54 protein-coding genes (1 of these 54 running past the window's edge) are annotated in these 57671 nt (G+C 49.1%); 37 read left to right on the top strand and 17 right to left on the bottom strand.

Annotated elements, in window-relative coordinates:
• The 6 genes from MGMO_RS20915 to MGMO_RS02530 form a co-directional block, all read left to right on the top strand.
• On the top strand, positions 1-999 hold the end of the coding sequence (locus tag MGMO_RS20915; protein WP_023493457.1) for a methyl-accepting chemotaxis protein. Its footprint begins 1989 nt before the window's first position; 999 of the gene's 2988 nt are visible here — the last part of the coding sequence; its start codon lies off the left edge, out of view; the stop codon is at positions 997-999.
• A gap of 165 nt (positions 1000-1164) precedes the next feature.
• A complete protein-coding gene (locus tag MGMO_RS19405) occupies positions 1165-1470 on the top strand; it encodes a hypothetical protein (protein WP_036306569.1) in 306 nt (101 codons plus the stop codon).
• Entirely contained in the window at positions 1436-1873 is a 438-nt protein-coding gene (locus MGMO_RS02545) for a hypothetical protein (RefSeq protein ID WP_023493455.1), read from the top strand. The genes MGMO_RS19405 and MGMO_RS02545 overlap by 35 nt, the downstream gene beginning before the upstream one ends.
• 809 nt (positions 1874-2682) lie before the next feature.
• The gene (locus tag MGMO_RS02540; RefSeq protein ID WP_051383951.1) at positions 2683-4866 is read left to right on the top strand and encodes a DUF6531 domain-containing protein; all 2184 of its coding nucleotides are present in this window, start codon (positions 2683-2685) and stop codon (positions 4864-4866) included.
• Positions 4863-7646 (top strand): golvesin C-terminal-like domain-containing protein, encoded by a 2784-nt coding sequence (locus tag MGMO_RS02535; RefSeq protein WP_023493453.1) that lies wholly within the window; start codon positions 4863-4865, stop codon positions 7644-7646. The genes MGMO_RS02540 and MGMO_RS02535 overlap by 4 nt, the downstream gene beginning before the upstream one ends.
• 4 nt (positions 7647-7650) lie before the next feature.
• Positions 7651-7941 carry a hypothetical protein gene (locus MGMO_RS02530; protein WP_055725641.1) on the top strand — a complete coding sequence of 97 codons (291 nt, stop codon included), beginning with the start codon at positions 7651-7653 and terminating at the stop codon, positions 7939-7941.
• A gap of 290 nt (positions 7942-8231) precedes the next feature.
• Here the strand turns inward: MGMO_RS02530 and MGMO_RS02525 are convergent, their stop codons facing one another.
• The 7 genes from MGMO_RS02525 to MGMO_RS02490 all read right to left on the bottom strand — a co-directional run bounded on the left by MGMO_RS02525 (position 8232) and on the right by MGMO_RS02490 (position 17735).
• Positions 8232-8789, bottom strand: a complete 558-nt coding sequence (locus MGMO_RS02525; protein ID WP_023493451.1) for a recombinase family protein — start codon at positions 8787-8789, stop codon at positions 8232-8234.
• Positions 8790-8792: 3 nt separating this feature from the next.
• Entirely contained in the window at positions 8793-9152 is a 360-nt protein-coding gene (locus MGMO_RS02520) for a DUF5615 family PIN-like protein (protein ID WP_235557210.1), read from the bottom strand.
• Positions 9153-9166: 14 nt separating this feature from the next.
• On the bottom strand, positions 9167-9397 hold the full coding sequence (locus MGMO_RS02515; RefSeq protein ID WP_023493449.1) for a DUF433 domain-containing protein: 231 nt from the start codon (positions 9395-9397) through the stop codon (positions 9167-9169).
• Between the two features lie 184 nt (positions 9398-9581).
• Positions 9582-12611, bottom strand: a complete 3030-nt coding sequence (locus MGMO_RS02510; protein ID WP_023493448.1) for a Tn3 family transposase — start codon at positions 12609-12611, stop codon at positions 9582-9584.
• Positions 12612-13142: 531 nt separating this feature from the next.
• Positions 13143-13586, bottom strand: coding sequence for an REP-associated tyrosine transposase (locus MGMO_RS20470; protein ID WP_023493447.1), 444 nt, complete (start codon positions 13584-13586; stop codon positions 13143-13145).
• 140 nt (positions 13587-13726) lie between these two features.
• Positions 13727-14314, bottom strand: a complete 588-nt coding sequence (locus tag MGMO_RS02495; protein ID WP_023493446.1) for a hypothetical protein — start codon at positions 14312-14314, stop codon at positions 13727-13729.
• A 103-nt stretch (positions 14315-14417) separates the two neighbouring features.
• Positions 14418-17735 carry a tetratricopeptide repeat protein gene (locus MGMO_RS02490; protein WP_023493445.1) on the bottom strand — a complete coding sequence of 1106 codons (3318 nt, stop codon included), beginning with the start codon at positions 17733-17735 and terminating at the stop codon, positions 14418-14420.
• 236 nt (positions 17736-17971) lie between these two features.
• Here MGMO_RS02490 and MGMO_RS02485 point away from each other — a divergent pair, with 236 nt between their 5' ends.
• Positions 17972-18211, top strand: a complete 240-nt coding sequence (locus MGMO_RS02485; RefSeq protein ID WP_023493444.1) for a TIGR02647 family protein — start codon at positions 17972-17974, stop codon at positions 18209-18211.
• 167 nt (positions 18212-18378) lie between these two features.
• Here MGMO_RS02485 and rpoH read toward each other — a convergent pair whose 3' ends face one another.
• Positions 18379-19236, bottom strand: coding sequence for an RNA polymerase sigma factor RpoH (gene rpoH / locus MGMO_RS02480; protein ID WP_023493443.1), 858 nt, complete (start codon positions 19234-19236; stop codon positions 18379-18381).
• A 420-nt stretch (positions 19237-19656) separates the two neighbouring features.
• On the opposite strand from rpoH, the gene MGMO_RS02475 reads away from it, so the two are divergent.
• From MGMO_RS02475 to MGMO_RS02455, 5 genes are all read left to right on the top strand, one after another.
• On the top strand, positions 19657-21276 hold the full coding sequence (locus MGMO_RS02475) for a multiheme c-type cytochrome (protein ID WP_023493442.1): 1620 nt from the start codon (positions 19657-19659) through the stop codon (positions 21274-21276).
• Between the two features lie 4 nt (positions 21277-21280).
• Positions 21281-22288, top strand: coding sequence for a hydroxylamine oxidation protein HaoB (haoB, locus tag MGMO_RS02470; RefSeq protein ID WP_023493441.1), 1008 nt, complete (start codon positions 21281-21283; stop codon positions 22286-22288).
• A 166-nt stretch (positions 22289-22454) separates the two neighbouring features.
• Entirely contained in the window at positions 22455-22937 is a 483-nt protein-coding gene (locus MGMO_RS02465) for a cytochrome P460 family protein (RefSeq protein WP_023493440.1), read from the top strand.
• 116 nt (positions 22938-23053) lie between these two features.
• On the top strand, positions 23054-23413 hold the full coding sequence (locus MGMO_RS02460; RefSeq protein ID WP_023493439.1) for a hypothetical protein: 360 nt from the start codon (positions 23054-23056) through the stop codon (positions 23411-23413).
• 249 nt (positions 23414-23662) lie between these two features.
• Positions 23663-24187, top strand: a complete 525-nt coding sequence (locus MGMO_RS02455) for a PepSY domain-containing protein (protein WP_023493438.1) — start codon at positions 23663-23665, stop codon at positions 24185-24187.
• A 12-nt stretch (positions 24188-24199) separates the two neighbouring features.
• Here the strand turns inward: MGMO_RS02455 and MGMO_RS02450 are convergent, their stop codons facing one another.
• Positions 24200-25516, bottom strand: coding sequence for a histidine kinase (locus MGMO_RS02450; RefSeq protein WP_023493437.1), 1317 nt, complete (start codon positions 25514-25516; stop codon positions 24200-24202).
• A gap of 212 nt (positions 25517-25728) precedes the next feature.
• Between MGMO_RS02450 and MGMO_RS02445 the strand changes: the two genes are divergently transcribed.
• Positions 25729-26259, top strand: coding sequence for an SRPBCC family protein (locus MGMO_RS02445; RefSeq protein ID WP_023493436.1), 531 nt, complete (start codon positions 25729-25731; stop codon positions 26257-26259).
• 40 nt (positions 26260-26299) lie between these two features.
• On the opposite strand, the gene MGMO_RS02440 is transcribed toward MGMO_RS02445, so the two are convergent.
• Positions 26300-26980, bottom strand: a complete 681-nt coding sequence (locus tag MGMO_RS02440) for a response regulator (protein WP_023493435.1) — start codon at positions 26978-26980, stop codon at positions 26300-26302.
• A 331-nt stretch (positions 26981-27311) separates the two neighbouring features.
• Between MGMO_RS02440 and MGMO_RS02435 the strand changes: the two genes are divergently transcribed.
• The 12 genes from MGMO_RS02435 (at position 27312) to MGMO_RS20465 (ending at position 37415) form a co-directional block, all read left to right on the top strand.
• Positions 27312-29120 carry a methanol/ethanol family PQQ-dependent dehydrogenase gene (locus tag MGMO_RS02435; protein WP_023493434.1) on the top strand — a complete coding sequence of 603 codons (1809 nt, stop codon included), beginning with the start codon at positions 27312-27314 and terminating at the stop codon, positions 29118-29120.
• Positions 29121-29258: 138 nt separating this feature from the next.
• A complete protein-coding gene (gene moxJ / locus MGMO_RS02430; protein ID WP_023493433.1) occupies positions 29259-30122 on the top strand; it encodes a methanol oxidation system protein MoxJ in 864 nt (287 codons plus the stop codon).
• 30 nt (positions 30123-30152) lie between these two features.
• Positions 30153-30611 carry a cytochrome c(L), periplasmic gene (gene moxG, locus MGMO_RS02425; protein ID WP_200922693.1) on the top strand — a complete coding sequence of 153 codons (459 nt, stop codon included), beginning with the start codon at positions 30153-30155 and terminating at the stop codon, positions 30609-30611.
• A 13-nt stretch (positions 30612-30624) separates the two neighbouring features.
• Positions 30625-30906: a methanol dehydrogenase [cytochrome c] subunit gene (locus tag MGMO_RS02420; protein WP_023493431.1), complete on the top strand. Its 282-nt coding sequence runs from the start codon at positions 30625-30627 to the stop codon at positions 30904-30906.
• A gap of 157 nt (positions 30907-31063) precedes the next feature.
• Positions 31064-32083, top strand: a complete 1020-nt coding sequence (locus MGMO_RS02415; protein WP_036306581.1) for an AAA family ATPase — start codon at positions 31064-31066, stop codon at positions 32081-32083.
• A 2-nt stretch (positions 32084-32085) separates the two neighbouring features.
• Complete coding sequence (locus tag MGMO_RS02410; RefSeq protein WP_023493429.1) at positions 32086-32766, top strand: hypothetical protein; 681 nt, start codon at positions 32086-32088, stop codon at positions 32764-32766.
• Positions 32767-32771: 5 nt separating this feature from the next.
• Positions 32772-33626: a DUF58 domain-containing protein gene (locus MGMO_RS02405; RefSeq protein WP_023493428.1), complete on the top strand. Its 855-nt coding sequence runs from the start codon at positions 32772-32774 to the stop codon at positions 33624-33626.
• On the top strand, positions 33626-34534 hold the full coding sequence (locus MGMO_RS02400; RefSeq protein ID WP_023493427.1) for a hypothetical protein: 909 nt from the start codon (positions 33626-33628) through the stop codon (positions 34532-34534). The genes MGMO_RS02405 and MGMO_RS02400 overlap by 1 nt, the downstream gene beginning before the upstream one ends.
• A complete protein-coding gene (locus MGMO_RS02395) occupies positions 34531-35517 on the top strand; it encodes a vWA domain-containing protein (protein ID WP_023493426.1) in 987 nt (328 codons plus the stop codon). Before MGMO_RS02400 ends, MGMO_RS02395 begins: the two co-directional genes overlap by 4 nt.
• Positions 35514-36071, top strand: coding sequence for a hypothetical protein (locus tag MGMO_RS02390; RefSeq protein WP_023493425.1), 558 nt, complete (start codon positions 35514-35516; stop codon positions 36069-36071). Before MGMO_RS02395 ends, MGMO_RS02390 begins: the two co-directional genes overlap by 4 nt.
• Before the next feature lie 171 nt (positions 36072-36242).
• The gene (locus MGMO_RS02385) at positions 36243-37175 is read left to right on the top strand and encodes a VWA domain-containing protein (protein ID WP_023493424.1); all 933 of its coding nucleotides are present in this window, start codon (positions 36243-36245) and stop codon (positions 37173-37175) included.
• 99 nt (positions 37176-37274) lie between these two features.
• Positions 37275-37415, top strand: a complete 141-nt coding sequence (locus MGMO_RS20465; protein WP_235557209.1) for a hypothetical protein — start codon at positions 37275-37277, stop codon at positions 37413-37415.
• 142 nt (positions 37416-37557) lie between these two features.
• Here the strand turns inward: MGMO_RS20465 and ftsX are convergent, their stop codons facing one another.
• Genes ftsX through queG form a run of 6 tightly spaced genes read right to left on the bottom strand, consistent with a single transcriptional unit; the run spans position 37558 to position 43553 of the window.
• Positions 37558-38565 carry a permease-like cell division protein FtsX gene (ftsX, locus tag MGMO_RS02380; protein ID WP_023493423.1) on the bottom strand — a complete coding sequence of 336 codons (1008 nt, stop codon included), beginning with the start codon at positions 38563-38565 and terminating at the stop codon, positions 37558-37560.
• A 3-nt stretch (positions 38566-38568) separates the two neighbouring features.
• Positions 38569-39225, bottom strand: coding sequence for a cell division ATP-binding protein FtsE (ftsE, locus tag MGMO_RS02375; protein WP_023493422.1), 657 nt, complete (start codon positions 39223-39225; stop codon positions 38569-38571).
• Between the two features lie 24 nt (positions 39226-39249).
• Positions 39250-41181: a signal recognition particle-docking protein FtsY gene (ftsY, locus tag MGMO_RS02370; RefSeq protein WP_023493421.1), complete on the bottom strand. Its 1932-nt coding sequence runs from the start codon at positions 41179-41181 to the stop codon at positions 39250-39252.
• A 9-nt stretch (positions 41182-41190) separates the two neighbouring features.
• Positions 41191-41787, bottom strand: a complete 597-nt coding sequence (locus MGMO_RS02365) for a hypothetical protein (protein ID WP_023493420.1) — start codon at positions 41785-41787, stop codon at positions 41191-41193.
• Positions 41780-42490 (bottom strand): SURF1 family protein, encoded by a 711-nt coding sequence (locus tag MGMO_RS02360; protein ID WP_023493419.1) that lies wholly within the window; start codon positions 42488-42490, stop codon positions 41780-41782. The genes MGMO_RS02365 and MGMO_RS02360 overlap by 8 nt, the downstream gene beginning before the upstream one ends.
• A 7-nt stretch (positions 42491-42497) precedes the next feature.
• The gene (queG, locus tag MGMO_RS02355) at positions 42498-43553 is read right to left on the bottom strand and encodes a tRNA epoxyqueuosine(34) reductase QueG (RefSeq protein WP_023493418.1); all 1056 of its coding nucleotides are present in this window, start codon (positions 43551-43553) and stop codon (positions 42498-42500) included.
• 40 nt (positions 43554-43593) lie between these two features.
• Between queG and MGMO_RS02350 the strand changes: the two genes are divergently transcribed.
• The 12 genes from MGMO_RS02350 to MGMO_RS20230 all read left to right on the top strand — a co-directional run bounded on the left by MGMO_RS02350 (position 43594) and on the right by MGMO_RS20230 (position 57109).
• The gene (locus MGMO_RS02350) at positions 43594-45057 is read left to right on the top strand and encodes a bifunctional ADP-dependent NAD(P)H-hydrate dehydratase/NAD(P)H-hydrate epimerase (protein WP_023493417.1); all 1464 of its coding nucleotides are present in this window, start codon (positions 43594-43596) and stop codon (positions 45055-45057) included.
• Positions 45057-45491 (top strand): tRNA (adenosine(37)-N6)-threonylcarbamoyltransferase complex ATPase subunit type 1 TsaE, encoded by a 435-nt coding sequence (gene tsaE / locus MGMO_RS02345; protein ID WP_023493416.1) that lies wholly within the window; start codon positions 45057-45059, stop codon positions 45489-45491. Before MGMO_RS02350 ends, tsaE begins: the two co-directional genes overlap by 1 nt.
• Before the next feature lie 79 nt (positions 45492-45570).
• The gene (locus MGMO_RS02340; protein WP_023493415.1) at positions 45571-46812 is read left to right on the top strand and encodes an N-acetylmuramoyl-L-alanine amidase; all 1242 of its coding nucleotides are present in this window, start codon (positions 45571-45573) and stop codon (positions 46810-46812) included.
• 525 nt (positions 46813-47337) lie between these two features.
• Positions 47338-49173, top strand: coding sequence for a DNA mismatch repair endonuclease MutL (mutL, locus tag MGMO_RS02330; RefSeq protein WP_023493413.1), 1836 nt, complete (start codon positions 47338-47340; stop codon positions 49171-49173).
• Positions 49174-49445: 272 nt separating this feature from the next.
• The gene (locus MGMO_RS02325) at positions 49446-51236 is read left to right on the top strand and encodes a type I restriction-modification system subunit M (RefSeq protein ID WP_023493412.1); all 1791 of its coding nucleotides are present in this window, start codon (positions 49446-49448) and stop codon (positions 51234-51236) included.
• Positions 51233-51718 carry an endonuclease domain-containing protein gene (locus MGMO_RS02320; RefSeq protein ID WP_023493411.1) on the top strand — a complete coding sequence of 162 codons (486 nt, stop codon included), beginning with the start codon at positions 51233-51235 and terminating at the stop codon, positions 51716-51718. The genes MGMO_RS02325 and MGMO_RS02320 overlap by 4 nt, the downstream gene beginning before the upstream one ends.
• Positions 51715-53001, top strand: a complete 1287-nt coding sequence (locus MGMO_RS02315; RefSeq protein ID WP_023493410.1) for a restriction endonuclease subunit S — start codon at positions 51715-51717, stop codon at positions 52999-53001. The genes MGMO_RS02320 and MGMO_RS02315 overlap by 4 nt, the downstream gene beginning before the upstream one ends.
• A 196-nt stretch (positions 53002-53197) precedes the next feature.
• On the top strand, positions 53198-53479 hold the full coding sequence (locus MGMO_RS18835) for a type II toxin-antitoxin system Phd/YefM family antitoxin (RefSeq protein WP_023493409.1): 282 nt from the start codon (positions 53198-53200) through the stop codon (positions 53477-53479).
• Positions 53476-53880 carry a PIN domain-containing protein gene (locus tag MGMO_RS02305; RefSeq protein ID WP_023493408.1) on the top strand — a complete coding sequence of 135 codons (405 nt, stop codon included), beginning with the start codon at positions 53476-53478 and terminating at the stop codon, positions 53878-53880. The genes MGMO_RS18835 and MGMO_RS02305 overlap by 4 nt, the downstream gene beginning before the upstream one ends.
• A gap of 10 nt (positions 53881-53890) precedes the next feature.
• Positions 53891-55858, top strand: a complete 1968-nt coding sequence (locus MGMO_RS20240; RefSeq protein ID WP_023493407.1) for a type I restriction endonuclease subunit R — start codon at positions 53891-53893, stop codon at positions 55856-55858.
• Positions 55827-56954, top strand: a complete 1128-nt coding sequence (locus MGMO_RS20235) for a type I restriction endonuclease subunit R (RefSeq protein ID WP_200922692.1) — start codon at positions 55827-55829, stop codon at positions 56952-56954. The genes MGMO_RS20240 and MGMO_RS20235 overlap by 32 nt, the downstream gene beginning before the upstream one ends.
• Positions 56954-57109, top strand: coding sequence for a hypothetical protein (locus MGMO_RS20230; protein WP_023493405.1), 156 nt, complete (start codon positions 56954-56956; stop codon positions 57107-57109). Before MGMO_RS20235 ends, MGMO_RS20230 begins: the two co-directional genes overlap by 1 nt.
• Positions 57110-57371: 262 nt before the next feature.
• On the opposite strand, the gene MGMO_RS20460 is transcribed toward MGMO_RS20230, so the two are convergent.
• Positions 57372-57671, bottom strand: a 300-nt coding sequence (locus MGMO_RS20460; RefSeq protein WP_036306564.1) for a hypothetical protein, incomplete at its 5' end; no start/stop codon positions are given.

Below are 57671 nucleotides of genomic sequence, written 5' to 3'. Positions count from 1 at the left end.
ACCCATCTGCTTTCGCAAGCGGCCTTGGATGGAAATATCCAAACCCGTGCCGATGCCAGCAAGCACCAGGGAGACTTCCGTAAAATTGTGGAAGGCATCAATGCCACGCTGGAAACCATTGTCACGCCCATCATCACTGTTAAAACAGCTGTCGACTCCATAAGCACAGCGGCCAAGGAAATTTCCGCTGGTAACGCCGATCTGTCGCATCGCACCGAACAACAGGCGGCCAGCCTTGAGGAAACAGCGTCCAGCATGGAGGAGCTAGCCTCCACGGTGAAGCAGAATGCCGACAATGCCCGGCAGGCCAACCAAATGGCCGTGGCGGCTTCGGACGTTGCAGTCAAGGGCGGGGGCGTGGTGCTACAAGTAGTGAATACCATGTCCGCCATCAACGAGAGTGCCCGCAAGATTGTCGACATTATTAGTGTTATTGACGGCATCGCCCTCCAAACCAACATTTTGGCGCTTAACGCGGCAGTAGAAGCGGCACGGGCGGGTGAACAGGGCCGCGGTTTCGCCGTGGTGGCGAGCGAAGTACGCAACCTGGCACAGCGCTCAGCGGCGGCGGCGAAGGAAATCAAAGGGCTGATCGGCGATTCGGTGGAAAAGGTCGAAGACGGCAGCAAGTTGGTCGGCGAAGCTGGCAAGACCATGGATGAAATCGTTGTTTCGGTGAAGCGTGTCGCCGGCCTTATGTCGGAAATTGCAGCGGCATCGGCGGAACAAAGTTCCGGCATCGACCAGGTGAATAAGGCCGTGACCCAGATGGATGAAGTGACCCAGCAAAACGCTGCGCTGGTGGAGCAGGCCGCAGCAGCGGCAGAATCGCTGGAGGAACAAGCTGCAACCCTAAGCGAAACTGTTGCTCAGTTCCGTCTCAATACTGACAGGTCACCCATGCCACGCAGCACCTCCAGTCTATCGTTTGAGTCGCGTAAGCCTGCGCCTCGCCTGACAGCCGGTGCTGCTGTTAATACGGTACATGAACCCTATTAACACCCGGAAGTCGAGTGCATTGCCAAGGCCAAGGAAGACATCAAGATCGGCATCGTCGAGCATTGGCTGGATCAGGAAACCCTACTGACCGGTGGTGTCGCCAAAAAAATCAAGCAGTACCGCGAAAGCACCCCGGAACTCAAAGTGTTTAAGACCCGAAAACAGATGGCAGAAGCTATCAGTGAGCAAGTGCATATCCGCGCTACCGCCCATGTCTGGTGCATCAATGACACCGCCGGTTGCAAGAGCCAGGGCTTGATTGCCAGGACAAATTGTGTGGATTGTGAAAACAGCGTCATCGATGACACCAAGAAAGCTGTTTGGCAGGGGATTTACCAGCAACAGCTTGAACTGCTTGAGATAAACGACATCGGACATGCCGCCAAGGCGCGGGTACGCCGCAACGTGGAAAAAGTTGCCGGGATTTTGGCCGACCTTGGCATGGGGACAAACCCAAAGGCATTGCCATGACGGCCACCAAAGGCGGGCATACCTTAAAGTCCCTGGAACTGGCGCTGCACCGGATAACGGCTGGGCGGGTCAAAACATTAAGCCGGATCGCAAGCTCTCCATTGCCGCCGTCGCTGACGAGGCGGGCGTATCCACGGCGACCATCCACAACCGCTACCCCGAAATCGCCGAAAAAGTCCGGCAACTGCTCAACAAGGAAGGCCGCAGGCTGAAAGTGGCCAAGGGCCAGGAACTCCAAGCGGAGAAGGCAAAACGGAAAGAACTAAACGACGAAAATCGGGTGCTGCGCCAAAAACTCGCTGAATTGGTTTCCAGAAATGCCGCCCTGGAGGCGGAATTAGACCACTTACGGGCGATTGTGGAAGGTGGAAATATCAGTACATTCAAGTCCAAGACATCATGATAATGGTGGGCATCAGGTCAAGTGTCGTAATCCGGCCCAGACTGATGATATGGCAACGGACGTTCAAACCAATTTTTCATGGAAAGTAAGGTACATGCTCAAAGGGCAAATGATGGCCTGGGTATAAGGCAGCAGGGCTCGGTTTTCGTGGAAAAATTGACCGAAATCTCAGTCCGTTTCACAAAGTTGAAAAATATATCGCATATTTGTTGACTTCGCTCAGTTTAGGCACTGGACATTCGGGCAAAAGCCAGTACCATACGCAGGAAATTCGGGGCGTTAGGTTGAGGGGTACGCGCCGCGTGCCGGAAATGCCAGGAAGGTATGCATGCGTACCAGCTGGGTTTGCCGGGCAAGGCCTTAGGTTTCTGGTCGTATCGGTGTTCTTACGGATGGTGTGGTGGGCGTGTCCGGTATAGACTGGCGCATTCACGAAGGTCAATTTTTTCCAAACAACAGCAAACCGTGGGTGTCGGTAGATGGTGGATCAGGGGGTAGCGGCAATAGGCCAGGAAAAACGAACCGGATGTACGGCCATTTGTGTAAGGGAGTCCTGGGTGAAAATAGTAATACGCATTCCGACAATATGCTTGGTAACTAAGTATCAGACGCAACACGTCAAGGGGCTATTACGCCTAATGATTCTACTTATGGCTGTCTTTTTCAATACCAATTCCTCCTATGCGGGAGCTACTAATTTGCTTGGAATATGCAGTATAGGTGGCATTAATCCTACTGGAGGAGTAACCGCTCAAGAATGTATTGAATTTGCAGATTGGGGCCTTAATGGAGGGCTAAAGAATTATTTAATGGCCTTGAACGCTTATCCGCCTAATTTGGATACAAAAATAGTTTATGAATCGCAAATTAGGCGATTTTTTTTAAACTCCAGTGGCCAATCGACAGGTGATTTTTGGAGGCTTTTCCCCGATTCTGATTGCCCTTTACCTAAAATTTTAACCACTTATAGGAACAATAATTACTGTGTCGATCCTTGCCCGCAAGGGCAAGTTGTTAATGCAACCAACCCTACGCTTTGCACTAATTTAGCTACAATCAAAAACAACGGAAAGAAGTGTCCAAGTGCAGGCAATCCGATCAATGTGGGAAACGGCAACAAATTCCAGATAGAAAGGGATTATCTAGGTGCGGGCAATATCCCTCTTTATATCGAACGCACTTACAATAGTGATCCTTCGACTAGCGTAACTTTTGGAACTAGCAGCGGCTGGCATCATACCTATGATAGATCGATAGGTAATGCAATCGGAAGTAATTTAGCTGTTGCATATCGTGCCGACGGCAGCGCTTTTAAATTTATTTTAGTAGGTTCAAACTGGCAACCAGATAGCGATATCAACTACCATCTGCAGGAAATCCTTTCCGGCATCACCCGCACTGGGTGGAAAGTCACGACACCTGACAATACCGTTGAAACCTATTCTGCCGTCGGCGTTTTACTGGACATAACCGAGCTTTCCAGTCATATCCAAACCTTATCCTATAGCTGTAAAACGGTCAGTTCTGCTTGCCCAGTTACCACCCCGACCACAGTTGCCCCTTATGCTGGGTTATTAATCAAAGTCACCGACAACTTCGGCAACAGCCTCAACTTCACCTACAACAGTCTAGGGCAAATGGTTACCCTAACCGACCCCATCGGCAACGTCACCCGCTACGGCTATGACGGCAACGGTAACCTGGCCACCATCACCTACCCCGACGACACCCCGTCGGTTAGCACCGACAACCCCGTCAAGACCTACGTCTACGGCGAACTCGCCAACACCGCCAATGTCAGCCAGCCCAACGCCCTGACCGGCATCATCGACGAGAACGGCGTGCGTTACGCCACCTACAAGTACGACGCCAACGGCAAGGCCATCAGCACCGAACACGCCGGTTCTGTGGAGAAATATGCCTTGAATTATGCCCCTGACGGCACTTCCACCGCCGTCACTGACCCCCTGGGCGCAATCCGCACCACCCACTTCACCACAGTATTAGGAGTGGTGAAATCYACCGGCACCGACCAGCCCGGCGGCTCCGGCTGTAGTGCGGCCTCGTCTGCCATGACCTACGATGCCAACGGCAACGTCGCCTCAAGGACCGACTTCAACGGCCACAAGGTGTGCTATGCCTACGACCTGTCCCGAAACCTTGAGACCGCCCGGGTCGAAGGCCTGGCCAGCGTCGCCGACTGCACGGTGAACCTGGCGGCGTCCAGCCTGCCCGCCCCCGCCCGCAAGGTCAGCACCCAATGGCATGGCACGTACCGGCTGCCCTTACAGGTCGCCGAACCCAAGCGGTTGGCCACCTACACCTACGATGCGACCGGCAACGTCCTGTCCCGCACCGAACAGGCCACCACCGACCCGGCCGGCGTGGTAGGCCTGACCCCCACCGTCACCGGCACCGCCCGCACCTGGGGCTACACCTACAACAATTTCGGCCAAGTCCTCACCGCCGACGGCCCGCGTACCGACGTATCGGACGTCACCGCCACCACCTACTACCCTGTCGCCGACCCCGTGTTGGGCAACCGGGGCAACCCCAAGGACGTCACCAACGCCCTCGGCCAGAAAACCACCTTCGACAGCTACGACGGCAACGGCAGGCTAACCCAAACGACTGCCCCCAACGGCGTGGTCACCACCCTGGCCTACACCCCCCGGGGCTGGCTGAAGACCCTGACCACCCGGGACAGTGCCAGCACCCTGGTGCAAACCACCAGCTACGGCTATGACCCCACCGGATTATTGAAGACCGTCACCGCCCCCGACACCAGCGTCCTGACCTACGGCTATGACAACGCCCACCGCTTGGTGTCCGTCACCGACAGCCTGGGCAACAAGGTCAGCTACACCCTCGACAACCTGGGCAACCGCACCAACGAGACGGCCACCGACCCCGGCAACGTGCTCAGGCGCAACATCGCCCGGGCCTACGATGCCCTGGGCCGCCTGCAAACCGTCACCGGGGGTGTGCAATGAGAGCGACTGACCGCCCCATCGCCGTAACCCTGCGTGCCCAAACCGCCCTCCAGGCCACCTTGCTGACCCTCCTGCTCGGCTTCAGCGCATCCGCCCAGGCCGTCCAGGACACCACCACCCATTACCAGTACGACGCCCAAGGCAACCCCACCAAGGCCACCAGCCCGCTCGACACCGCCACCAACCCCGTGGCCACCGACACCGGCTACGACAGCCTGGACCGGGCCACTGACATCCTCCAACCCCTCCCGGGCGGCGGCCAGGCCCGCCCCCACACCCAGCTCGACCATGACGGCCAGGACCAATTGACCTGGGTCAACGACCCACGGGCCAACCAGACCACCTACAGCCCCACCGGCCTGGGCGACCTCACGGCCACGGCCAGCCCCGACAGCGGCGCGGCCACCGCCACCTACGATGCCGCCGGCAACCTTAAAAGCCGCACCGATGCCCGGGGCAAGACCACCCTGTACAGCACCGACGCCCAGGATCGGCTGACCAAGGCCGACTACCCCACCGGCACCGACACCGTCTACACCTACGACGGCGGCACCGGCAACAGCAACCCTGCCAACATCGGCAGGCTGACCCGCATCGACGACGAATCCGGGTCGACCACCTACAGTTACGACCCCTTGGGGCGGGTCACCGCCAAGACCCGGACGCTCTCCGGCAACCAGCCCTTATGGGTACAAACCGTCAGCTATAGCTATGGCACCGCCGACACCGCCAACGGCAAGCTGGCCAGCGTCACCTACCCCAGCGGCAACCGGATCAACTACAGCTACGACGCCAACGGCCGGATCAGCGGCATTACCCTCAACCCGACCAACAGCAATGGCCTGGGCACCAACACCGCCGTCACCACCGTCATCCTCAACAGCATCCAGTACACCCCGTCCGGCCAGTTCTATTCCGGTGCCTGGGGCAACCACACGCCGACCAGTTGGAGCGGCATGGTCCACGCCGACGACCTCGACGGGCGCATCGCCTCCTACCACCTGGGCAACCCAAGTAAAAACGGCACGTTCCGCACCTTGCATTACGACGCCGCCAGCCGGGTGACCGGCTATACCCACACCGGCACGGGCACCGGCGCCTTCGCCCCGGCCAACTTCGACCAGGGCTTCAGCTATGACAACCTGGGCCGGGTCACCGGCACCACCGGCCCGGCCGGCAACCAAGCCTACGCTTACGACGCCACCGGCAACCGCACCGCCACCGGCACCAACACACAGACCATCGACGGCTTCAGCAACCGCCTGCTCAAGACCGCCGCCAGCGCACCCAACCGCACCTACGACCTGTCCGGCAACCTCCTGAACGACGGTTCCTCCAGTTACGCCTACAGCGACCGCGGCCTGCTGCAAACGGTGACCGACACCACCACGGGGTTCGTCAACAAATACCTCTACGACGGCCTGGGCCAACGGGTCAAAAAATACAGCGTCAACACGTTCGCCCAGTACAGCTATGACGAACAAGGCCACCTGTTGGGCGAATACGACATCCGTGGGCTCCCTCTGCAAGAGACCGTGTACCTGGGCGACCTGCCCGTTGCGGTGCTGAAACAAAGCTTCACCGGTGACGGCCCCCGAAGCATTTACATCGACAACACTGCCACCGGCAGCGTCGCCGCCGTTGGCCCGTGGCCGGTGGACACCGCCATTGCGGGCTATTACGGCACCAACTACCAGACCCATGCCGCCACCACGGCGACCACCGACAGCTTCACCTGGAACCTGGCGTTGCAGTCGCCCGGCCTGTACTATCTCTATGTCCGCTGGACGGCCGATGCCACCCGTGCCAGCAACGCCAGCTACACCTTCACCGGCGCGGACGGCTCGTTTACGGCCAGCGTGGACCAAAGGGCCAGGGGCAACACCTGGATTGCCCTGGGGATGCCGGTCGCCAGGCCGGGCAACCTCACTGCGTCCTTAAAGCTCGCCACCTCCAACCTCGGCAGCGTCGCCGCCGACGCGGTGGTGACCCAACCCATCATAGTCAGCACCAGCGTCAACTATGTCTTCACCGACCACTTGGGCACGCCCAGGGTCATCACCCGCAGCAGCGACAACCAGATGGTCTGGCGGTGGGACAATGCCGACCCCTTCGGCGCGGCCCAGCCCAACCCGAACCCGTCCGGCCTGGGCAACTTCGTCTACAACCCCCGGTTCCCCGGCCAGCTGTACGACACCGAGACCGGGCTGTACTACAACAACCACCGATACTACTCGCCCGGCACAGGGACTTATTATGAGAGCGACCTGATCGGGTTGGCGGGGGGGATCAACACCTATGCCTATGTCGGGGGCAACCCGGTTAATTTCACCGATCCAACTGGACTGATAGCAGGAGTAGATGACGCGGTTGTTATTGGCGGCGGAGTTGTAGTAGGTTCTCTATACTGCGCCATTTATCCTGATCGATGCAGAAAGATAGCTGAGATTTGTGTCAACGGCATCAAGAAATTCTTTAATGAGGCCAATGGTGATTCGGGTGACAAACATCCAAGCACGCCTACAGGTCAACGTGGTGGGCCTATGGATGTTCCCAGGGGAACAAATGCGCCAACAAATATTGATGGCAGAGACTATACCGGTCACGCACTAGATCAAATGCAGGGGCGAGGTTTAACACCAACTCCTGTCGAGGATGCCATTCGGAATGGACAATCATCTCCTGGAAACCAACCTGGAACGACCGTTCACTCTGGCGATAATGGAGTAACTGTAGTGACAGGTGAAAATGGGCAAGTGATTACTGTTATTCCTAAATAGGTTTATGATGAGCGAATTTTTACATCGACAGATTAGTATTCTGCGTAAAGCCATTGAAGATTATCGAGCTGGATTGCTTCACTTAAATGCGCTTATAAAGCGAGTTGAAGAAATTTCAGACGCTATTGGTATTCAAGAGTGGAAAGATGCTCTATTTCCAATTGTTTTGGAAATGGAGCAAGTAAATGCTGCCAACTTGAACACAAATACAAATCTTAGTGATGCAAATAAAAAAATTATTTCTAAGGCCTTACAAGACATTGAAGCATTAGTTGGTAAGTCTATAAGGCCATAGGTTCGCGTTGTCCGGGCAAACCCGCGCCAAGTTACATAATGCTTCGGATTATGCGAACAAACACAGCGGGATCGCCTTCCGCTTCGCCCCTTATGTCCGCATAATTTGCACTATATAAAATGGCACTCGTTTTGCGGGGCGCCCCCCGTTCCTAAAATCGTAGAGGAGCCCAACCTGGATGTCCGCTTAGGAGCGGTTAAATATTTGTCTCGCCAACTTCCGCTGTGGGTCGAGCACGGTCTGTCAGATAAAAAACATAGTATAAGCCAGCGCCTGCTTTAGAGTGCTTATCATGTATTTGTGGATGCTGGAATCCATCTATATAAAGTGGGCACTGAAACACCAAGATTCTTTGCCACATCCCGGGGCGGCACTCCGTTAGCCAGCAATTTCTTGGCTGATTCAATATTACTGTCGGTCATCTGCCTCTTACGGCCTCCTTTTCGGCCCAGTTGCCGTGCGACTTCGAGGCCGGCACGGGTACGCTCGACTGTCAGTTCTCTCTCCATTTCCGCCAAACTCGCCATGACATGGAAAAAAAATCGGCCGGAAGGGGTGCCAGTGTCGATCGCATCGGTGAGACTTTTGAACTGGACACCTTGCTTGTGCAATTCGCCAACCAGATTAACCAAATTCTTGACGCTGCGGCCAAGCCTGTCCAGCTTCCAAACCACAAGGGTATCGTCTTCACGCAACATTTCCAATGCCTTGGTCAGGCCGGGGCGCTCAGCACGACTGCCGCTTATTTTGTCGTCGAAAATTTTCTTGCAGCCCGCCTTAGTCAAGGCATCGATTTGAAGCTCAAGGTTTTGATCTTGCGTCGAGACGCGTGCATAGCCAATAAGCATTTTCTAATCCAGAGACCAGTTCAAAGGTAGTAGTCGCATTCGGGTGCGATTCGGCTCAACGGTCAGCAATGCGCCGTTCTCCAATTCGATTGCCATTTGCCGCAAAGCGGCGATGACCTGCAACCCGATAACATCAGGACTGACATCTTCCGCGCGAATTTGCACGACGCTGGGCTTCTCGCCATGTGTGGCGGCAAGGATCGCGCTGAAGTCTAAATCGTGGGTGAGAACTACATAATCATTTACCCTGGCATAGGTCATGATTTCAGAATCCGGTGCATTGTTCGCCCCTAACTCTGACCAGTGTGCTGCCTCAATGCCCGACTTGACCAACAAACCGGCCCAGCGTGGCGACAGGTTCATATCAACGATCAGCTTCATGCGGAGGCCAGTACGACCTCGCGTTCTTCAGCTAACCAGGCAGCGTAACGAAGTGCCTGCATAATATCTTCGCGCTCAAGGTAGGGGTAGTCGGCGAGAATTTCATCAATGCTGTGTCCAGCGCCGACTTGTCCCACAATCATACCGACTGTGACGCGCATTCCACGGATACAGGCTTTGCCACCCATCATATCGGGGGCTTGGGTAATGCGATTTAGTTGTCCCATGCTCGACTCCTTATCAAAACTCGTTGTCATAGTAGTGGATTGAGAATATAGTTTCAAGAACTATTTGTGAGAATAGAAGAGCCTTGATCCTGTGCATCTCAGAGATAACGCATCAAGGCTTCTCAAAAACCTCCGTTTGCGCAACAAGGTATCTGCTCAACAAAACCTTGCTCGGTGATTATATCTATGCCACCAGCGCAAAATCAGTTTCGATTGGGAGCCGTTTACTCATGTCCAAATCAAATCGCCCATACGGATTCACATGACTATAAATCAGCGGAGACAGTGCTCTCAAATCCGCAGTTTTCATCCTGTTACACCAGGGCTTTTCCGATAGCACGCGCTGAATCATCAAGGTATTGACGTACACCAAGCATAATTGCAATAAATGCAGCGACAATACCGATAATTCCTGATCTTCCAGTCGGTTGCTGGCGACCTCACCGCTCTTGCCGTAGAAGATGAATCCATTGGCGCTGTTCCAGTTTTCTACAACGTTCAAACCCTCGTGAATCTCACGGCGCAGCCCTTCCGAATCAATATACCGGCACAAGAAAATAGTTTTCAACACTTTGCCAAGTTCCGCTAATGCTTGGTAAGTCGGATATTGCAGGTTGCCACGCGTAAAGCGGCGAAGAATGGCTTCGGCTTCTGCTGTACCCAGGCGCAACGCGGTTGCGTATTTGATCATTTCATCATACTGTTGGTGTATCAAATCCCATTTGATTGGACGCGTCAAAATCTCAGTGAGATTGGAATAATTGCCGGAACTGTCTGTTTCCGGCAAGTACAACTTTTGTGAAGCGACGGCTTTCAGACGTGGCAACAAATCGAAGCCGAGCAGATGACAAAAAGCGAAGCCGACTTCGCTCTGCCCGTGGCTGTCCGTATAGCTTTTCTGAACATCTATATCGGTATCATGACGCAATACACCTTCGATCATAGCCGCCACTTCGGAGGAGGAGCATCGTTTCAGTTGCGAGTAGATACAGACCGATTTGCTCTCGACATGCCAGTAGATCATCACGCCACGACCGCCGTAGCGAATATGCCACTCGGTCATCAAATTCTGATCCCAGGAGCCGAATTTTTTGGAGTCCGACGCGCAGGTGGTCGTGCCTTCACCCCATATTTCTGGAAGGCGAACAGCGAAAGTCGCATTGGCGACTTGGGAAATAGCTGCCCGCAATGTACTTTTTTGGATGAAACGGTGGCGCACGTAACGCAATTCCTGATAAGTCGTCTCATGTCCCGCCGCTGCAATTCGTTTGAGTCCGGCGTTTGTGCCTAACGCATAGAGGCTCAGTAGTAGACGCCGTTGCAAGGTATCACGATCCAGCGTTTCGCGCTGCCGGCTGCTCTGGAACAAATCGGTGAAACCTACCCGCAAATCGGCTTCCTTGAGGATATCCAACAAGCTGGTGGATGACCAGCGTTCAAATATTTCGGCTTTCAGGTGCTTGAGGTTTTCCGGGTCAGGTTGCGCATCCAGCGGAGTAATGCAAATACGGTTCTTGCCACGATCAAGAATTTTGACTCGTGGATTTTTTGGCATTCCCTTGTTCAACATGCATAGGGCGTCCGTCATCGTTTTCTTCAACCCGTCGATGAATGCCTTGCCGTCCTGTGGTTGCTTGAGTGCTTCATAGTAGGTAGCTCGGTTGGTTTTAAAGTCGGCGGGCAAATCCTCATCTGGATTACGGAAGCGCTCGGCACCAACGACCCAGATTTCCTTGCTGCGCAGCCGCTCGCGCAATGCTTGCAGTACACAAATTTCATAGTTGATGCGATTGACACGCTCTTTGTCATTCTTGTCTTTTTCCACAACTATGTCGCGCCATTTGCCTTTGACGATACCCTCAATCGGCACTACATCCTCGGCAGAAAAATATTGTTGCGTGCTGTCGCGGTAAGTTTTGAGCAGACCCAAGGCTTCAATCACCGGTCGGTGTGCGGTGTTGTTGGAACGGAATTCCAGCGCATCAAGTATCTGCGGCAACATCCGGCGATAGTGATTGCTGTATGAGGAGCGAATGACCGTATGTACCACCTTGGTATAGGCAGGGCCGCTGGCCTTAAATTCTTTGACTAAGTCTTTCAGTGTTTCCAACCCGACCACTGGATACAATACATCCTTGACGATGCCATCAGGTTCATCGATGGCCGCTTCCGCCAATTTGAACAAGACATTGGTTTTGCCACGCACACGGCGTAAATCGTTGAGCAATTCTTGCTCGACCTTATTTTCGGCGCGAACACCGATCTTGTGAATGACCAGAATTAGCAAATCGATCAATGCGTCGATGATCTCGTGCTCTCGTTGCCAGCAGTACGCCGCTGCCAAGGCGTAGCGTATTTCCGGCGGATGCCGTCGCAATTCCCAACTTGACTCGGTCCCGACTCGGCGACGGTATTTTTGTAACCATTTGATGGGAAGTACGGCCAATGCTTTACTCGGTAATGCAAGCTTGCGAATTCTGCCCAGTTTGGCGAGCTCCTGCAAAACGCTATCCAGGCCTATTCGGCCAGCGTCGGATTTGAGGTGCGACAAACCAAGAGCGCCGTCTTTGACGATGGAAGCATTTTCGATGGCACCATTTTCATCATTGACGTTTGGCTCTTCGACCGTCAATAATTTGTCTATTGATGTCTTGGTTTCGGCACTTAGCAGGTTGGCGATGGATTGGAATAGTTCAGCCTCAAAAGCATGAGTAGCTGATCGAAGTAACCGCTCCAATGGGCTGGGATCAAGCGGTGCCAGCGATTGCCGGGCGAACCACTCAACAGCCAATTCCTGCAATCGCTCGAATGGAACATCCAGCGCCAAGACTTCAGCAGTCAGCCATGTGCGCAGTTTTTGCAAATCCTCACCTGATGGGCGACGTAGCCCCAGAAAGCCCAGGATTTTCTTGCGATGCCGCTGGCCGGTGCGTCCGTCCCATTCGTAAATTTTCAAATCTGCCACCGCCGAATTGGTTGCCAGCGCAAGGTAGACTGCAATCTCGTGCGGTATGCCTTTTTGACTGCCGGGAAAGAAACCTTGAAATTGAAAGAATTTCAATAGAATTGCAAATCCAAGTCTACCGCTATCGGTACGACTTGGCAGCAATGCCAATTCCTCAATCGATAATGACCAATGCATCGCCAGTTCGTCTTCGTTCCAATGCCACTTCACAAATTCTCCTTGTAACACGCCGAAAATGTGGGATGGCATGTTTTCTGCCAGACATTTTAGCGTGAAGAGGCATGCAGTGCGAAATTAGGCGGCGCTTTTTGCAGCTATGTGCATACTACCCCAAATAAGCCGACATCGCATTGGCCACGTCAGGTTAACGGTTTTCCCCCAGCATTGGAATCCCAGCGACAGCGGTTTTTTGCTGTCGACTCTCGCGGAATATGGTGCAAGTTCTAGTTTTTTATGCATTAACAATCAATATGTTATAGCAATGCAGGCCGCAACCGAGTCAGACGTGCTTGTCCATATCGGCAGAATTGCTGGCCTCAGCCTTGTATTCAGCGCCTGAAAGAAAACAACCGAGCTATCATCGAAGAGCAATAAACGTCCCCGAACGTTGCTTGTTTTTTACCGATAGGTCTGTGCTGGAAGCCTTGATTCCTTATGAACACGAATTGGGTAGGGGGATGGTGCGTATCCAGGCCTATCGTGCATATCTATCGAGGTGGTGGCATTTGAAGGGTTCGCAGAATCATCACCATTTCAATTTTCACTGAGACCTGTAAGTAATCATGGATATTTTAGATAGGCAGCAATCAGGTGAAAAAACATAAGTTCTGCTTTTGCCCCTTCTCCCTCAAGGGAGAAGGTTGGGGTGAGGAGGACGCGGAAGCTTTGCCAAATAGTTGATTCACGGTATTTCGTTTTGGATGCCGTCATCCAATCCGCCCGGTGATAATGTGAGGCACACGCCAAAGAGACCATACGTTTGATCAAACCCCAACGTAGTGGATAATCTGCATCGTCCGACGGCAACGTCCACATACAATGCAAATGGTCGGGTAACAAAACCCAGGCATCAACCGTAAAGGGATGGCGTGATTGCACCGTTTTAACGGCTTGACGTAATGCCGCGCGAACCGGATCATCACAAAGGATAGGGCGGCGGCGATAAGTAACCACGGTGAAGAAGTAAGTCGCGCCTGGAACATCGGCGCGTCGATAACGTGACATAGCAAAACGTACCGGTAAAAGGGCAGTTTTGATTATACCAAAAGCAACAAAAGTAGGGTGGGCAGGTTTTTTTGCCCACCGTTTACAATCCAGGCATTAGATATACGGTGGGCAGAAAAGCGTTGCCCACCCTACAAGGCTCAATAGTGTGGGGGGCAAGGTAATCCATTTGGATTTTGACATGTCACATGCTGGCGCTTATCTAATTCAGTAATAAAAAGAAAAGTACTATGATCATCTTTTGTAGCTGTTGTTTTAATAGAACCAAGCTCTTTTTTATTTTCATCACGCGATGAATTTGAATCGTCGTTATTTTCTATCGCGACCCCGGGTGTAAGTGCAATAAACTGTTCGTTTCCTTCTTCAGCTTTAATTATCAGTTTTTTTCCTTTTTCAGCTGGTCCAGCTTTGAGACAATCATCTTCGATTTTAATTCTTTCACCTGGTTTTATTTTATCGGGCGATGTAAAACAAGGCTGGACGGGTTCTAGTAATTTATTAAAGATGACAAGCTTGCCACCTTGGTTAGGGGCAAGTAACGCTACGGCGTGTACATTCTGTTTAGAGTCTAAAAGAATTTTTTTAAAGTTATCGAGTTTAGCTTGGGAGATTGGACCATTTGGCTCGATTGATGAGCAAGGTTTTAACAAAAAGATAACTAATATTAATATTACTATCAGTAAGCAAATGATGATTTCTTTTCCTCGTGTTGCAATTATGTTATTCATGGTCTTTCTCCAGTTATATTTTTAATAAGAACGTACCAAACCTGAAAAAATGTATTATTTCTCAGGTTTTTTTGAAAAAAATTTAGAATTTTCGATATCTCCTTTAGAAAGCTAGAGTAACCCGCGCAAATACAGTCCTTCCAGGAATGAACGGCGGGGGTTGTCCTCCAGCATCATCGCTAAACCCTGGAGAACGAGCCCCTTGGCTTTGATAATTGAATTGTTGATCAAAGATATTTTTGATATCCAGTTGAACAATACCTAATCGCCTGGGTAAGCGATATCCAATTCCAGTATTGACCAAAACAAATTCATTGTGCCTGATAGGCGAGCCATCAAATCCTTCTGACCAGTCTGTCCGCTGGTTTACATATTCAGCCTCCAAATTACAGAAAAAACCTGACGGATCGAAAAATCGAAGACCTGCTTTACTGTCATAAGTTGTTGTCGAAAGCGGGACATTTGCATTGTCACCATTGAAATTCTCCAAATGAAAGGCAAAATTAGCGGAAAGTTTGGAAGCAATATTCCAATTAAGGTATGCTCGATATGAACGCTCATGCCATACATGTTCTGATATCAATTTTAGATTCCGGGCAATATATTCTAACCCACCAAAGAGTCGAGAACCCCATTTTTGGTCTATTGCAAGCCCGTATAGCCAAGCATCGGTTAAAGTAAGATCGTCATAAAACTGGTTGAAGCCTGCTACTTGCGTTGGTTCAATCGTCTGATTTGTTAGTAACGAACGTTTTAAAGTTCTAATCACAGCCCCTCGAACTATTGTACCTTTTTCGGCACGCCAGATAATGCCAAACTTTGGATTAAGCGGATTGTTTTTCAGCTTAGAAAATTTGGGGTTATGGGGAGTTGATTCCAAAGAATCAACACTCAAACCGAACGTCCAATCTACATCATGTGGATAATGTACATAAGAATATAAGTAGCCGTTTTCATGTGAATCAGATGTCCCACTTAGAGGTTTGTTTACATTTGTAAAGCCCGATTGAGAAAAGCCGAAACCGGCGACGGTATCTATAAGGCCAGAGCGAAACAAATGCTGAATTTCGCCCTGATCTCCAGTGGAAATAGAATCAGTACGCTTACCATTTTCAGAAGTAAGAATTTGGAAAGAATCACTATTTGTATGAATAAAAGAAGCGATCAAGTTTGAATTATGGTTGAACGAATAGCGTAAACCTGCACGATAGGTATCTTTGTCACTTCCCAGCCGAAATGTGGGATCAGAAAAACCATCCGCCCTAAGATCTATATCGCCACGCTCGGTGTTTTTATGTCGTATTTCGGCTTGAACGCTGAGGCTTGGAGTTATGCTCGCTTGAATAAAGCCATTGAACAAATCTACATTCACATCATTGTTTGCACGGAATCCCTCTGTTTGATAATGATATTGCCCAAGACTATAAGATAGGTTTCGCCATAAACCAGAATGCGTAACTTCGTCACCATAGGTATCGTTGCTGCCCACTACACCTGACGTTTGTAAGGTAAAGCGATCACGTTGGAACATCGGATTGAATTCGTTAAAAGACAATGTGCCGGGGCCTGAACTTTGAGCAGAAAGCAAATTTCTTTCCGCTAACTGTGGCTGTACTGGCGTTATATTTATCGGTTGTAACAGTTGTGATTGTAGTAATTCACTTACACGCGCAATCTCGTAAGACGGTCGTATAGAATATGAATCTGCAAGTAGGCGATGACCGGAATAATCCGATGGTTCGGCATTAACCGATTTCCATCCTTCAACCAGACCAAGCTGTTGAAAGCCTAAATCGCTGTAAATTCGCCCTTGTGCCGCACTACGTGCCGCCAAATCCTTGTCTAAGGCTAAACTTGACCGATAAACCCCTCGATTATCGTTCAATACAATCGCCTTCTGCATATCCTGCAGAGCTTCCGCCGGACGATTAGTGGTCTGCTTACTGATGGCATCATAAAAATACGGCGTAGGGTCTTTGGGATCACGCTCTTTTGCCAAGCGGAATTGGTCTTCCGCCAAAGGACTACGTTTTTCTTCGTAATAGGCTTTGCCCAGGTAGCTCCTGACGATGGAATTGTTGGGGTCGAGGATGGCGGCGGTTTCCAGGTCTTCGCGGCCTAGCTCCAGGTCGCCCTTCCTGATCTTGGCTAGGCCTAGGCCTAAGCGCGCCAAGGGCGCGGTGGAATCGAATTGGATGGCTTTGTTGAAAGTTTCTAAGGCGGCATCGGTTTCCATCCGTAACAGGTAGGAAAAACCCAGCACGGTTTGGGTGCGCTCCAGGTTGGCATCCAAGGCGATGGCTTTTTCGGCTGCGTGTTGGCTTTCTTCCGTTAAGCCTTGCGACAGTTGCAATTCGGCCTTACGTGCCCACACCATGGCATCGTGCGGGGCAAGCGTTACCGCGTGGTCGGCGGCGGCTTGGGCTTTGTCCAAGTTAAAGCGGCCTTGTTCGGCATAAGATAACGCCGAATAAGCGCTGGCGGATTGAGGATTGACCGTGATTGCCTGGGTGGCTAAGGCATAGGCTTCGTCTTTGCGGTTTTGGGTGAGCGCCAATACCGATTTCAGTGCCAAAGCTTCGGCATCGTTAGGGTTGATTGCCAGCAAGGCTTGAATGTCTTGCAAGGCGAGCTTATCCTGTCCAGCGCTAAGCCGCATGGCACCGCGCACTTTGTGGAAATAAGGCGTTTGTTGCTCCGTCGATAATGCATCCAATTGGCGTAAGGCGATATCGACATGGCCTTGCCGGTAATCCTGTATGGCCTGACGAATGCCACTGTCGATAATGGCGGTTGCATCGGGATAAGGCAATACGGGCGGGTAATACAATGCCCAGTTGACGGCATCTTGCGGCTTGATGTCGATTTTGGCTTGCGGGGCTTGGCCTAACATGGCTTGAGCGCCTTGTCCTGGACTCAGGTGGATGCTGCCCTTGTCGTTGAAAAACTTGACCCCGCCCTCGTAAACCCAGAGCGATGCGCTGGTGTCGTCCACGCTCATGGCAAATTCAGTGCCTTCGGGGCCGGCATTGGCTATCGGGGTGCTGATTTTAAGCAGCTTGGGGGTACGGCTAATAAAGTGGATAAAGCCCTTAAGTAAGTTCAAGAAGGTGGCTTGTTCGGGGGAAATGGCATCCAATGAGGCGACTGTACCTTCGTGTAGGCGTAGGATGATGCCGTTGGATAGCCGTAATGAAGCGCGGCTGTTGGGGTCAACCTTGACCCAACTGCCTTCACAAATCATTTGGTTGAGCCGTGCGTGTTGCCAGTGGCCTTTTCGGTTTGGGTCGACTAACAGCGTACCCTGCAACGAAACGAGTTTAGCGCCATATTTATGGTTGCAGGTTTCATCGACAATAACCGTCTCTGCCCAACTCAATGGGGCAAATAAAACCAGTAATAGAACAAGGAGATAGTGCATACTTTATCCGTTAAAGGAAATTTCTGTCTTGTTGCAATCATAGTACGATTAAGGGTGCATTAAAAGGTAAAATTTCACAGAAAAATCAGTTACGACATGCTTATCTGGTATATATTGCGATTACTGGAATTACTGCGGACAATTTTTCTTAAGACATTACCGCTATCGCATATACTATTGTCCAAGGTAGGCCGTTTAATTCAAGTCTACCCCTAATCCTATTTCTGAGACCGCACATGCAATTTACCCAAGAGAACCTGGACGAACTGAACATTCTTGTCCGCTATAAACTGACAACGACGCTGGAAGGCATAAAAGTCCACACGACCACAGCCGCACCTTCAACGATAGAAGCAACTCGGCGGCTTTTTGACAAAGGGTTGGTGACGCTGGAAGACGGCGGCTATTTGACGACGATTGGGCTGGAAGCGGCGGAACATGCCCATGCGCTTTTAGGATTGATGAACCCGGCTTGAAGCCGAATCCGTTATGTCGGCAGGGATTCCTCGCCCCCAAAACGCTGTTCCCGACAGCTTCCGCGTGAGCCGATATTCAGGGCACAAGTATGGACTCAAAAACAAGGAGGCAATAAAAAAGGCTTAGGTCTTGCGACCTAAGCCTTTGTAATGATTGATTTGAAATATTAAGCTGCAAAAACGACCGCTTCACGCAGTTTTTTCATGGCGTTCTGTTCCAACTGCCTAATTCTTTCAGCGGAAACCTGATGGCGTTCGGCAAGTTCGTGCAGTGTCGCCTTATCTTCCGCTAACCAGCGGCTGGAAACGATGTCCAGGCTGCGTTCGTCCAACGTGTCCAGGGCTTTTGACAGCAGTTTTTGTTCGCGGCCTCGCCACTCGGCATTTTCGAGCATTACCGCTGGGTCGTCGTTTTGCTCATATAAATAGCTCGCAGGTTCCAAGGTTGCATCGTCAGTTTCTGCATCCGTCGGCAAATCGTAGGACATATCCCTGCTACCCAAACGCTTTTCCATTTCAAACACCGCGCTGACTTCTACATTCAGGTCATTGGCGATATTTGTGGCTTCATCATTGGACAGCCAGCCTAAACCCTGTTTAGATTTGCGTAGGTTAAAGAACAATTTGCGTTGCGCTTTAGTGGTCGCTATCTTGACGATGCCCCAGTTCTTGATAACGAACTCGTGGATTTCGGCCTTGATCCAATGGACGGCAAACGACACCAATCGCACACCCATCTCGGGGTCGAAGCGTTTGACGGCCTTCATCAAGCCGACGTTGCCTTCCTGGATAATATCCGGCATGGACAAGCCATAACCGCTATAGCCACGGGCGACATGGACGACAAAACGAAGGTTTGCCATGACCAATTCACGCGCCGCCGCCAAATCGCCAGTGTCCCGAAACCTAATCGCAAGTTCGTGCTCTTGCTCGGGAGTCAATTTAGGCATTTGCCTAACGACATTCAAATACGCATCAAACGTACCAACCGACAAATTCACGGGCAAAGTAATCACATCACTCATTCGCAACTCCTAAAAGTTAAGATATGCCATAATTTTAGCACTCGATTGCTAAGAGTGCTAATAATTGTGGGAAGTTCAACTTGATTTCTACAGCCTAAGAGTCGATAGGTTGCTGCTCACCGTCAATCTGCGTTATGAAAAAATAGCCCGGAGCTAGATCGTCGGGTTCAGCTCATTGAAAGGTTTATTGTTTTTATGCCAGAAGACGGAATCGACCAAGATGATTGCGATGTAACCAAATATTTCGGTAAATAACCCTTCGCGCCTTTTTGGGGGTACTTGTTTCACGATATTCAGTTAATGAAGTGTTGGATCGAGACCAAGAAATCGTTTACGTAAGGGAATGCTAAAATTTATGTTTCTTTATAGTTTTGATTCGATATAATAAAGCTGGCGAGAACAATCTTTGAGGGGGGAGCTATGAAAACCATGTTGCTTTGTTTGTTGGCGACATTAATGATCTGCTTAAATTGGCAAACAGCCTGGGCAGAAAAACCTGATTTCGAACAGGTCAAAAAAAACTATTACGACACCCACCCCGGTAAAGGCAGCCACGGTGAATATTGGCAACCCATACCGATCCAAAAATATTGGAACCCAAAAGATTTTTATACGCCCCCTAAAAACATACAGGGTGAATTCACCCAGGAAAATTGTGTGGGTTGTCACGAAGCCACCACACCGGGCGCTTATCATGCCTGGAAAAAAAGTGTGCACAGCAATCTGGCGGCAATCCGCAATATCCCCGACACCGACGTGCGCGCTTATAAAAAGGCAAAATTGACAGAGGTCGAAAACAACCTGCACGAGCTCGGCTTGTTGGAACAAGGCCAACAACTTGGGCAAGTCGGTTGTATCGACTGCCACGGCGGCGTTGGCAAAAAGACTATCGACCATGCCAAAGACCTAATCATGCCGGACCGCGCTGCTTGCGGTACCTGCCACCAAAACGAATTTGCCGAAGCGGAATCCGAAAAAAACCAGGAATGGCCGCAAAAGCAATGGGATAAAGGCCATCCTTCCCATGCCGTTGATTGGGAAGCCAACGTTGAGAATGCCGTTTGGGCGGCAATGCCGGAAAGGGAAGTCGCCCAAGGCTGCGACTCTTGCCATTACCAGCAGAACAAATGCGACGGTTGCCATACCCGGCACACCTTTTCGGTGGCGGAAGCGCGTCAACCGGAAGCTTGCTCTACCTGCCACAACGGCGCCGACCATAATGAGTTTGAAAACTTCATGCTGTCCAAGCACGGCACACAGTTCCTGACCATGGGCAAAAGCCAATGGAATTTTGAAGCCCCTCTCAAAGACGCGCTGACCAAGGGCGGTTACACCGCACCGACCTGCCAGCTCTGCCATTTCGAATACCACGGCGAATATTCCCATAACTTAGTGCGGAAAGTGCGTTGGGCATTCAACCCGACACCTGAAATAGCGAATAACCTTAACCATCCGTGGTTTGAAGACCGTAAGCAAGCCTGGATCCAAACCTGTACATTGTGCCATTCGGAAAGCTTTGCCAAAGCCTATCTGGATACTGCCGACAAAGGCACCATCCAGGGGATAAAAGTGGAACAGGAAGCCAAAAGCGTCATCAATAACTTATTTAAGGACGGGTTGCTGACCGGGCAAAGCACTAACCGCCCAATACCGCCTAAGCCTGAAAAAGATGCGGCGGGCGGGTTTTTCCAACTGTTTTGGGCGAAAGGCAACAACCCCAGCCGCGTCGAACGGATTTATGCGGACATGTGGGAACATGACTTGATCAAGCATTACAAAGGGTTATTCCACGCCAATCCAGGCGGGTATACCTATACTGAAGGCTGGTCTTCACTGATGCGCGATTACGCCGAAATTATGGATGAAGATACGAAATTGCGGGAGGCAGCTAGAAATAATCCGGGTGCGAAAGCCTCCGCGTCTATTTCTAACACTAATGAGAAGACTGATTTCGGTACACTATTAGCCTCCTTCGTCTTGATAATACTTGGGCTTTACGTGGGCTATTTAGTCCTCAAGACTAAAAAAGAAGAGCAATAACCTTGTGGACTGGTCTATCAAAAAAAGTGTATTGTCATTGGGTTGCGGAGCGCTGCTGTTAACCGGCAGCGCAATGCTGTTCCAACAAGTGAGAGGCGCTTTTGTTGGTGAAAAGGAAGCTTCGCTAACAAATCCAGCGCCGCTAAAATTCACCCTTCTCCAAGGGCAAGTATCTGATCTACAGGGTGCGTTTTCAGTAGATTCCGTTGATAACTTTACTGTCCAACGGGATGGCAAGGATGCTTTCAGTCTTTTGCTGGCACATTATAAAGATAGCCAAGGCCGAGAAAACCGCGTCGTGCTTTTCCCCAAAAGCAAGCAGACGGAAAGCGTATTGCCAAGCGCGACAGGGCTTCGGCAATCAATTTGGCAGGAAGCGGCTAACGCCATCAGCCTAAACACGCCCAAAGATGCACTGATACTAAGCTGGTGGGACGATGGGCAAAGAATCCACTTTTTGAGTGGTCGGGACGCTTGGGCAAGCAAACCGGCGGCGCAAACTTTCGTCAGTCCGGTATGGCAACATTTGCAGGATAGCCTACTGATAGCTTCAGATTCCGAACGTGAACACTTGTCCACCATGGCGCGTTGGTTGACGATGGATAGCGGCAAGGCTTTAGCGGAAATGCGCCAGATGCTTGGGAAGTCGCGGCCAATCTATTTGCTGGTCACCAATGACTTGCTCATGCGCCTGGGTGAAATGGTCGATTACGGCGGTGCACCTTTAGGATTCGCCTCAAAAACTTTCCAAGCCCATGATAACCTTCACGGCGACATAGCCCAGATTAAGCAGTGGGCTGTTGAGGAAGGCGACAGTAATTACCTAGTCCAAAAAGAAGGCCTTAACTACCATGTTTGGGCTACTGCTAAAGCATCTGAAGCGGAAAAGAATTCCCTTCTCGTACGCCTCCTACCGTTTGTTGATTCCCTCAAAAAACTTCCAGAACACGTCAATCTTGTTTACCAAAGCCACTGGGGCGGCTATTTGTCGATATACAAGATTGATTGGTGACCATAGACAATTCACTTGATCGCTATTGGAATGGCTTTGTAAGGAACGGTATTTTAATATCGAATAAAAACTATATTGACAAACCCTGGGAATAGGATTAAAAATGTAGCTATAGTTTCGTATCGAAACTATAAATCCTCATTTCTTGACTACCGGAGGTAATTTTATGAAAACAAGACCATCGATCATCTTGGCTGGGTTGTTGTGTGCTATTACAACATTAAGTTTCGCACAGAAAGATGGCGTACCTTTTCCTGAAGGTTACAGGAATTGGTTACACGCCAAATCCATGCTCATACAACCTGGACATGCCTTAGAAAATCCCTTCCAGGGCATCCATCACGTCTACGCCAATGGCAAAGCGGCAAAAGGCCTGAAAAGCGGAAAATATGACGACGGCTCTGTATTGGTTTTTGACCTTTTGAAGTACGAGGAAAAGGATAAAACCATACAAGAAGGGGAACGCAAACTGGTCGGCGTGATGCGCAAGGATTCAACCAAATACGCATCGACAGGCGGTTGGGGATTTGAAGGCTTTACCGGTAATAGCAAAACCGAACGCCTGGTCAACGACGGCGGCAAATCCTGCTTTGGCTGTCATGAACCACAAAAAGGCAAAAATTATGTTTTTTCCGGACTCCGTGACTAACCAGACGGCGGATCAATAAAGAACAATTAGCTTACCACCGTGACGTTTGTGCCCACCTTTTGCGTCAAAATTTACATGTGCGGCATTTTCAAATTTAATATTAATAGAGGGCAGTAATGAGTTTTATCAAAATAAGTACGGTATTTTTTCTAGCCTTTTTTCTGCTGGGTCATGCCCATGCAGCGGGTTCTCCGGTAAATGAAGATTTTACATTAGTACGAAGCCTTTGCGATGATATGGCAGAAATGGCTAAGAAGAGGGACAAGGATGCATTCCTGGAATTGGCTGATACAGCCTTAAAGCTGTCGGAAGCGATACGAAGAGACAACTCAATGGCAATCGATCGCTTTAGGCCCAAACTAAGGGCTGCCAAAAAAGCGGGCAAGACCGGAGATTTTAATGCCGCAACCACGCTTGTTGAAGAAGCCAAGACGCTAATGAAACCAGCAACAGCCTCTTGGGATGGCGGTTCTTGACGCTAGGGAAAAGGTAATGGGTAATTAAATAGTTGAGTGCCACTAAATTGTGTCAGTCCGTTTTGGGGCAAATCGACCTATTGGGGTTTTGTGTGAAACACCTCCAAAAGTACCAGTAGGAGTTTTTGTTTTGCGCTTACACACAAAAACTATCATAAAGAATAATGCCTTGACTTCTCTTACGTGCAAATCAATTTCCTTGTATAGTAACAAACAATTTATTTGCTGTTTCAATCCCGGAGGCTGATTATGAGACTTTCAACTCTTTCCTTCTCCCTTTTCCTTATATTGAGCCATTTCTCGATAAATAGCTGGGCGCTCGATCAAGGATTAGACACGTGCATCAATTCGGCTAAAAAATCGAAACCTGGCTATATTATAAAACTTGAAAAGCTGAATATGGCCGGTAAAGCGGTTTACGAAATTGAGGTCGCGGATGTCAATCGTGGTGAATGGGAGTTTTTGTGCGAGTCGGATACCGGCAAAATTATTGAGAAGGAATCCGAAGTCACGGACGCTAAGAGTCAGGCATTCAAGAAAAATGTAAAGGTGACTGAAGAGGATGCAGCGGCCACTGCCCTCAAAGCGTATCCGGGAAAAATCGAAGAAGTGGAATACGAAATTGAAGAAAATGGCGGCTCAAGCTATGAATTCGACATCATGAGCGATAAAGGCATCGAAACGAAAGTCGAAGTTGATGCGGCAACAGGCAAGATCATAGAAACTGCCGTTGAAGACTGGGAAGCCGGTGACGAAACCGAAGAGAGACGTTAATTTTTGTAAAGATTAGTTAACGACAATAGGGATAACGGCATTTACCTGAACCCCATTATTGAGGGTGCTTTGTATTGAGAGATTTCCGCCCAGGCTGTGAACTCTCTCTTTCATGCCAAGAATACCAAAGCCTTTGGTCAGTTTGTTGATATCGCAGCCTTTGCCGTTATCCGTCACGGTTAACCGGACTTGATGTTCAGGGGTCTCAACCATTGCCAGGGTGACCGAACATTCTTGTGCCTCAGCGTGGCGGAAAATATTGGTCAGGCATTCTTGGACGACCCTGAAAATCTGGATGCTTAGTTTTTGGCCTAGCGTATCAACCTCATCGTCGCAACGAAAACGAAATTTGATTTCCGGGTTTTTGCTTGCCCAATGATTCAATAAGTCTTCGATGGCCGCCTTAAGCCCTAATTCAGTCAGCACTAAGGGATGCAACCGATGCATGATGGAACGGACAATGTTGATTAGGCCATCACAGCTATTGGCAATTGAAGCCGAAATTTCTGCAATCTGATCCTTTTTTTGGTTCGCTATGACGGCCATCATTTTGATAGCCGTCAGTGATTGGCCTAACTCATCATGGAGTTCTTGCGCGAGTTGTTTGCGCTCGGTTTCTAATATTTCCATAGAATGCTTTACCAATGCGCGGTTTTCCAATTGTGTTTGATGTAGTTTGCCTGTCATGTGATTAACGGCCTTGGCAATGCTGTTATATTCGGTGGTGTTGAATTCGGGCAATTGTTGCTGGTAGTTGCCTGTCTCGATTTGTTGTAAGGTATCAACAATGATCCTTATTGAAGCCAGCGTTTTATGGATGGCAAAATAAACGGACGAAAAAGTCAGCAAGGTAAGTAAAAGGATAGTGCAGAAGAAAGCGAGGCTTTCTTCCCAAACTTCCTGTATTTCATCAATCGGATTCGCCCGGATTCGCAAAGAGAACTGATCACCCGATGCGGTCGCAATCAGTTTTTCTATGGTCGCCTGTTTATTACCAATGAGGTTTATAAACCAAAAGGGCGGTGATTCAACAAGGTCATTTACCTTATGTTTGTTGCCGATACCAAAAGCTTGACCTGAAGGTGTCATAAGTTCGATAGTCAAGTGACGGGTTTCCTTGAGCGAACTGAAACAATTCAGCCAAGTGGTACGATCCGCTATCGTCTGGGACAAACCGCAGGTTATCAAGTGTTCGGTAAGGCTGGCTGAGGCGTTGAGTTCTTTATCAACCGAATTCCTGGCCTGCCAAATGGCAATTGCCCCGCCTAAAAACAGGATTAACAGCGAGGACAGCAAAATTTTAAGGTTAATCTGATAACTTAAACTCATGGGTTACTCTTCAAATTGGAAACAATTGTCTACGGCTAACTATTTATCTCGATAGCGGCATTATTGATTAAAGCCTTAGCCGCAACGAAATAGTTGACGGGCAAGTTCGAGGAAATGAAATTATCCTAACCATAATCGGGAAAGTTCCATGATAAGGATTGCCATTGTTTGTCGATAATAGCCGTTTACTCTAACTGACTTATCGCACTGCTATGACAAAATCATCGTTTATCGGCGTTCTCTTACTGACTTTTCCGGCATTAATGCTGGCACATGGGCCGACTCCACAGAAAGCCAAAGAAAGCGTTTCTATCAATGCACCCGTGGATAAGGTCTGGGATGTTGTCAAAGATTTTGGCGGACTCTCAAAATGGCATGGCGATGTTAAAGGCAGCAAGGGTGACGGCAAGCATGAGTCTGGTGGTACGCGCACCCTAACTTTCCAAAACGGTGAGGAAATCGTCGATGAACTGGATTTTTACAGCGACAAAGACCATGAATATAGCTATCGTTTAAAAAAGGAGAATGTAAAAGCCCTGCCAACCAGTTCTTACTCTGTTACCGTGAGCGTGACAAAAGGTGCAAGTCCAGGAGCCAGCGAGGTCACGATTAAAAGTCGTTTTTACCGGGGCGACACCGGCAATACCCCGTCAGAAAACTTAAACGATGAAGCCGCCGTCAAAGCTATGAACGCGTATTTTAAAAACGGCCTGGATGGCTTGAAAAAGACGTTTGAAAAATAAGGTATTCGAAAAGCACGTGGATAATAGGTCAAAACTCCTATCATTTTTCGAGCATAGCCATTGAGCTTCGATCGAAGGTTTCTAAAATCCCTTGGCGGGTGGCGACCAAGGCCAACTCAGCCAAGGTTTTTATCCCCAGCTTTTCTTTGATGGCTGTCGTATGGTTGCAGACGGTTTTGTAACTCAGGCAGAGTTTTTCCGCTGCATCCCGCGTCGTCAACCCATTAGCCAACAAACAGAATACATCGAATTCCCTAGGTGAAAGTTCTTCAATTTGATTGGAAACGCCCCGTTCCGAAGCCACGTTGATAGCGAGTTGCTGCGCCAAAGCGGGTTCAATAAAGGTGTTGCCGGACGCAACTTGATAGACGGCTGCCATCAAAGTTTCAGGTGAATTATTTTTAGTGATGTAGCCTTTAGCGCCGGCTTTGATGACGCGGGTGACATAAACCAGTTCGTTATGAATGCTTGAAACCAGGATTTTGCAATGCGCATCCCGGCTCACTAGACGGCGTATGCTTTCAAAGCCGCCCATTCCAGGCATGGAGAGATCCATAATCACGATATCCGGCTGGTATTGGTTGTAGAGTTGACAAGCACTTTCGCCTCGTTCCGCCTCATAGATCATCCCTACTTTATCGGATAACGACAAAAATGTCTTGTAACCCGCCCTGACGACAGCATGGTCGTCCACTAATAGCACAACGATTTTTGCCGTCATTTGAAGAACCCTAAAATTTCAAGACAAACATAATGCCTTTATATAGGGGCTTTAGTCATGGGAATTTTTCCTGAAATCAAAGTTATTTTTGGCAAGGAATTATTCTTGCCCTAATTTTCCTAATATTCCCGATAACTTAAGGGATTTTTCCGTAACACTCGGTCAATAGACCTCAGTAACATATATCCAGTGCGTAGTCCTGATTGTCGTTAATAACTCGTTATGCGTTTTGCAAGTAAGCCGCCTATCAATTTAACTAGGCGTTGCTGGCATTTTGGGACTACGCCTACATTATAAAATGGGCGAATAACAAAAACACTGGAGGAGATATATGCAAATTAAAAAATTTGCGCGGAATATGGGGGGTACGGCGACGCTGGCGGTCTTGCTGCTAACCGCAACACAATCTGCGTATGCCAACAAAGAATTGGATCAGCTGTCCAAACAGAATACCAATTGGGTCATGCAAACCAAGGATTACAGTGCGACCCATTTCAGTGACATGTACGACATCAATGTCACCAATGTCAAAAACCTGAAAGTGGCGTGGTCCTTTTCTACTGGCGTGCTGAATGGCCACGAAGGCGGGCCTTTGGTTGTTGATGGCATCATGTATGTACATACGCCCTATCCAAACAATATTTTCGCACTCGACCTTAAAGAGCCTGACAAAATCCTCTGGCAATACAAGCCCAAACAAAATCCTGCCGCCCGCGCTGTGGCGTGTTGCGATGTCGTTAACCGTGGTTTGGCTTATGCGCCGCAAGGCGATGGCTATCCCGCAACCATTTTCCTCAATCAGCTAGACGGCCATATTGTGGCCCTAAATGCCAAGACCGGGGATTTGCTCTGGAAAATGGAGAACTCCGATATCGCAATGGGTTCGACCTTGACCATTGCGCCTTTTGTCGCCAAAGATAAAGTGATTGTGGGCAGTTCCGGCGCTGAATTAGGCGTACGCGGTTACGCCACCGCTTATAACATCAAAGACGGCAAGCAAGCATGGCGGGTTTATGCCACAGGCCCTGACGAAGACATTAAGCTGGCGAAAGACTTCAACAGCGCCAATCCGCATTATGGCCAATTCGGCTTAGGGCTAAAAACCTGGGAAGGCGATGCCTGGAAAATCGGCGGCGGCACCAACTGGGGCTGGTATGCGTTCGACTCTGAACTTAACATGATTTATTACGGCTCAGGCAACCCTGCGCCGTGGAACGAAACCATGCGTCCAGGCGACAACAAATGGACAATGACCATCTGGGGTCGTGATGTCGATACCGGTGAAGCGAAATTCGGTTACCAAAAAACACCACACGACGAGTGGGATTATGCAGGTGTTAACTACATGGGCTTATCAGAGCAAATGGTGGACGGCAAAAAAACTAAATTGTTGACCCATCCAGACCGTAACGGCTTGGTGTACACCCTAAACCGGGAAAACGGTACTTTGGTTAATGCATTCAAGATAGACAACACCGTAAACTGGGTGAAACACGTTGACCTAAAAACCGGTTTGCCGGTACGCGATCCTGAATATTCAACCCACATGGACCATGAAGCCAAAGGCATTTGCCCGTCGGCTATGGGTTATCACAACCAAGGTATAGAGTCTTATGATCCTGCCAGAAAGCTATTCTTCATGGGCATCAACCACATTTGTATGGATTGGGAACCGTTCATGTTGCCTTATCGCGCCGGACAGTTCTTCGTAGGCGCAACCTTGAATATGTACCCAGGGCCTAAAGGCACATTAGGGCAAGTCAAAGCCATGAACTCCGTAACTGGGGAATTCAAATGGGAAGTCCAGGAAAAATTCGCGGTTTGGGGCGGCACGATGGCGACTGCGGGCGACTTGGTGTTCTACGGTACATTGGACGGCTGGATTAAAGCGCGTCATTCCGAGACCGGTGAAGAACTGTGGAAATTCAAATTGCCTTCCGGTGTAATTGGCCACCCCATTACTTACAAACATGATGGTAAGCAATATGTCGCCATCTACTACGGTGTCGGCGGCTGGCCTGGTGTTGGCTTGGTGTTCGACCTGAAAGACCCGACAGCCGGTTTAGGTGCGGTAGGCGCTTTCAAAGAGCTGGCGCACCACACCCAAATGGGCGGCGGCGTGATGGTGTTTTCTTTGTAAGACCTAATTTAGGAATACCCCAAATGTAGGATGTGCCGAGGTACGAGGCGCATCGGTCGAGGATCAAAACTCACGCGAACGATGCGCTTCACTTCGTTCAGCACATCCTACGGCATTATTGGATTTAAGAGAAAAATCATGCCATCAAAAATAACATTAGTTCTACTGAGTTCGCTGGGCTTAAGTGCCTGTGCGCAACTGCCAGAGGTTGAAGCCAAGCAGCAGGGCATCCCATTAAAAGTCTGCGCGGCGGAAAATGAAATGCCGTACTCCAACAGTAAAGGCGAAGGCTTTGAGAACAAACTGGCCGAATTCGTTGGCAGGGGATTGGGACGGAAGATTGAGTATGTCAGTTGGAAAGACCCACGTTATTTCATCCGGGACTTGCTGGACAAGAAACAATGCGAACTGGTGATGGGCTTGGATACCGGCGATCCTCGCGTTGCCACCACCGAGCCGTATTACCGTTCGGGTTATGTCTTCATTACCAAAGAGCAAGATGCTGATTCAGCGCAAAACTGGGACGGCGAGTTAATCAAGAAAGCCAAAAATATTGCTTTCATGCCAGGTACACCGGCAGAAACCATGTTACGGGCGATTGGACGCTATAACGATATGTTCAATTACCAGCATGAGTTGGTCGGTTTTAAATCCCCGCGCAACCAGTATGTGAAATATGAAAATTCCAAGTTAGTTTCGGAAGTCGCTTCAGGTAAAGCCGAAGTTGCTGTGCTTTGGGGGCCGGCGGCGGCGCGCTATGTTAAGGAATCTTCAGTGCCTTTGGCGATGACGGTGATTCCAGACAACAACGTCCGTGCCGATGGTCAGAAAGTGCCACACCATTTCAGTACCTCAATGGGTGTTCGTAAAGATGACCGCGAATTATTGAACGCATTGAATGCGCTTATTAAAGATAAGCAAGGTGATATTGAAGAAATTCTGGAAGCGGAAAATATCCCGCTAGTGACGGAAGACCAGTCCGCGATGGCAAAAAATAATTAAGGAAATAAGATGATAAAACTTTCAAAAATAATGGTGGGTATCGGCGTAACCATGATATTGGTAAGTCCTTTTGCTTCTGCGGAGATAACCCTCCGTAATACCATTACCGGGGAAACCTTGGACATGAGTTTTGCTAAAAAAGGTGGCGATACCGACGCTTTTAAGCAATTCATGAAAGACGGAAAAAACCCCTACAACGGTAAGAAGGACATCGAAGAAAAAGGCAAAAGTCTTTATATGACAGGATGTTCCGGTTGTCACGGTCATGAGGCTGAAGGCAAATTAGGCCCAGGCTTGGCTGACGATTACTGGACTTATCCGCGTAACGGCACTGACATAGGCTTGTTTGAAACTTTGTTTGGTGGTGCGAACGGCATGATGGGGCCGCAGTACGTCAACTTTAATACCGATGAAATGTTGCAAATCATGGCATTTCTCCGCTCGATTTATACCGGCGATAAAAGTAAGGCCGAATGGTTAAAACAATAATGAGGAAAAATAGATGAAAACTTTATTGACTAGTACATTAACTGCAATCGCATTAAGCCTGAGTTTTCAAGTGATGGCTTATGACGGAACCAATTGTAAAGAACCCGGGGTTTGCTGGGAAGCCAAGCCAGGTTATCCAGAACAGGTCGCGGGCAGCAAGTACGACCCCAAGCACGACCCTAACGAACTGAATAAACAAGCCCAGTCGATCAAAGAGATGGAAGCGCGTAACGAAAAGCGCTGGAAACAACTCTCCCAGACCGGCAAGTTTGTTTATGAAGTAGAGGGAAATTAGTTATTTCCCTTTTGATATGGGCACGGGTACTGCCCATGTTTCTCCTTGGAATTTGCGGCGAGGTATCTCCCAACAAATTCCTATCTTGTAGTGTTTTTTAAGACTAAACCCTTAACTCCGGCAATCCGCCATGCGCCGGAGTTTTTTTACAAAAACTATGACCGTAGAACATCAGCTCGCCGATTGGCGCAACCAGGCACTTACACTTGAAAACCAGGTTAACCAGACGGTTATCGGATTAAATCCCTTAGTCAGGCATCTTATTACGGCGGTTTTTACCCGTGGCCATATCTTGCTGGAAGGTAATGTCGGCGTGGGCAAGACCACGCTGCTGCGAGCATTGGCAAGGGGTTTGGGCGGCCAGTATCAGCGCATTGAAGGCACCATCGACCTGATGCCCTCCGACCTCATTTATTACACCTATTTGGACAGGAATGCCAAGCCTTGTGTCGATCCAGGGCCTTTATTGACGCACGGCGACCAGCTTTCGACGTTTTTTTTCAACGAAATCAACCGCGCCCGTCCGCAAGTGCATTCGTTATTATTACGGGTCATGGCAGAGCGTAGCGTATCGGCCTTCAATACAGAATTCCAATTACCTTATGTCCAGGTTTTTGCCGACCGCAACCGGGTCGAACGCGAAGAAACCTTTGAGCTCCCCGCCGCCGCCCGTGACCGGTTTTTGATGGAAATCAAGATTGATCCACCCAATGATGACGTATTGCTGGACCAACTGATGTTCGACCCACGTTACCATGATGTCGATAAGCTGATTGAAAACGTCGAACCAGGGCTGATCGCTCATTATCAACTGAACGACATCGCTCAACTCATTCAACAGGCAGTCATTGCAAGCCCTGCTTTGCGAAAATATGCATTGGCGTTGTGGAAAGCCACGTCAAACCCACAACAATTTGGCATTAATCTGGCTGATGTCGATATGCCACAGTTGCTCCATGCTGGCGTAAGTCCCAGAGGGATGAGTTACCTGATCCGTGCCGCCAAAGTTCGCGCTTGGCTGCAAAATCGGACTGCGTTATTCCCGGAAGATTTGCAAGCCGTATTCCCCGTCATCATGATGCACCGGCTGTTTTTAAATCCCAGTTATGCTTATCGTAAAGATGAAATATTACCGCAATTGGTCAGCGGTATCCTTAACCAGATTGCCGCGCCTTGAACATGAAAGACAACCCTGGGGCATCCGCACCTCACGCTGCAAACGTATTGCCAATGAAATCTATCCGAGATTACCTAGTCTTGATTATCCCAAAAGCGGGGATCGGCCATTTCACCGAAACCTATCTGACGTGGTTTAGCGTCGGCTTCGTCAGTTCGTTTGTGGCGGGGACATTGGACAAATATGCGGGGGTCGCTTATGCCGCTTATTACACGGGAGCGGTCAACGAAGCGGTCGGTTTCAATTTCTGGGTGCTGCTCACGGTAATCGGCTTGTTAATGTTTGCGCTGTGCCTGCCTATCCAATACCTTGCCCTTAAGTTGGATAGTGTCCATGGATTTGTCGTTACACTCAGACGGTTTACCTATACCTTTTTTCTGGTGGCTTTCGATGAGGGCGGGCTGATGGTCGGTATTTTGGCAGCAAACTATTTCCATGCCAGCGACCGCACCGCCATGCTGGCTTCAAAATCATTCTTGTTCAGCGGTGTCGGGCTGTGTTCGATCATCGTGCTTGCCTTATTCAACTCCTTGCTTTGGCTTTTAGGTGAAGCGATTTATAATCGCGAAGACAAATCATTTTCCGGTGTAGTCGGCTTGATGATGGGCATCCCTGTCCGAATTGCAGCGCCAGTTTATGCCGCAGCGACTGGGTTGTTGGTTTATTTGGTTGTTGTCCAATAACCACGATGACGGCACGCGTTGAACCTTTTATCTATAAAATACCGCCATTAGGCCATCGTCCGTCACTGGGCGCACATCGTGGGCAGATGGCAGGGAGTGGCCAGTTATTTACTCGCCATGATTCGTTATTGGCAAGACCCGACCCACGCCGCCTTGACCTGCGTGCCAGCGCATTGGATCCCTTCGGCAACTATCGCGTCAAAGTATTCCAGCAACACACCCAGCTTCCGGTGGTGTTGATTGCCGACCTGTCGGCTTCCATGAGGTATCAAGGGAAACATTCCAGGCAACAAGCACTGGCCGATTTTGTCTTGTCGGCGGCGTTATCCGCAACACAAACTGGAGACAGTTTTACTTTTATCGGTTGCGGCAAAAAACTGGAACGGCAATGGTTGTTGGCGGCGAATCGAAGTGTTGGCAGTGCAACGGAACTTGCCCAACGGCTGGCTAAGGCCACCTTTACCAGCCAAGCCGAAAGCCTATGGCAGTTATCGCCCGTCTTACCCAGCAAGCGGTCATTGCTATTCCTGGCTTCGGATTTTTATATGCCGCTAGGGAAAATTAGTGCGCTCATGGCACAGTTAACACAGCATATCGTCGTGCCGGTCGTATTCTGGGATGAATCCGAATATCAGGCATTACCGGACTGGGGCATCGTCAAGCTGAAAGACCTGGAATCCGGCAAAACCAAAACCTTGTTACTACGTCCTAATTATAAGTGTCGTATTATCGAAGCATACACCCAACGTAAACTCGAATTACAGAAAGCATTTCGGTCTTTCGGTGTAGAACCGCTGTTCATAATCGACAACTTTCAGGCACAACGCCTGACCGCTTATTTTCATAAGTTGGCGGGTTGATGATGGACTTAAGTTTCCGCTTAATTCGCTTTTGGTTGATATTATTAGCCATGACGGGCTGTTCCCCAAACCTGCAAGAACCGATCACACGTTTTGAGCTTCAAGCGCCCAAGCCTTATGGCTATGTCATCGGTGATGAAATCCGTCATCGCATTGTCGTTGAAACCCGGCATCAATTGGACATTATTCAAGACAGCATTCCGGCTACCGGAGATCAGAATCGCTGGCTTAACCTGAAAACCGCAAAGTTGACGACACAAGCAACCGATGACGGTAAGCGTTATTTGCTCGAATTGACCTATCAGATTTTTTACTCGCCGCTGGAAGTCAAGATGTTGAAGACTCCGGCATTTACCTTGTATTTTCAGCAAAACGGCAACAAAATCGAGCAAGCCGTACCCGAATGGTATTTTACCTTATCGCCCTTGCATGAACTGGCAATCCGAAAAGAAGAAGGCAAGATTTATCTTAGGCCCGATGCCCAGCCTGACTTAATTGACACGAGCAGCTATAAAAATGGCGTAGCTATCACTCTGGTAACTTTCGCAGCAAGCGGTTTCTATCTGGCTTATTGCTTTGGGTTATTTCCCTGGGCAAAACAGCGGAAGCATTTTAAAACTGCTTGTAAAAACATGTCTGGACTCACTCGGCAACAACTCGATCAAGCCTTAACAGCAATACACCAAGCCATTAATGACACCTACAGCAAACCCTTATTTAAGCATGGCTTGGCTGATTTTTATGCCAAACAACCGGAATTCAAACAGCTAGCCGGCCAGATAGATTGGTTTTTTGCTTTTTCTGACCGCTATTTTTTTTCTGACAGGAAATATTGCACTGAAGAGGAGTTTTTCCAATTAAAAGCACTCTGCATTGACTGTCGTAAAATTGAGCGGGGTGGCGTTTGACCGCCATTGCCTTTGAAACGCCTTGGGTATTAACTGGGTTGTTGCTGACGCTGTTGCCGTTAATCAAAACCGGAATCAAACCCACAGCTTATTCCTGGCCTGTTATGCTGCCGCCAGATCCGCTGTCGATGTTCTTCTCGGGACTGTTAAGGTTAATCGGCATGGCTACCGTTACGGCACTGATATTAGGTTTATCCGGCATCTACCTGAAAGAACAGAAAATGGAGCGGGTCGGTCACGGTGCCCATATCGTCCTGCTTTTGGACAGGAGCAACAGCATGGATAATACCTTTGCGGGCAAAGCGCCGAACGGTGTGGAAGAATCCAAATCGCTTGCGGCAAAACGCTTATTATCGGAATTCGTGGACAAACGGCAGCAAGACCGCATAGGCATTGCCGCCTACAGTACGTCGCCCTTGTTTGTAATGCCATTGACCGAAAACAAGCAAGCCATCCAGTCGGCTATCTCGGCGATGTCAACGCCTGCATTGGCTTATACCAATATCAGCAAAGGTTTGGCGATGGCCTTGTCATTCTTCGGCCAGCAACCCGTGACCGGAGCGCGGGTGCTGCTATTGGTTTCCGACGGCGCGGCAGCTATCGATCCCGACAGCGAACTGGAATTGCGTAAGCTTTTTAAGGAAAGCCAAGTGCGTTTGTACTGGATTTTTCTGCGTAGCCAAAATAGCACAGGCTTAAATGCCGTCCCTGAAAACCCTAGGGACGATACCGCAGATGCCATGCCGGAACGCTATCTCAACCTGTTTTTTAGCAGCCTCAACATACCTTATCAAGCTTACGAAGCGGAAAGCCCTAAAGCCATGCAGCAAGCGATCCATGATATAGGCCAACTGGAAAATCGGCCTTTGCATTATTACGAACGTATTCCTAAGCGCGATTTGACTGAGGCTTGTTATCAATGGGCAACGGCAATGCTGGGCTTTCTGCTCATGCTGAAATTGTTTGAGGTGCGTATCGGATGAAACGTTTTGTCCACCAACTCATCTGGGTTGCATTTGCGTCGAGCGGATTGTTGGCCATGCTTATAAGCGGGTCATGGGTTGGCGTATCTCAGAAAAACGCGTTAATCAAAGAGTTGCTCGCAGGCCGCGATGCCTCCATAGCAAATCTCAGTTTAGCCCCGCCCGAAGTCCGGCTTGCTAGGGCGATTTATCTGGTCAAACAACATCGGCCAGAAGATGCCTTGGCAACGTTAAGTGCGATTCTCGATCAAGGCGATGAGCAGCTACAGGCGAAAATCCGTTATAACTTAGGCAATCTCTACTTGAACCAAGCCATTGGCCAAGTGGATGCCGCCCGGCTGGATGAAGCACGTACTTCTGTCACCTTGGCAAAACAGGCTTATAAACAGGCATTACAAAGGGATAGCCAATTTTGGGATGCCAAATACAACTTTGAAACCGCCATGCGCTTATTGCCGGATTGGGATCGGGTCAATATTGAAGATGAAAATGGCCAACAGCCTAAAAATCCGCTTTGGACGACTGTGCCGGGATTTCCCCGTGGTTTGCCTTAATCCTAGAAAAATCAGTTGAGTCTTTCCGAATACCACTCACTCTTTAGGTGAGTGTGTCGTAGTCCGCTCATGCCTCGACATACTCAGCATTTATGCCCTTTGGGTACGAACAGACTACGACACTTACATCTGAGTTTTATAAATTAATCATTTACAAAAGCAGGATCACGCATGTTGAATCGTCAAATCGCCAAAGATTACCGATTTTGGTTTTTGCTACTGGCTTTGGCTACGATGTTATCCAGTTTTGTTTATCCAACCAAAATCGAACCTCGGCCTACCTACCAAATAATCGCTATTGTCGATATTACCCGCAGCATGAATGCAGAGGATTATCATCTGGATGAAAAAACCGTCAGCAGGCTTGAATTCGTCAAGCACACGTTAAGCGAATTGCTGCTGCAATTGCCCTGCGAATCAAAGTTGGGCCTAGGTGTTTTTACCGACCGAAGATCGACCTTATTATTCGACCCGATTGATGTCTGTACGGGGCATAACGAACTTGATGCCGCCATTAAAGCATTGGATTGGCGCATGGCTTGGGCAGCCGACAGCCGTATTGCCAGCGGTTTATTTTCAACCCTGGAGATGTTAAAGGATAGAAAAGAAACACTTTTGTTCATGACCGATGGGCATGAAGCGCCGCCGATAAATCCGCGTTATCGAACCGACTTTTCTTCGGTCAAAAACAAGTTGAAAGGTTTGGTTGTCGGTATCGGCGGTACGCAACCCGTACCCATCCCGAAATATAACCAACGCGGCGAATGCGAAGGTTTCTACTCTGTGGAAGATGTCCCGCACCGTTCGGCTTTTGGGGAGTCCGACCTGAACCCTGAAAAGATAGAAGGCTACAACGCCCGCAATGCGCCATTTGGGAGTGCCGAAACCATAGGAACCGAACACCTAAGCGCATTGAACGAAAGCTATTTGTCGCAACTCTCGTTGGAGGCTGGATTTGAATACCTTCACCTCACAGAACCTCAAACAATGCTTGCAAAACTTGAGGCAAGCAACATTTATCCAGTGGTAAAAAATAGTGTGGCCGATATCCGCTGGCAGTGGGCAATATTGGCATTGTCCTTAACCATAGCATTATGGTTGTGAATAAATCCATTTATTCAACCTTCTTTTGCTGCTGTCGGAAGGCAGCGCAATTTTGGAACAAGCCAAGCTAGTGGAACTATTGGGTCAGGCTCCGCCCTGTTGAAGCAAAATGATCCTTTGGATTATGAAACGGCTTTTACTGATACTTTGGCGGCTTTACAAAAAGCCAATCGGTCGCATTCATTTGGCTTATGCAAAACCTGTGGCTATTTTGCAGCGACTGCCGATAACTTTGTCTAAGGCGATAGCGAAAAAATCTGTCATGAAAATACTCTGACGTGATAAATACGGCTCAACAGGCCAGATCGAAAGAAAAGGAATCAAGCGTTAAGGTTACAATACGTTAAGGTGTTGCACTTATTCCCTGAAATCCTCAACCCGGTTATTCGGGCTGCAATTGTTTGATTTGAAAATGCAAGACTATCCACGAGCCTACGACTGCTAAAGTGGTGGATAGGGTTAGCAAAAAGAAAGTCTCGGAATAACTGAAAAACATCAAATGAAAGGCACCTTTATATAAACCGGAAAGGTTTTCGACCGATTGCCTTAAAATCAGTAACATCGATGTCGCAATAAACCAGCCAGCGACACCGGAGAGAAATCCAATCCAAAACCCAGTATACAGAAATGGTCGCTGGATAAAGCCATTGGTCGCGCCGACCAATTTGGCGATGATAATTTCCTGCCGCCGATTGTGTATTTCCAGGCGTATGGTGTTGCCTGCGATAAAAAACACCGCCAACCCCAATAAGATAGCCAGCAGGATTGCGCTTAGGCGCGCGGTAGACACTATCGACTGTAAACGCTCAACCCAGGCCATGTCCATTTGGGCGAAATCGACCTCGGCGGATTGTTTGAAGTCCTCGAATAGCTGGGTCAATGCTTCTTTGTCTACCAGTGCATCTTTGGGCAACACCTCGATCACGATGGGCAAAGGGTTTTTTTCTAGCACCTCAATGGCATCGCCAAAGCCGCTAAAGTCCTTGAATTCAGCCATCGCCTGTTTTTTGGTAATGACTTTTACGTGCTGGATATTCGGTTTTTTTCGGATGTTGTCGGCGTATTTGTTGGCGTGGGCTTCTGAGATTTCATCCCGCAAAAACAAGGAGATTTGGTTGCTGGCTTCCAATCCGGTAGTTAATTGCTGTAAATTGACCACGACCAAGTAAAATCCGCTGGCCAAAGCAATGGCAAGTGCCAACACGCCTATCGTCATTGTCGAAGTAAAGGGGGTTGAAAACAGGCGGCCAAGGCTAGAAAAAAAGGACTGTGCGTGCTGGTCGCGATAGGCTTTCAGGCGGTCGGTAAAGTTTCCGCCCGCACTTTGGGTTTGGCGGACATCGGGCTTTACCGTCTTGGGCTTATGCGGATAGCTGTCAATCTGCTTCATGGCCTAACCTACTACCAATTGGCCGTGGTCCAGTTGCAGCACGCGATGGTTCATTTTTTGGATCAAGGAAATATCGTGGGATGCAATCAGGATAGTCACGCCAACATTCTGGAATTGTTCAAATAAGGCCATGATTTCGGCAGACAATTCGGGATCGAGATTGCCTGTGGGTTCATCGGCTATAATCATCGGCGGCTTGTTAACGACCGCCCTGGCGATGCCGACACGTTGCTGTTCCCCGCCCGACAAGCCCAGCGGAAGTTTTTTCTCCTTTCCTAGTAAGCCGACCTTGTCCAAAGCGGCACGTACCCGACGTGAGACTTCTTGATGCCCGTAACCCGCAATCACCAAAGGCAAAGCCACATTATCGAACACCGTCCTGTCTTGTAGCAACTTGTAATCCTGATAGATAAAGCCCATTTTTCGGCGGATATAAGGCACATGGCGTTCTTTAATGGCACTCAATTTTTGCCCGTCCAACACGATATCGCCGCGCGTGGCGCGTTCCATCACGGCAATCAATTTTAACACGGTGCTTTTGCCCGCACCGGAATGTCCGGTAAGGAATGCGATTTCGCCTTGTTTAAGATGAAAGTTGACGTTCTTCAGGACATCACCTGTCTCGGCATAGCGTTTGTAGACGTTTTCAAACTTGAGCATGGTTGGTTTTAATCGTTAACAAGTTCAGTCTTTGACGAACAAGGCATCGACAAAGGTTTCGGCATTAAAACCTTGGAGGTCATCAATGCCTTCGCCCACGCCGATAAAACGGATGGGAATGCCGGATTGCTTGGCTAAAGCAAAAATAACCCCCCCTTTTGCCGTACCGTCCAATTTGGTCAGGACGAGTCCGGTCAATCCTACGGCCTCGTTAAACAGTTTTGCTTGCGATAAGGCGTTTTGGCCTGTGCCGGCATCCAAAACCAGGATGACTTCATGAGGCGCTGTTTCGTCCAGCTTGGCCATAATGCGCTTAACCTTCTTCAATTCTTCCATCAAGTTATCTTTGGTGTGTAAGCGTCCGGCGGTATCTGCAATCAGGACATCCACACCTTTGGATTGTGCGGATTGGATACCGTCATAGATGACCGACGCAGAATCGGCTCCCGTCTGTTGCGCGACAACGTGAATATCATTACGCTGCCCCCAGGTTTGCAATTGCTCCACCGCCGCCGCCCTGAACGTGTCTCCTGCCGCCAACATGACTTTGTGGCCTTGAGCTTTCAGGCGTTTGGCAAGCTTGCCTATGGTCGTCGTTTTGCCCACACCGTTTACGCCGACAACCAATATGACAAATGGTTTATCTTGTTTGGGAATTCGTAACGGCTTACTGCAAGGTTCAAGTATGCTGAGCAATTCCTGTTTCAAGGCTGAGGTTAGCGCATCGCTATCGTTGAGTTGTTGACGCTCTAAGCTTTGGGTTAGGCGATTGATGATTTTGGTCGTGACATCAATGCCAACGTCTGCCATCAATAGGCTTGATTCGATGTCTTCCAGCAAATCTTCGTTGGCTTTTTGTCCCAAGGCCAAGTTTGCAAGGATACCGCCCAGGCCCGTTCGGGTTCGTGCGAGTTGGCTTTTAAGGCGTAGGTAGAGAGATTCGGGGGCGGGTTCTACATAAGGTTCTTCTACTGCAACGGGAATAATTTCCGGCTTTAACGCGGTGGCTTCCCGTTCTTTTGGCTCAGGCTTGGTCTCGAACTTTTCTAATTCAGGCGGTAGTTTCGTTGTTGGCTGAAGGGCTTCAACAAAACCAAAGCGACTATAAAAACTAATCGCGATTAGCGGCAACATGAGCAAAGCGGCAAAAACGGTATGGGCGACGACTACCCAAAGCGGCATGGCAAATCGATAGCCGATAACGCCCAAAGCCACTTGCACAAAAAGGAGAAAACTTAACCATAATCCAGATCTTCTTACGGATTTGGAGTTCCTTGCCGAAAGCGCACTCATCATCAATCCGTTGAATATGATGAAACATAGCATGGCACCTACCCGATGCAACCAGTTTGCGGCAACCTGAGCCTCAATGGATAGTGTGTTGTTGCCTGTCAGTAAGCCATTCAACAGGCCTTGATAATCCGCTTGCGGCCACCATTGCCCGTTACATTTCGGGAAGCCGACACAAGCAAGATCGGCATGGTTAACACCGACCCAACTACCCAAGGCAATCTGCAAAAACAGTAGCATTATCGAAAAGCGGGCAAACCCAGTGGGGCCCATCGGTACAGCAGATTGTGAAATGCCGCGGTCGGTCCGCAAATAAAGCCAAAATAGTGACCAGAAAATCGTCATACCCAGCAATAAATGGCCTGATATAAGGACGCTATGGTCTGGCATTTTTAGAATCCCTATCCCTAACGCGATCTGTAAGCCCAGCATGCCGGCTAGGCCCAAAGCTGCCGTCATCGCGGCGGGACGGCAATGGGTTTGCCACCAGGACATCAGCAATACGGTCAAGGTAACGGCAGCCAATGCATAGGCGGTCTGGAAATGAAAACCTTGAGGTTGAATGGCATCAAACAGCGGTGTTGATCCCAATAACCGGGCAAGCGAACCCGCCACCATAACCAACAGCGCCAAAGCCGTACCGAACAGCGTTATTTTTCTAAACATTTTTTTCCATTATCCCATTTGTGAAATTCGCAATAAGTGCATGAGATCACTTTTGACTTTGTAGGGGTCAAAACCCGGTTCGTACTGCATCATTAAATTACCCAATGGATCCATGAGCAACAACATCCCGTCCGGGATAGGGTTGTTCCTGATTTCGGTAATTTTTTTTGTCAATGCCATGCTGGGTTTTACTTTCAGCAATACTTTATCATCTTGCAACCATCGGTTTGCCGTTTCCGGCGACACTATTTTAAAAAAAACCACGGCCCGTCGGGTGCGCGGCAGGTCCTTATTTAACATCAAACGAAGCTGTTTGGTCTTATGGATAGCATCCAAGCAGACGCTATTGCAGTCCGCTTGAGGGATCACATTCAACATCACCCAATGGCCTTTAAGCTCGGCGATATTATCGGTGGAAAAGGTGTCCAATCCAATCAAATCGCTCCGTTCAGTGGTGATGACGGGCGTAATAAGCTGGCCTTTGTTGGTCTTTCCTTCGATAAAGGGTGCCTTTCCGCCAAATTGCCACGCTATCGCAAACGGAATTATTGCAATCCCGAATAGTAGCAGGACGATTATTCGGCTCTTGTTTTGTTGATTAATCATGAGGTTTATTAAAACCATACTTAATAAAAAGTACGGTGAGAGTTATTGCCAACAGAAACCATTGTACCGCATACGCGAGGTGTTTTTCAGGTGTCATGGTTTGCGGCATTTGCCATTCGCGAGTAAAACCATTTGCGGATCGTTCATCCAGTTCAACCTGAAAGTTGAATAAAGGATAACCTAGCTGCTTGGCTAAAATTTTAGTATCAACAACTTGCACCAGGGCCGGCCAATTATCGGAAGGAATTTCAGCGCCGGCCAATTGAAGACCGACCATAGGAAAACGGTTGATTCGACCGACAACAGTGGTTTCCTTGCCATCAACACGGATGTCAGGAAAATCCAATCGATGCTTACCCATGGGCAACCAACCCCGATTAACCAAAACGGCCTTGTTTTCGTTTGTCAGGCGGAATGGAGTCAGCACAAAATAACCCACTTTGCCCTTGCTTACCTGATTGTCCAACAAAAACTGGTGGCTGTTGTCATAACGGCCAACGGCTTGAATGTCCTTGTATAATAGTGTTTCCGAACTGGCCGGAATGTCTGCCGTCAATGTTAATATCCGTGCCGTTTGCCGTTGCGCTTGTAATTGGAGCAATGTCCGCTTTTCTTCGGCGCGGTTGAGCTGCCAAACAGCGAGGGCAAGTAGGATAGGCAGAAGACATAGGTAAGCTATCAGTGGTGCGCGTTGGTATTTCATCAGTTCTCTAGTGTTCTAAAGCCCATTTAACATGTTCGCGCACCAATTCAGAGGGATGTTGGAGCTTTGTTTTTAGCGCGTTGACAATCATTTCGGACTTGGGTGCATTGCCCAATGCTACGGCAATATTCCTCAACCAGCGTTCATGACCGATACGGCGGATTGCAGAGCCTTCGGTTTTAGTCAGGAATTCTTGTTCGCCCCAAGCGAAAACGTCCAGTAATTCTTGGGTATTCAGGCGATGCCGGGGATTAAAGTCCTTTTCAGCAGTGAGTTTGGCAAATCGGTTCCAGGGGCAGATAAGCTGGCAATCGTCACAACCGTAAATGCGGTTGCCAAGCAACGGCCTTAATTCTTCAGGAATCGAACCATGCAATTCAATCGTCAAATACGATATGCAACGCCTTGCATCAACTTGATAAGGGGCAACGATGGCGTGGGTTGGGCAGATGTCCAGGCAGGCGCGACAATCGCCGCAATGCTCTGTGCCAGGTTTATCGACAGGCAAGGGCAGGTCGGTATAGATTTCGCCCAGGAAAAACCATGACCCGGCTTTACGGTTAATCAGGTTAGAATGTTTCCCTATCCAGCCTAGGCCTGCTTTTTCCGCCAAGGCTTTTTCCAAAACGGGTGCGCTATCGACAAAAGCACGGTAGCCGAAATCACCGATCTCAGCATGAATACGATCAGCCAGCTTTTGCAAACGGCTTCGCATCAACTTATGATAATCGCGGCCTAGGGCATAACGCGAAATATAAGCCAGAAGCGGCTTCTCAAGAGATTGATTCATTTGGTTTTCAGGTTCGGGCAAATAATCCATTCGCACCGAAATAACGCGCTGTGTACCTGGATGCAATAATGCAGGTCTGCTACGCTTATGTCCATGCCTTTGCATATAATCCATGCTGCCATGGAAGTTGTTGGCTAGCCAGTTGCCCAGATGCGTCTCCGCTTGGGACAAATTCGTATCCGTGATGCCTAGTTGTTGAAAGCCCAGTTCTTGCCCCCAAGTTTTGATTTGTGCGGCCAGGCTAGCCATAAGGTCTGGGTTATTTAAGGTCATTAGGGGTTGTTTAAAAAATAGCTATAATACTAACGATACCATGCATAAACTACCGACAAAGCTATATACCGCCGCTCAAGTTAGGGAATTGGATCGCTTCCTGATGACTGAATGCGGCATCCCTGGCATTGAACTTATGAGTCGAGCCGGGAATGCCGTTTTTAGGCACCTGCGGATCAAGTGGCCCAATGCAAAATCCGTTAGCGTTTTTTGCGGTTCCGGTAATAATGCGGGCGATGGCTACATTATAGCCGGACTCGCACATGCCGTCGGCTTGAAAGTGATTGTTTACGCGGTCTCCGATCCTAATGACTTAAAAGGCAATGCGGAAATTGCCTATAAGGACTACATTAAGGACAAAGGAACGGTTCTGCCATTTGAAGCTGATGTGGAAACCAATGCCGATGTGGTGATTGATGCGTTATTAGGGACGGGGCTAAGCAAACCGATCACCGGGATTTACGCACAAGCTATCCAGTGTATCAACAAAAGCCGGGCGCATGTTATCGCTGTTGATGTGCCGTCCGGTTTGAATTCCGATACCGGCAGCATTATGGGGTGTGCGGTAAAAGCGGAATGTACGGTTACTTTTATCGGCTTGAAACAAGGTTTGTATACCGGTATGGCGGCTGATTATTGCGGGGAAATACTGTACTCGTCCTTAAGCGTACCTAAAGAAATTTTCCAGCATGTGGCGACAACAACTTATTGTGTCGTCAAAAAAAAATTTCCTCCTCGCGCCCGCAGTTCGCATAAAGGCAACCACGGGCATGTGTTGGTCATCGGCGGAGACCGGGGGTTTTCCGGCGCGGTGCGAATGGCTGGCGAGGCGGCATTACGGGKAGGCGCGGGCTTGGTCAGCATTGCCACCCATCCTGAACACGCTGCACTGCAGAATCTGGTCAGGCCGGAATTAATGTGCCATGGCGTGGAAAATACGGCGCAACTTTCGTCCTTGCTGGATAACGCCGATGTCATTGTCGTAGGCCCTGGGCTGGGGCAAAATCAGTGGGGGCTAGAACTTTTCACTGCCGCATTAAAATCCAATAAGCCATTGGTTATTGATGCGGACGGCCTGAATCTCCTGTCGCATGCCCCCGAAAAACGCACTAATTGGGTATTAACGCCGCATCCAGGGGAGGCGGCACGCTTATTGAATTGTGAAACAGCGACGGTGCAATATAACCGTTTTGCTGCTGCCGCTGCTATCCAAAGCCAATATGACGGCATTGTCGTCCTTAAGGGTTCTGGCACGCTGATAGCGTCAAGGGAGGAAACCGCAGTTTCAACAACGGGCAACCCCGGTATGGCATCAGGCGGTATGGGTGATGTGCTCGCCGGGGTGATAGCGGGATTAATTTCACAGGGTTTGTCACCCAAAGATTCGTCACAACAAGGGGTTTTTCTGCATGGCATGGCGGGTGACCTTGCTGCCGTGCAAGCAGGCGAAAGGGGGTTGTTGGCGAGCGACTTGATGCCGCATCTCAGGCAATTGGTCAATTAATGCAAAAATATTTACAGCATACGGAGGAAACCGAGCAATTGGGTGCCGAGTTGTATACGGCTTTGCCATCAAAATGTGTCGTTTATTTGCAGGGCGAATTAGGCGCAGGCAAAACGACTTTAGTTCGGGGTTATTTACGGGCAGCCGGATATGCTGGGACGGTCAAAAGCCCTACCTATAACTTAGTGGAAGAATATACGGTAGCGGGACAACAAATTTATCATTTTGATTTATATAGGCTTAACGATCCAGAAGAGTTGGAATGGATAGGCATCAACGACTATTTCAACCAAGATGGCGTGTGCTTCATTGAATGGCCGGACAAGGGCAAAGGCTTTTTGCCGAAGCCGGATAAGATAATTTCGTTAACTGTGCAAAGGGCAGGGCGGTTAGTAGATATTGCCGAATGTGACGAGCATCACAAAAATAATTAAAATATTTTTTGCCTAGCTATTTAAAAACAATAACATATTGCTATAATCTAATTAAGATTATCACTTTGTGGATTTGGGTATGTGGCGGCATAAGCAGTTTTTTTTTCTCCTTGTAGTTCTGGCAATCCCAATACCAGTGAGTTTTGCCCAGCAAATACATGTCAGTTCAGTACGTTATGTGGCTGCCCGTAACCAATCGAATGTCGTGTTGGCCGTTTCAGAGTCCCCGAAGCACCGGGTTTTCGTACTGGACAATCCCTCCCGTTTGGTGATCGATGTTAAAAATGCCCAAGTAGATAGAGGGCTAAGCCAACCTTCGGTATCCCATCCTTTGTTTGCGCACGTGCGTGCAGCCCCAAAAAATGGCTCTGATGTGCGGATAGTCATTGATTTGAAACAATCGGTTACTGCAAAAACCCATAAGCTGGCCACCAATAATTCAGACAATCGGCATTTAATCGTTAATTTGGTTGATAAAGACTCAACAACAGCGGCTAATACCGGCAGAAAAGTTTCAGAAAAGCTAACTAAACTTCAAGCGAACGACATTGAGGAACATATAGAAAAAGCGTCTACGTCATCATCCAAACATAAAACCAATAAGAAAGAGCGATTTATAGTGGCCATTGATGCAGGTCATGGTGGTGATGACCCAGGTGCGAGAGGGCCAAGCGGCACTCAAGAGAAACAAGTGACCTTAGCCATCGCAAAAAAACTGCAAGCCTTAATCAGTGGGCAGCCAGGAATGAAGGCTAAACTGGTACGAAAGGGCGATTACTACGTCGGTTTGCGAGAACGGATGAAAATTGCCCGTCAGGCTGGCGCCGATTTATTCATCTCTATCCATGCCGATGCGGTTAACAACCCGGATGTTCGAGGCGCGTCCGTTTACACTTTATCGAGAAATGGCGCTTCAAGTGAAGCCGCCCGATGGCTGGCGAATTCCGAGAACGCTAAAGAGAAAGTGGGCGGCGTTAATCTGGATGATAAAGATGAAGTGCTGGCTACGGTGCTTATGGATTTGTCACAAACCGCAACACAGCAAGCCAGTCTAAACCTTGCCGACAAAGTGCTGAAAAATTTCCACCACATAGGCGATTTACATTATGGCAGCGTCCAGAAAGCGGGTTTTGCGGTATTAAAATCACCGGATATTCCTTCCATATTGGTCGAAACAGCTTACATATCTAACCCGTCGGATGAGCTTAACTTAATGAGCGATCGCTACCAAACTAAAATGGCCCATGCGATTTTCAAAGGCATATTAAATTATTTTGAACAAATGGAACCGCTTGAAACCGATAGGGTGGCGAAATTATAGTAATGCAATTTTAAGGATTTTGTTATATGTTAAACACTTGCAGTTAAATTATTGAGGATTGTTAATGACAATTGACACTTTTTTTGAGTTCATCAACACCTACCCCGCGTGTTATTTTGTTTTAGGTCTTATGGTGGGATACTTTTTGCACGGGCTTGTAATAAACGGTTTTTCTTCAAAAACCCGCAGCAAACGTCCAAGCCGTTATGAAAGCAAAAAGACCGATTCCACAATTAAGCGATCAAATGTAGTGACTGAATCAAGTGAACCTTTCTTCTGAGTCGGTGTTTTGCGTTGCACAGTAATGCGCTAGCGTTTCTGAATAAAAATTGCTGTGCAAGCGGATTCCATACATGGCTTGATTCACACAACAAGCCCACGTCATGCCACGCACGGAATTAACGCCATTCCCCAATGAGGCCAGGAGAAGGATACTTAAAGCCTAGCGAGTAACGATTCCCCACCCGCTAACTATCCAGTTTTTATCCGGTCGTATAGAATGGCGTTTTAATTCCGGGCAATTCTATGCGCGTCCAAATACTCCCTGTCCAACTCATTAACCAGATCGCCGCCGGCGAAGTGGTCGAACGGCCTTCTTCTGTTGTAAAAGAATTGGTTGAAAATTGCTTCGATGCGGGGGCGACGTCTATCAGCATCGACATAGAGCAGGGTGGGGCGCGGCGTATTCGTATCAGAGATGACGGTTGCGGCATCGTGAAAGACGATTTGCCGTTGGCGCTGTCCCGCCATGCCACCAGCAAGATAGCGTCATTCGAGGACTTGGAGCGTGTTGCCAGCATGGGCTTTCGCGGCGAGGCTTTGCCCAGCATAAGTTCGGTCTCAAGGCTGACGTTAATCTCTCGCATTGCCCAAGCTGATTGCGCCTGGCGGGTGTCCACGGATGGCACCGAACAAGATTTCGACCTGCAACCCGATCCCCATCCGCAAGGCACTACCGTTGATGTCCGAGACTTGTTTTACAACACACCCGCCCGTCGCAAATTCTTGAAAACCGAGAAAACCGAATTTGCCCATATTGAGAGCCTGATCCAAAAAATGGCACTTAGCCGATTTGATATTGCCTTTTCCTTATCCCATAACCAAAAGGAGATTTTCCAATTACCTTTAGCGATGACAGAAGCCGAACAGCAACAACGGATTGCCGGGATTTGCGGTTCGGTCTTTTTGGATAATTCGATAAAAATCGATGTCGCTTCATCGGGCTTGCAACTGACAGGTTGGGTAGGATTGCCGACTTTTTCCCGTAGCCAACAAGACATGCAGTTTTTCTATGTGAACGGGCGCTTGGTACGGGATAAGCTGATCGCCCACGCCGTCAGGCAGGCGTTCCAGGATGTCTTATTTAATGGGCGACATCCGGTTTTTGTGTTGTACCTAACCCTTGATCCCGGCTTGGTCGATGTCAATGCCCATCCGGCAAAGTTGGAAGTTAGGTTTAGGGAAGGGCGGTTGGTGCATGATTTCCTGTTTTCGGCATTACACCGGTCATTGGCGGAAATCAGGCCAACGCCGCATATAGTTAAAATCGACCCTGATAGCCATCGTCCGTTTAATGCCATTAACCCTCACAAAGATTTGACGCCAACAGATGCCAACAATGCGTTAATCGGCCGTAACGGGACTTACTCGGCTTATTCCCCCATACAATCCGCATTGCCTTATCAAGTTGAGGAAACTATTCAAGCGTATGCCAAACTGTATGCTGGAACAGGTGTAATGGCTGAACAAAAACCAGAACAAGCCATGCAACAGGGTTTTCCACCTTTAGGTCATGCCATTGCCCATTTGCACAATATTTACATTTTGGCCGAAACCTGTACCGGTATTGTTCTGGTTGATGCCCACGCCGCCCACGAAAGGGTTTTGTATGAAAGGATGAAAATCCAAGCACAACAAGGTACTGTACCTAGCCAGCCTTTGCTGTTGCCCATCAAATTCAATGTCAGCCTAGCGGAAGCAGACATTACCGAACAAGCGGCGGAGTTGTTTACGGATTTAGGTTTTGAAATCAACCGTTCTGGGCCTGAAACCATTGTCGTCCGTTCTGTGCCTGCATTGATGAATAACACGGATATGGAAACCTTGATCCGTGACGTCATAGCAGACCTTGCCCAACATGGCTTAAGCCTACGGATGCAAGATCACGGTAACCACATCCTGGCAACAGTCGCTTGCCACAGCGCGGTACGGGCGCATCGTCGGCTTACCATCGACGAAATGAACGCTTTATTGCGGGATATGGAACGCACCGAGAATAGCGGTGTATGCAACCATGGTCGGCCAACCTGGGTGAAATTATCGACCAATGATTTGGATAAGTTTTTTTTGCGTGGGCAATAAGCTTAAATCAACCTCACTCTCATCTAACAGGGGGTGGGAGTGAATTAAATGCTTATATGCCACTCATCCCAGCCTTCTTCCTCAAGAGACAAGAAACAAATAGGCTGTATTGAAGTGACCTAGAACCATCAGCGTTGATATGAAGTGCTATACTCCTCAACAACTTAGCCAAACAAAAACAATAAACGAGAGAGCCAACAATTGCGATTTAATGCAGCAAATAAAGAAATAACGACTGCCCGCATTGACCGCACAGGGGAAACAAAGAACACATGAACCAACAAGCCTTATCCGCCTTCATTTGGTCGGTTGCCGACCTGCTGCGCGGCGATTACAAGCAATCCGAATACGGCAAGATCATCCTGCCGTTCACGCTATTGCGCCGTATGGATTGCATACTGGAAAAAACCAAGGCGGCGGTTCTTGCCGAACATCAAGAAAAATCGAACTTAGACCTGAACGCTGCACCGTTCTTGCTGCGACAATCGGGCTGCGGTTTTTACAATATTTCGCCTTTGGACATGAAAATATTGATGGGCGACCAAGACCATATCAAGGACAACCTGTTCTCCTATATTCAGGGATTTTCAGCAGAGACCCGGGATATTTTCGAGCGCTTTGAGTTTCACGCCCAAATTGATCGGCTCGATAAAGCCAAACTGCTATACCAAGTCACCGAACGCTTCGCCAATATCGACCTGCATCCCAATAAGGTTAGCAACGACCAAATGGGCTTGGCGTTTGAAGAACTGATCCGTAAATTTGCCGAAATTTCCAACGAAACGGCGGGGGAGCATTTCACCCCGCGCGAAGTCATTGACCTGATGGTTAACCTACTCTTTATTGAAGACAACGATGCCCTGGTAAAACCCGGCGTTATCCGCACCATCTACGATCCGGCGGCGGGTACGGGCGGCATGTTGTCGATTGCCGACCAATACATGACGGAACATAACCCGGATGCCCGCTTAATCATGTACGGGCAAGAACTCAACCCGGAATCTTACGCCATCTGTAAGTCCGACCTGCTGATAAAAGGGCAAAACGTCGCCAATATTGCCTTTGGCAACACCTTCTCCGAAGACGGCTACCCGCACCAAAAATTCGACTACATGCTCTCCAATCCGCCTTTCGGCGTGGAATGGAAAAAGGTCGAAAAAGAAATACGCAAGGAACACGAACAACAAGGCTTTAATGGCCGTTTCGGCCCCGGCTTGCCGCGTGTGTCCGATGGTTCATTGCTGTTCCTGCTGCACCTGATAAGTAAAATGCGTCCGGCCAATGACGGCGGCAGCCGCTTTGGCATTGTCCTCAACGGTTCGCCCTTGTTCACGGGCGGGGCAGGTTCAGGCGAAAGTGAAATCCGCCGTTATGTGCTGGAAAATGACCTTGTGGAAGCTATCATCGGCTTGCCGACCGATATGTTCTACAACACGGGCATATCAACCTATGTCTGGATACTCTCAAACCGCAAGCCGGAGCATCGCAAAGGCACGGTGCAATTAATTGATGCCAGTGGCTTTTGGCAGAAGATGCGGAAAAGTCTTGGCTCCAAGCGCAAAGAATTGTCGGATGACCATATCGCCGAAATTACCCGCCTGTTCGGGCACAACATCGAAGCCAGCGAGGCGTTGCCTCCCTCTCCCCGTGCGGGAGAGGGGTCGGGGGTGAGGGGGCGTAACAAACCCATTTCCCGTATCTTCAAAAACAGTGATTTTGGCTATCGCACCATCACCGTTGAACGCCCGTTAAAAGACGAGAACGGTAAGTTAATCTTAGGTGAAAAAGGCAAACTCAAAGGCAAGCCGCAACCGGATTCTAGTTTGCGCGATACCGAAAACATGCCGCTTAGCGAAGATGTGGAAACCTACTTCAAGCGCGAAGTGCTGCCCCATGCCCTTGATGCGTGGATAGACCACGACAAAACCAAAGTCGGCTATGAAATCCCGTTCAACCGACATTTTTATGTGTTCGAGCCGCCGCGTGAACTGGCCGAGATAGACGCGGACCTGAAGCAATGCACCGACCGGATTTTGAGCTTGATTCACGAGCTTTCAACATGACCTTAGCAAACGCCCGTGAGTTACGTAAAAACGCCACCGATTCTGAGCGGTTATTGTGGCAGCATCTTCGCGCTCATCGCTTGCAGGGTTTTAAATTCAAACGCCAGCAACCTCTAGGTTTATATATTGTCGATTTCGTCTGCTTTGAAGCCCGGTTGATTGTTGAGGCCGATGGCGGCCACCATGCAGAACAGGCAGAATACGATACTCGTCGTGATGATTGGCTACGTAGCCAGGGCTTTATCGTTTTACGGTTTTGGAATAATGATATTTTGACTAATATTGAAGGGGTGTTGGAAAGCATTCTTGAGGGTTGTCAGAATTCAAGCGCACCCTCTCCCCAACCCCTCCCCCGTCGAGGGGGAGGGGCTAAAGTGAATCCCGCAGGTCGCCAAAATACCCATCCCGACCAAACCGAAGCCCAATCCTCCCCTCTCCCCTTGCGGGAGAGGGGTCGGGGGAGAGGGGGCAAGGGCCTATGAGTTTTCCGCGTTACCCTAGCTACAAGGATAGTGGCGTGGAATGGCTGGGTGAAGTGCCGGAGCATTGGGAATTGAAGCGTCTTAAACGTAACCTGCGACTATTGACCGAAAAAACTGACCGACGTGGAAGCCCTGTTGCACTAGAAAATATAGAAAGTTGGTCAGGGCGTTTTATCCAGACTGAAACGACGTTTGAAGGGGAAGGGATTGCCTTTGAGCGTAGAGACATCTTGTTTGGGAAACTGCGTCCATATCTTGCAAAAGCATACCTAGCTGAAAGTGCAGGTGAAGCGATAGGTGACTTCCATGTTATGCGCCCTACAAAAGGCACAGACAGCCGCTTCTCACAGTATCAAATGCTAAATCGTGAATTCATTGCTATTGTTGATAGCTCTACATTCGGCGCAAAAATGCCCCGTGTTAGCTGGGATTTTCTAAGTAACATAGTTTTGACAACACCACCCATTTCAGAACAACAAACCATCGCCGCCTTCCTCGACCGCGAAACCGCGAAAATTGATGCGCTGATTGCCGAACAGCAACGGCTGATCGAACTGCTCAAGGAAAAGCGGCAAGCGGTCATTTCCCACGCCGTCACCAAAGGCCTAAATCCCAACGCACCGATGAAGGATTCAGGCATCGAATGGCTGGGCGAAGTGCCTGAGCATTGGGGATATGGTGCATTGAGTTACCTTTCTAAAATTGATACTGGATCAACCCCAGATAGAGGTAAGCCTGAGTATTGGAATGGTGACATTCCTTGGCTAAAAACAGGCGAGGTAAATTATGGGCTGATCACCAGTGCTGAAGAATACATTACTGAGACAGGATTAAATAATTCTTCAGCACGACTTGCGAATGAAGGTACTTTGTTAATGGCAATGTATGGTCAGGGCGTTACGCGAGGTAGAGTTGCGATTCTTGGAATTAAGGCTGCATACAACCAAGCGTGTGCAGCTATTTTTCTCAATGAGAGGCTCAATAACGAATATACACAGTATTTTTTTATTATGGCTTATGACTTCATAAGAGACACTGGAAATGAAACCAGTCAAATGAACTTAAGCTCTGGAATTATTAGCAAGATTAAAGTTTTATTGCCACCAATTAGAGAACAATTAGAAATTGTCGGCTATCTAAAAAAACAAACGACAAATCTGGATTTTTTACAAACCGAAGCCAAAACCGCCATTACCCTACTCCAAGAACGCCGCACCGCCCTAATTTCCGCCGCCGTAACCGGAAAAATTGACGTGCGAAGCCTGGTAGCAGATAAGACTTAAGCGTCGCACTTGCTCCCTCCCCCTCGATGGGGGAGGGCTGGGGAGAGGGTGTGGCTTATTATTCCCCCTCTCCCTAACCCTCTCCCACAAGGGGAGATGGGACTTTTTTGAGCGCACAGGTCAACAATCCGGGCATGATTGCCAAATCAAACAATACGGCTATAATACCTATATTAGCTAGTTGGAGAAAAGAACCATGCGTACCATGACCTCTGTCGAAGCCCAAAACCGTTTTGGGGAATTACTGGACGCGGCACAACGCGAACCTGTCACGATTACTCGGCGCGGCCGGCCGGTTGCTTATGTGCTGTCGCAACATGAATATGATGCTTTATCGCAAGCGCATGAAAAAACGAATAACCAAGCGGCGCAGGCAGCGGCACACGCGGCAATTGCAGCTTTTCGCGGTAAAGGCAAAGGCGGTGCGGTGGAACGCCTATTAGAGGATCGCCGGATTGATCGTGAACGTGAGGCATGAGCGGATTTTTACTGGATACCTCGGCATTATTGGCTTTGCGTGACAATGAACCAGGGGCGGATCGAGTCAGCGAGCTATTGCAAAAAGCCCAAGATGGTGATTTGACTTGTTACGGCTGTTTCATGACGCTAATGGAAGTGTTTTATCGTGTCTGGAAAGATGAGGGTGAATTAGCGGGACGTGAGTCTTATGCTGATTGTCTTGCTTTGCCTATTCAATGGTTTCACGAATCGCCTGAATTGTTGATACGTGCTGTATCGATAAAAGCGACACAACGGATGTCTCTAGCCGACTCCTGGATAGCCGCGGTCGCACTGGAAAATAGTGCTGCCTTAGTGCATAAAGACCCGGAATTTGAAAATTTGCCGGGCTTACTTGAAGAACGCTTGCCTTATAAATAAAGGACGTTTGATGACCCTGCACAAAGAAATCCATTTCGAAAACGAAATCTGCGACCATCTAGCCGCTAACGGCTGGKTTTATTCACAAGGCGACGCGGCCAATTATGACCGGACACGGACGCTGTTTCCGCCCGACGTGATTGCTTGGGTGCAAGAAACCCAACCGAAGGCATGGGAGGCTTTGCAAAAGAACCACGGCGCACAAGCGGCGGATGTGTTGCTGGGACGGCTGCGGGATTCCATAAACCAACGCGGCACGTTAGACGTTTTACGTCATGGCATTGAACTGCTCGGCTTGCGGCAACCGCTCGCGCTTGCCCAATTCAAGCCGGCTTTGGCTATGAATCCCGACATTCTCACCAAATACGCGGCTAATCGGCTGCGGGTCGTGCGGCAGTTGCGTTATTCGCTGCATAACGAAAACGCGCTGGATTTGGGATTATTTTTGAATGGGATTCCGGTTGCCACGGCGGAGCTAAAAACCGACTTCACCCAATCGGTTGAGGATGCCATTGACCAATACCGCTTTGACCGTGAGCCGCGCCCAAAGGGGCAGGGGAGCGCCGAACCCTTATTGTCTTTCCCCAATGGGGCATTGGTGCATTTCGCGGTCAGTAATAGTGAAGTGTCTATGACCACGCAGTTAGAAGGAGCGGCAACGCGCTTTCTGCCATTCAACCGTGGCGACAATGGCGCGGCTGGTAATCCGCCGAATTTGCGTGTTACACCCTCACCCCAGCCCTCTTCCATCAAGGGAGAGGGAGCAACGCCGGAAACTCCCCTCGCCCCTGGCGGGAGAGGGCTGGGTGAGGGGGAACGACACTACGGTCATCGCACCGCTTATTTGTGGGAAGAAATCTGGGCGCGGGATAGCTTACTGGAGATACTAGGCCGTTATCTGGTCACGCAAAAAGACGAGAAAAAGCAGATTAAGAAAGTTATTTTCCCGCGTTTTCATCAGTTGGATGCCACCCGCAAGCTGCTGGCGGCGGTGCTGGCCGAAGGGCAGGGCGGTAAATACCTGATCCAGCATTCTGCGGGTTCAGGCAAAACCAATTCAATTGCATGGTCGGCGCATTTCTTGGCCGATTTGCACAGTGCCAGCCATGAAAAACTGTTTGATACCGTGTTAGTGGTTTCTGACCGTACCGTGCTGGACGACCAGTTACAGGAAGCGATTTTCGATTTTGAACGCACGGCTGGTGTGGTTGCCACCATCAAAGGCGAGAGTGCCAGCAAAAGCGGCGAATTGGCGGCGGCGCTGTCCGGTGGCAAGAAAATTGTAGTCTGCACCATCCAAACCTTCCCATTCGCGCTCAAGGCTGTGCAGGAGTTGGCCGCAACCCAAGGCAAGCGCTTTGCCGTGATCGCCGATGAGGCGCATTCTTCGCAAACGGGCGAAGCGGCGGCCAAGCTGAAAGCCGTGTTATCGGTGGAAGAATTGCAGGATTTGGCAGACGGCGGCGAAGTTAGCACCGAAGACCTGCTGGCCGCGCAAATGGAAAACAGGGCGGCGGAAAGCGGCATTACCTATGTGGCATTTACGGCCACGCCCAAGGCCAAAACCCTTGAACTATTCGGGCGACTCTCGAATCCCGATTTGCCAGCCAGTGCGGACAACCTGCCAGCGCCGTTTCATGTGTATTCGATGCGGCAAGCAATTGAGGAAGGCTTCATCCTCGATGTGCTGCAAAATTACACGCCTTATAAACTGGCTTTCAAGCTCGCCCATGACGGCAAAGAACTGGATGATAAGGAGGTCGAGCGCAACGAAGCCCTCAAGGGTATTATGCGCTGGGTTAGGCTGCATCCCTACAATATCAGCCAAAAAGTGCAGGTCGTGGTCGAGCATTTTCGTGAAAATGTCGCCCCACTCTTAAACGGCAAGGCTAAGGCAATGGTGGTGGTCGGTAGCCGTGTTGAAGCGGTGCGCTGGCGGTTGGCGATTGAGTCCTATATCAAAAGCCCAAGGCTATAAAATCGGCATATTGGTTGCGTTTTCCGGCGAGGTCAACGATAGCCAATCGGGTGCTGACCCGTTCAGCGAAACCAGTAAAACCATGAACCCGAACCTTAAAGGGCCGGGTATCCGTGAAGCCTTTGACACGGACGACTATCAAATCCTGCTGGTCGCCAACAAGTTTCAAACCGGATTCGATCAACCCCTGTTATGCGGAATGTATGTAGATAAACGGTTGGCGGGTATTACGGCGGTGCAAACCCTGTCTCGTCTCAATCGCGCCTATCAGGGCAAAGATACTACTTATGTGGTGGATTTTATCAATGATCCCGAAGAAATCCTGAGTGCCTTCAAAACTTACTATGAAACCGCCGAATTATCCGGTGTTACCGATCCGCACCGGGTTTATGACTTGCGTATGAAACTCGATGCGGCAGGATTCTATGATGAATTCGAGGTCAATCGTGTGGTTGAGGTGGAATTCAACCCGAAGGCGAAGCAAAGCGATCTTGCCGGAGCGTTAGAGCCTGTTGTCTCGCGGATATTGCATCGTTACAAAGCCGTTCAAGACAGGAAGAAGGCGGCCATTGCCAAAGAAGATGACAATGCCGCCGAAGATGCACACAACGAAATGGAAGCGCTTAACCAGTTCAAGCATGATATGGGCGCATTCCAGCGTATGTATGCCTTCCTGTCCCAGATATTTGATTATGGCAACACGGCTATTGAAAAGCGTTATATCTTTTATAAACGCTTAATTCCGCTGTTGGAATTCGGGCGGGAACGTGAAGGCCTTGACCTGTCTAAAGTGGTGTTGACGCACCATAACCTAAAAGCCGAGGGAAAGCGGACATTAGCCCTGGTCGATGGTGAATACCCAAAACTGACACCAATGGAAGGTGCTGGCAGCGGTCAGGTGCAGGAAAAAGAAAAAGCCTATCTGGCTGAAATCATTGCCAAGGTGAACGATTTGTTTGAAGGAGAATTGTCCGATGACGACCAGCTTATCTATGTTAATAACGTCATCAAAGGCAAATTGCTGGAATCGAAAACCCTGGTGCAACAAGCCGCCAACAACACCAAACAACAGTTCGCTATCTATCACATGAGCTAATGAACGCCATTATGGATGCCTTGGCTGCACATAGCACGATGAGCAAACAAGCGTTGGAATCCGAAAAGGTTCGCGTTGGATTAAAGGATATTTTGCTTGGTCCTGGGCAGCTTTATGAGGCGTTGAGGGAACGGTCGAGCGAAAGTATTGAATAGTGAAGGCAATTATTTGTAGAATAGTTTCCTTTAAGGGGCTTATAAAAACAAGTGGTTGATTGGGAAAATCAACAATATTACGCTCAAATTCTTCGCATAAGAATGTAGTCTATATGAATAATTGCAAAATAATGTAGACAATAGTATATGTTTTGAATACCATCGTATCGTAAAACTTTAATTGTCATTTTGGGGTTTTGCGTGAATTCAGAATATGAATCTACAACAGAACCAAGTTACCCGGTTCGCAAAGTAAAAGGACTTACTGGAACAGGTTATGCCGACCTGAATAGTTGGCCAACCCTTGATGAAGGGGCGCTTGAGGAAAAAAACGCAATATTTTTTTATTAAGTTTTTCTCTAAGATCATAATGTAGAGCCAATATTGTCTGCATTGCACCGACAGCCCCAAACCCATAATTGTCTACCTTAATTGCTTTAGTTCTTGTATATGGATTTATATGCTGCCCAGGCACTAAGCCTCGCCAACCATAAATTAATCCATCGGGATGAGTCAGAAGACATCGTTCTTTGATTAAGCGATGTATGTGTTTTAAACCAAT

It is taken from the genome of Methyloglobulus morosus KoM1, from assembly GCF_000496735.2.
Classification (GTDB): domain Bacteria; phylum Pseudomonadota; class Gammaproteobacteria; order Methylococcales; family Methylomonadaceae; genus Methyloglobulus; species Methyloglobulus morosus.
This window is presented reverse-complemented; position numbering and strand designations above follow the sequence as displayed.

Bases quoted from the DNA above. Each gene is read 5' to 3' on its own strand.
- MGMO_RS19405 (WP_036306569.1), top strand. From the start codon at position 1,165: ATGGCAGAAGCTATCAGTGAGCAAGTGCATATCCGCGCTACCGCCCAT.
- MGMO_RS02535 (WP_023493453.1), top strand. From the start codon at position 4,863: ATGAGAGCGACTGACCGCCCCATCGCCGTAACCCTGCGTGCCCAAACC.
- MGMO_RS02530 (WP_055725641.1), top strand. From the start codon at position 7,651: ATGATGAGCGAATTTTTACATCGACAGATTAGTATTCTGCGTAAAGCC.
- MGMO_RS02525 (WP_023493451.1), bottom strand. From the start codon at position 8,789: ATGCTTATTGGCTATGCACGCGTCTCGACGCAAGATCAAAACCTTGAG.
- MGMO_RS02520 (WP_235557210.1), bottom strand. From the start codon at position 9,152: ATGAACCTGTCGCCACGCTGGGCCGGTTTGTTGGTCAAGTCGGGCATT.
- MGMO_RS02515 (WP_023493449.1), bottom strand. From the start codon at position 9,397: ATGGGACAACTAAATCGCATTACCCAAGCCCCCGATATGATGGGTGGC.
- MGMO_RS02510 (WP_023493448.1), bottom strand. From the start codon at position 12,611: ATGCCATCCCACATTTTCGGCGTGTTACAAGGAGAATTTGTGAAGTGG.
- MGMO_RS20470 (WP_023493447.1), bottom strand. From the start codon at position 13,586: ATGTCACGTTATCGACGCGCCGATGTTCCAGGCGCGACTTACTTCTTC.
- MGMO_RS02495 (WP_023493446.1), bottom strand. From the start codon at position 14,314: ATGAATAACATAATTGCAACACGAGGAAAAGAAATCATCATTTGCTTA.
- MGMO_RS02490 (WP_023493445.1), bottom strand. From the start codon at position 17,735: ATGCACTATCTCCTTGTTCTATTACTGGTTTTATTTGCCCCATTGAGT.
- MGMO_RS02485 (WP_023493444.1), top strand. From the start codon at position 17,972: ATGCAATTTACCCAAGAGAACCTGGACGAACTGAACATTCTTGTCCGC.
- rpoH (WP_023493443.1), bottom strand. From the start codon at position 19,236: ATGAGTGATGTGATTACTTTGCCCGTGAATTTGTCGGTTGGTACGTTT.
- MGMO_RS02475 (WP_023493442.1), top strand. From the start codon at position 19,657: ATGAAAACCATGTTGCTTTGTTTGTTGGCGACATTAATGATCTGCTTA.
- MGMO_RS02465 (WP_023493440.1), top strand. From the start codon at position 22,455: ATGAAAACAAGACCATCGATCATCTTGGCTGGGTTGTTGTGTGCTATT.
- MGMO_RS02460 (WP_023493439.1), top strand. From the start codon at position 23,054: ATGAGTTTTATCAAAATAAGTACGGTATTTTTTCTAGCCTTTTTTCTG.
- MGMO_RS02455 (WP_023493438.1), top strand. From the start codon at position 23,663: ATGAGACTTTCAACTCTTTCCTTCTCCCTTTTCCTTATATTGAGCCAT.
- MGMO_RS02450 (WP_023493437.1), bottom strand. From the start codon at position 25,516: ATGAGTTTAAGTTATCAGATTAACCTTAAAATTTTGCTGTCCTCGCTG.
- MGMO_RS02445 (WP_023493436.1), top strand. From the start codon at position 25,729: ATGACAAAATCATCGTTTATCGGCGTTCTCTTACTGACTTTTCCGGCA.
- MGMO_RS02440 (WP_023493435.1), bottom strand. From the start codon at position 26,980: ATGACGGCAAAAATCGTTGTGCTATTAGTGGACGACCATGCTGTCGTC.
- MGMO_RS02435 (WP_023493434.1), top strand. From the start codon at position 27,312: ATGCAAATTAAAAAATTTGCGCGGAATATGGGGGGTACGGCGACGCTG.
- moxJ (WP_023493433.1), top strand. From the start codon at position 29,259: ATGCCATCAAAAATAACATTAGTTCTACTGAGTTCGCTGGGCTTAAGT.
- moxG (WP_200922693.1), top strand. From the start codon at position 30,153: ATGGTGGGTATCGGCGTAACCATGATATTGGTAAGTCCTTTTGCTTCT.
- MGMO_RS02420 (WP_023493431.1), top strand. From the start codon at position 30,625: ATGAAAACTTTATTGACTAGTACATTAACTGCAATCGCATTAAGCCTG.
- MGMO_RS02415 (WP_036306581.1), top strand. From the start codon at position 31,064: ATGACCGTAGAACATCAGCTCGCCGATTGGCGCAACCAGGCACTTACA.
- MGMO_RS02410 (WP_023493429.1), top strand. From the start codon at position 32,086: ATGAAAGACAACCCTGGGGCATCCGCACCTCACGCTGCAAACGTATTG.
- MGMO_RS02405 (WP_023493428.1), top strand. From the start codon at position 32,772: ATGACGGCACGCGTTGAACCTTTTATCTATAAAATACCGCCATTAGGC.
- MGMO_RS02400 (WP_023493427.1), top strand. From the start codon at position 33,626: ATGATGGACTTAAGTTTCCGCTTAATTCGCTTTTGGTTGATATTATTA.
- MGMO_RS02390 (WP_023493425.1), top strand. From the start codon at position 35,514: ATGAAACGTTTTGTCCACCAACTCATCTGGGTTGCATTTGCGTCGAGC.
- MGMO_RS02385 (WP_023493424.1), top strand. From the start codon at position 36,243: ATGTTGAATCGTCAAATCGCCAAAGATTACCGATTTTGGTTTTTGCTA.
- ftsX (WP_023493423.1), bottom strand. From the start codon at position 38,565: ATGAAGCAGATTGACAGCTATCCGCATAAGCCCAAGACGGTAAAGCCC.
- ftsE (WP_023493422.1), bottom strand. From the start codon at position 39,225: ATGCTCAAGTTTGAAAACGTCTACAAACGCTATGCCGAGACAGGTGAT.
- ftsY (WP_023493421.1), bottom strand. From the start codon at position 41,181: ATGTTTAGAAAAATAACGCTGTTCGGTACGGCTTTGGCGCTGTTGGTT.
- MGMO_RS02365 (WP_023493420.1), bottom strand. From the start codon at position 41,787: ATGATTAATCAACAAAACAAGAGCCGAATAATCGTCCTGCTACTATTC.
- MGMO_RS02360 (WP_023493419.1), bottom strand. From the start codon at position 42,490: ATGAAATACCAACGCGCACCACTGATAGCTTACCTATGTCTTCTGCCT.
- queG (WP_023493418.1), bottom strand. From the start codon at position 43,553: ATGACCTTAAATAACCCAGACCTTATGGCTAGCCTGGCCGCACAAATC.
- tsaE (WP_023493416.1), top strand. From the start codon at position 45,057: ATGCAAAAATATTTACAGCATACGGAGGAAACCGAGCAATTGGGTGCC.
- MGMO_RS02340 (WP_023493415.1), top strand. From the start codon at position 45,571: ATGTGGCGGCATAAGCAGTTTTTTTTTCTCCTTGTAGTTCTGGCAATC.
- mutL (WP_023493413.1), top strand. From the start codon at position 47,338: ATGCGCGTCCAAATACTCCCTGTCCAACTCATTAACCAGATCGCCGCC.
- MGMO_RS02325 (WP_023493412.1), top strand. From the start codon at position 49,446: ATGAACCAACAAGCCTTATCCGCCTTCATTTGGTCGGTTGCCGACCTG.
- MGMO_RS02320 (WP_023493411.1), top strand. From the start codon at position 51,233: ATGACCTTAGCAAACGCCCGTGAGTTACGTAAAAACGCCACCGATTCT.
- MGMO_RS02315 (WP_023493410.1), top strand. From the start codon at position 51,715: ATGAGTTTTCCGCGTTACCCTAGCTACAAGGATAGTGGCGTGGAATGG.
- MGMO_RS18835 (WP_023493409.1), top strand. From the start codon at position 53,198: ATGCGTACCATGACCTCTGTCGAAGCCCAAAACCGTTTTGGGGAATTA.
- MGMO_RS02305 (WP_023493408.1), top strand. From the start codon at position 53,476: ATGAGCGGATTTTTACTGGATACCTCGGCATTATTGGCTTTGCGTGAC.
- MGMO_RS20230 (WP_023493405.1), top strand. From the start codon at position 56,954: ATGAACGCCATTATGGATGCCTTGGCTGCACATAGCACGATGAGCAAA.